Genomic DNA, 48699 nt, shown 5'->3' with positions numbered 1-48699 from the left:
CCCATGCGTTGATCGTACCGGTTGCCATCAATAACTCCTGGCAGATGGTACGTTATGGATTCTTCCCGCTTAACACGTTTCTCAGCATGTCATGGGAAGTGTTACCCCCTATCGATCCCCAGGGACAGTCTCCGGAAGATGTGGTAGCAGAGGCCGAGGCGCGTATCCGGAGTAAAATCCGATAGCGCACGTTATCTTATTTCACGTATCGGCCTTTCCATTCGTATTTCCCGACGTTTCCGGCTAGACCGATATAAACCATATAGATAATGTGCAACAGCGAGAGCACAGGGAGGTACCCGAGTAGAGAAACTCGTTCCGTGAAGCGGCATAACGGATAAAGAAAAATCAGCTCAACGAGTAATTTCGACCCGAAAGCGACGATAAATACGCTGAACAGGCTGCCGATAAAGAAACTGCCTACCCCTGCCAGCAACAGCAGCAGGTTGAAAAGCCATATGGCAACTCCCAGAGCCACAATCCCCTTGTTTTTGTACTGTGTACTTTTTGAGGCCCACCGTTTCCGTTGGCTAATAAATTCCCGCAGGTTGCTTTTCGCGTCGGTATATACAATGGCTTGGCGCGACTTGCAGAATCCGATCCGTCCGGGATATTTCGCAGTTACTTTATGCAGAAATAATTCATCGTCGCCGGAAGCTAGCCGGTCAATACCGTTAAATCCGCCAAGGTCATGGAATACTTTCCGTCGGTAAGCGAGATTGGCACCATTACATGTGGATGGATAACCATTTCCTATACCTGCAGCACCCAATCCGATGAGATAAAGGAACTCCAGTGTCTGCAGCGTTTCGAAAAAGCTGCGCTCTTCCGAATAGGCAACGGGGGAAGACACCAGAAAATGTTGGTGACTTTCCATATAATGGATGACAGTAGCCAACCACTTCGGTCCCATCCGGCAATCGGCATCGGTGGTTACAATCACATCGCCCTTAGCCATGGCAATCGCTTCCGTGATCGCCTTTTTCTTGTATGAATTCAACGGCCTGGATTCGTTCATTTTAAGCAGTTTCACGCCCTGACCGGCGAAAGACTGAACGATGGCCGATGTATTATCAGTGGAGTGATCATCTATTACAATAATCTCCAGCAGTTCTTTTGGAAATTCCTGTGCCAGGATATCCGTGAGTGTACGTGCAATGTTGGCTTCTTCGTTGCGGGCTGCGATCAAAATGCTAACCGTTACAGCCGCGCCGGGCTCCTGCTGCGTAGCGACGGTGGGTAAAATGTGCCATCCCCTACGCATGTAACAGACCAATACCATGTACACCACCGCAAATACAGCAAGTAAGGTGCTAATGAGTTGTATTGCCAAAGAAGTTAATTTTTAAAACGAATACCGAGCCTAAAATGGCAGGCAATATAAGATTTATGAACCAAATACACGAAGCGATCGCCATCACCGCAATATCGTGATCGGTAATGTGACTATAGAGGTAACTTGCTGTCACGCTTCGCAGGCCAAAATCAAACAGGTCCAGTGTGGGGAGTGCTGCCTGCACAAAAAACAGGATGAAGATCATCAACAGCATCGGAATAAAATCAATACTGGGAATAAGCACCAGCATCAGAATGCAGTACTGTGAAGTAAATACCACAAAACGTCCGAGAGACTGAAGAAAGATGACGGTTAATTCGCGACGGTCGTAGCGGTTCAGCAGTTCAAAGAAACGATAAAACCGCTTCATGAAGCCGATGTGCCGGATCAGCCGATCGATCCACCTCACGTTAAAATACAGCAGCAGGAAAATTCCTGCATAGCTGATTGCCAGCACCCACATTCCGATCTCACCCCACCATCCGATGTCAAAAAAACGAATGGTAAACCAGGCGATACTCAAAGATCCGGCCACGCTGGTTAGCACGAGCTGCGCCAGTGCACCGACGCCCATGGCTACCACGCCAAAAATACGTTTACGGGGTTTGAGGAACATAACCCGACCACCGTATTCGCCAATCCGATTGGGCGTAAAGGCGGCCCAGGTAAGTCCGCAGAAAACAGCCTGAATGGATTGCCAAAGGCTGATCCGTTCGATATACCGGCATAGGTATTTCCATTTTACTGCCTCTAAAATCCAGTTGACAAACATGAGTACCACAACAATCGTTAATGTGATGGCTACGGTACCGGCGCCAAGGTTACGCATTAACCGGTTGAATTCCATCAAATTTTGATGGTTATTGAGTTTATGATAAAGTACCCAAGCCACCAGTAGTAGAATGGTAATCTTAATGACAATACCTGCTATCCTTTTTGCCCTGTTGGTCAAACCCAGTGTTTTAGCGTGCAATGTTACTAATTTTTTATGGAATGCGGCATTTATCCCCTACGGAGAGAACAGAACAACTTTCGCCAAACTTTCCATTTCAGGGTCAATAGGTTCAATTGAAAACCGTAATATTGTACCATGCGCATGACCAAGGCAAGTGAACGAATTATCCTGGGTATTGACCCGGGAACAGTGGTATTGGGTTATGGTGTGTTAAGGGAGGTGGGAAATACGCTCACCTTGATCAGCCTTGGTGTCATCAAGCTTGGTCATCTTGATGATCACGGCCTTAAATTACAGCGTATTTTTCAAAAAACCAGTGCGCTGATCGCGCAGTATAAACCAGATTGTATGGCACTGGAGGCTCCTTTTTATGGGAAGAATATCCAGGTTATGCTTAAACTGGGGCGTGCCCAGGGTGTAGCCATGGCAGCAGCCCTCAATAACAACATTCCTATTTTTGAGTACGCGCCACGGAAAATCAAACAGTCGGTCACCGGCAACGGTAACGCCACAAAAGAACAGGTTGCCGCAATGTTAAAGACGTTACTGAAATTTGAGGAAAGCCCGCAATTCCTCGATGCGACAGACGGGCTTGCCGTAGCGGTATGCCATGCATTCCAGGTGCATGCGCCGGCGGGCAAAAAGAGTTATACAGGCTGGGAGGCGTTTGTAAAGGACAATGCAGATCGGTTAAAATAATCAACTTTTTACCTGTCGGATCACATTTTTCACATTCATCTCGATAATATCTGTCATGGTACGGCAGCCGAAGTAATGCTCATTCCGATAAAAATCGGCATATCCTTCGCGCAATTGCTTAACGTGGACGGCGGTAGACAATTCCTCGGTATTCGAAACATCCCGCAGTGCGGCTATCCGATGACGCTCGCTACGGACTCGATGTACAATAGAAGACCGTTCTTCCTGCTGGTACTGCAATACCGTTGTCGCAGTGAGATGTTCCATGCATAGTTGTACATAAGCCAGGTTATCTTTAAAAAATTGCGGCATGTATATTTTGGGGTTGCCTTCGTAAAACTGCTGATCAAAATCGATGGCGCGGATGCGGAACTGAAAGTCATCAAAATCAGGCGTAATCTGAACGACAAAATTATAAGCACGCATATCACCCAATAGGGTAATCATGCATCGCTCATTAAATTTTACAAATTCCTTGGCGATGCGTTTTGGATTATAATCGGGATTATTGATCAGTGACTGTGTAAATACGTCGCCCGGTATACCGACGATATGCTCTTCCACCAATGTCTGTCCATCTACGATATAGTTAACCGGGTTGGGCGAAATGATCTGTTCAAGTTCCAGTCCATATATCCGCGAAGCATCTGCCTGCTTCACATAAAAATAGTCATAGACATCGTTAAGCCGGTTAACGATCCTAATCCGGAACGGATGGCTATTGCCAAATGCACAATACTCTACCCGGTCAATATATTTATGTTCAACAATACGGGTATTCCCCGATGCCTTGAGTTTGGCATAAAGGATTTTTAAGCCGTTATAAAGATTTTCCTGTACATGCGGTGGATACAGCGGCGTTTCCCACAGCGTGTCTTTACCGTTTTTATCAATTACCGGCGATGTCTCATAAAATTCCATCAGATCTGCATAGCTGATGGGCATCCGTGCATCCCGTTGGTAAGTGCGCAGGTATTTACGCAGTCCGGAAGTTACCGGATATATCGGCTTCTTCTTCGAAATCCGAACATCGTATGCCTCTCCATTTATTTTTCCTGCTTCCAATTGTGTTGTGTCTTTTGATACCTGGACATAGCCGGCGGTTTGATTTCCGCTGTGATACCCAAAGATACGGATTTGTTCGCGCGATATTTTTATCTTTGCGGCAATTTAAACAAACAGATGTATCCATGGCATTACAGTGCGGTATTGTAGGCTTACCTAATGTAGGCAAATCCACGTTATTTAATTGTCTTTCCAATGCTAAGGCGCAGGCAGCCAACTTTCCATTTTGTACAATTGAGCCGAATGTTGGTGTGATCACGGTGCCTGATGCCCGGTTGAACACACTGACAGACCTCGTGAAGCCGCAGCGTGTGGTTCCGAATACGATTGAAATCGTGGATATCGCGGGGTTGGTAAAAGGAGCCAGCAAAGGTGAAGGACTTGGGAACCAATTCCTTGGAAACATTCGTAATACGGATGCCATCATTCACGTACTACGTTGTTTTGATGATGGCAATGTGGTGCACGTCGACGGATCTGTAGACCCGGTACGCGACAAAGAAATCATTGATACGGAATTGCAGTTGAAAGATTTGGATACGGTTATTAAACGCATCCAGAAAGTGGAAAAGATGGCCAAGACGGGAGGCGACAAGGATGCGAAACGCACTTACGAAATACTCAGTGTGGTCAATCAGCACCTAGCATCTGGGAAATCTGCGCGTACCGCACCGATTACAGAAGAAGACTTTGAGTTTATTGCTGATTTGGCTCTGCTTACCGTAAAACCAGTCCTCTATGTATGTAATGTGGATGAAGCATCGGTAAATACGGGTAACGGCTATGTGGACCGGATCCGTGAAACGGTGAAAGAAGAAAATGCCGAAGTATTGGTGATCTCGGCACAGATCGAGTCGGAAATCGCGCAGCTGGACAGTTATGAAGAACGGCAGCTTTTCCTGGAAGACCTTGGCTTGACGGAATCCGGTGTCAACAAACTGATCCGTGCAGCCTATAAACTGCTGGATCTAGCCACTTACTTTACGGCCGGCGTACAGGAAGTTCGTGCATGGACAATTGAAAAAGGGTTTACCGCGCCGCAGGCTGCCGGGGTAATCCATACTGACTTTGAAAAAGGGTTCATCCGCGCAGAGGTTATCAAGTTTGAAGATTTCGTTAAATTCGGTTCAGAGGCTGCTGTAAAAGAGGCAGGCAAACTGAGTGTGGAGGGCAAAGCCTATATCGTGCAGGACGGTGACATTATGCACTTCCGCTTCAATGTATAACGTGTATTGCATTGGTGAAAGATCCTGCAGATAACCGAACCTGTCGATTTTTACGCCAAATGAAAATTTATATGAATTAACGCAGACAAATCATATCTTTGCAATCCCGTTCCCGTAGTTCAATGGATAGAATTTCAGATTCCGGTTCTGAAGATAGGGGTTCGAATCCCTTCGGGAACACTAAAAAGGCCTTAAATGGCCTTTTTTTATTATACCGATACCAATGCCTGGTGAATGTCCCTTACTAATTGTTCCTCCGCTCCTGTCCTTCAACGAACCCGGTGAGTTTCAAGAATGCCATCCTGCTATCTTTGGCTACTCCAAAAATAATCCCTGAATGTCACCTTCCTAATTTTTACAGCGCCAAGTAATCCTTGCCTAATGCAGGCCTAACAAATGGCATCTTTATTGTAGTCGATTTTTCGATAATCAACAATAAAAGAGATGCTTAACAAACCCATCAATATAGGTGTCGCAAAGGGGGCGCAGAAGATAATGATCGAAACGAAAGGTAATAAAGTAATATCTATTATTTTCGATGTGGAGCATGACCAGCTGTTTATCTATCCGGATAACGCAACATCATCGGGGTTTAATACAGACAACGTGGATATATTAAGCAATGGGTATTTGGTTTTAGATCTGGATTCTGCAAGCTGATTCGTTTTGAATAGCATCCAAATTAAAAAAATCAGCCAATCGACTGATTTTAATTGATTTTTCCCGATTTTACCAGCCCTTTTTACTGCCCTTTCCCCTGGGTCATTACCTTGACTGTCTGAAAAATAATATTCAAGTCTGCCCGAAGCCCCATCTTTGAAAGATATTCCAAATCAAAAGCCATCCGGTCACACATCTGGTCGACGGTTTCCGCGTAGCCATACGTAACCTGTCCTATGGATGTAATACCTGGTTTAATACGGAATAGTTCCCGGTAGGCTGGAGTACGTTTGGTTATTTCATTAATAAAATATTCCCGTTCAGGCCGTGGTCCTACAACAGCCATATCACCTTTTAACACATTCCAGAACTGTGGTAGTTCATCCAAGTGGGTTCTGCGCATAAACCGGCCCCATTTTGTCACCCTCGGATCGTGATCGGATGCCAATTGCGGACCGTTCTTTTCGGCATCGGGACGCATGCTCCTGAATTTATAGATAAAAAAAGGTCTTCCTTCCTTACCGATACGTTCCTGCTTATAGAAGACCGGGCCACGTGATGTCAGCTTAGTAATGAGCATCAGTACCAAAAATACCGGAAGACCGGCAACGATCACCAATGAAGAAAAAACAACATCAAATACCCGTTTAATGAATACGGTTTCCTGATGCACTAAAATCCGCTTTTTTATAGACTGCAGATTGACGCGAAAGGCTGGTTGATAAGTAAAGAAATCGTCAATGCTCCCCTGCAGCGATACCCCGCCATGCAGTAACATATTGTTATCCCCGGGGTAGGTTATCTTCTGTATTTGCTCTTCCCTTATCATAGTTCTTCAATAATTCAATACTGTTTCAACAACCAATAAAGTGCCATGTTTGTAAAAAGGCAATGGGCGTCCAAAACGGGCTGTAAGGGGACTATTGTCAATAAAAACAGGAGGAAACGTGGGGAAAATTTCCACAATCAGGGCAACCCGACGGTAGCCGGGGAATTACAACGACTTATCCCAATATCGCTTATGCATGGAAAAAGCCCGGCGAAGGTTCAGGGGTAACATCCGGTACCGTAGTCCAAGCTGGTATCCGAACCATTTTGCAAAAAAAGAACAACCGACTTTGGGTAGTAGCAGCGGGTTGTGCCGACCAACGTAGCTGATCTCCGATTTCGCGTATTTCAGTCCTTCTCTATTGGCGTGACCGAAAGTCTCGATGATCCATGGTGTCAATCGATGGAAAACACCAATATCAAAATAACGCGCGAATTCCTGGCCAAGAGTATAATCGTGCGAATGATATACACAGGCGGTCGCCGCATAGGCGATCTTCCACCCTTTCCGCACCAGATTGCCGGCAGTAATCACATCTTCCCCCATAATCGTGTTTTTTGGGAAACCGCCAACGCGTTCAAAGGCAACCCGACGGTAAGCTGCAAACGAGTTGGAGCAAAAGATCGTTTTGACGCCGTACTTATCGGCATCGCGTAACTGCCGTATATATCCTTTTGAAGAATAGTTATATAAACGTGCATGTGCTTCAAGCACAGTGGCATCCGGATTGGGGAGTTGTCTACCATAGGCAATTCCGACTTCCGGATCGTCAAATACCTGGACAATATGCGTTAATGTATCGGCATCGGCCGGCACAGCATCCTGCGTAAAAAAAACATAAATATCTGCCTCCGGAAACCGTTCAATAGCAAATTGGCGTGTCCCTCCGTGATCAAAATCAGCGCTGTCAACCCTGAGAACCTGAAAACCGGCATCCTTCGCCGCTGCAACGGTATTGTCTGATGAACCCGAATCGACCAGTATTCTGCAATTCATTGGATAAGTTTGGCGATTCAGTGCCTGTAGCACCGCTTCCCAGCGGCTTCCTGCATTGAATGTGGGGATATATATATTAACTGTCTTCAAAACCAAAAATACATTGTGTTCATTCTTCAGTGACTTCAACGGATCCATAATCGGGATAACCGGTTACTATTCTTTCTCGCACAATCCGTGCGGTGCCCTGGCCGATTAAGCGGATGGAGTTATCCTGCTTGCCCGCACGATGTTCATTATTTTCCAGCAGCAGTCCATCCGGGTTACGACTCATAAATGTACGTTGCTGTTCGCCCCCCGGCAACGCAACAAACGTATTGTTTGTTACTTTCATTCTTGGTGATCCATCGTCAAAAACGCATGCGTTCCTCGATTCCACCACATTGCTGTCGATCTGTACATGCCCGGCACTTTTGCGTGTCGTAATAGCCGCCCCTCCAGTGCTGTTAATGCGGTTGTTCCGGATAGTGGTGCTGGAGGCATTGACGACCAACAGCGCCCCCAAAGGGTCTTCACTGTGTAGCGTATTATTTTCAAACCGAATGCGACCAGACAAATTGAAATGGACGGGCCCGCTTTTTATCTGATTGCCGGTAAAGACCAGTGAGTCTATCTGAATACCGGTAGGTAATGATACCCTGTTGACTGTATTGTGATCTAAAAAGAGTGATTCGCCGTTTGCATTCGCCAATAACAGCAGGTTTGCAAAGGTATTTTGACGCAGGTTAATAGCAGTAAACCGATGAACAATTTCGATTGTTCCATCTGTATAATTGTTGTTAAAATCAATTTCCCCGCAATTTTCAAGGTAGAGTGCGGGTCGGTTGTTTTTTACCGACCTATTATTGCGGATGACCACATCGCTTACATTAATCAGGGTGGCAATACCTGACCCATCAGGTGTGCTTTGTCCGTCGACAAACCCATTGTCTGTACTGTAATTGGATGCAATCAAGCCATTTATAGGTATCGCCTGATGGGCTGTTCGATTGTTTATGTCAATTGCATCGGCAGCGTTGTATTCAAATCGGTTGTTCGTAATCGCGAAATCTTTTTCCAGCGCCGCGCTGCCGAAAGCGATTTGTATCGCACTCATACCATTGTGATGAATACGATTACGGTCTATTGTCACTCCTGAAGTTGCATGTATAAAAATCCCGTTTTCCCCATTATGATGAATATTATTCTGGTTTAATGTCACGTATTCGCTGGCGAGTACGCGAATACCTGTTCCGGGTTGGTAACTGGATGCAGATTGCCTTGCTTTCCCATAGTTACTGATTTCAGTATCGCTTACCCGGCAATTATTGCATTGATACAGTAAAATGCCTGGGAATGACCGTAATTTTGAAGAATCGCCAACGATGTAGCTGTTACGAATGCTGATGTTCTCGCTCGTTGACACATAAATGGCCTCGTTCATTGTTTCTGCACGAAAAGACAGATCGATGTCGGATACCCGGTGTGCCCTGATCAATGGCCATTTGGAGTGCTGCCGCTGAAGTGTATAATCTTCTTCGTCTTTTGGTGTCAGTTGCTTTAAGGTGCCAATACCTTTTAGGTGAACGTTGGAGCGCAGACGGATGGTCTGTATCAGGAATGTACCCTGTGGAATGACGACAGTATCCCCGGCATCAGCGGCATTAATAGCCGCCTGTATGGCCTTAGTATCATCGGTGCGACCATCGCCTTTTGCACCGTAATCACCCACATTTACGACTTGGCCGATCCCAGCTGCCTTTGCCGCATTGTTTCCTCCTGGTTGGTTGCAACCAACCAGGAGCTGTCCTAACACGATAACAGTAAAAAGCACGGTTTTAGATAAAAACAACAGCTGATAAATCATGATTCGATATTTAAGGTGTTGCGAGAATGATGTCCCATGTTTTCATTGCCGTTTTTTCCCAGGAAAACTCAGCCGCTCGATGATAACCGAGCTGAACGTAGTGCTGGTATATCGTTTTTTCATTTACCAGGGTCTCGATCCCGTGCGTGATGGCTGACACATTCTTCGGATCAACACACAATGCGGCACCCCCCGATATTTCCGGCAGCGCGCTTGTACTTGCAGTAATTACCGGTGTACCCGAAGCCATGGATTCAATAACCGGTAAACCGAAACCTTCCATAAGTGAAACATACAGCGTTGCGAAAGCACCTTTGTAAAGCGCAGGAAGATCGTGCTCCGGAATGTATCCCAAAAAACGTACCCGATGCGCAATGCCAAGCCTATCGATATGGGCGGTCAATGCCGGCTCGGCTTCACCTGAAAGAAAAAACATGAATTCGGTAGGAATAACTGCGTGGGCAAAAGCGCTTAACATGGCCGGCAGGTTTTTATTTTTCCGGCGGTTGCCCACATACAGAAAATAGGGACGGCCGCTAAAATACGCAACCGTATTTTCCCGGAAATTTTCGTCAACCCCATTATAAACTACAGTAATTAAATGATCCGGAAGACCGAGTAATTCAACGAGCTGCTGCTTGCTGAACTGGGACACCGTAATGATCTGTTTTGCTTTTGCCGCACATCTGGCAATGACCTGCTTATAATAAATCCGATGCCATTTTGTGTAGTAAAACAAATGCATCAGGTCGTGTATAGTAATCACAAACGGCACTCGGCTATACAAGGGAGGCATAAACGAGGGACTATAAAATACATCTGCCGGACTTTTACGGATTTCACTGGCAAGTATTACCGGTGTCAGCATGTTCCCTAATCCTACCTCAGCCTGTACGAATGAGGGAACAACATGCACCGGCATACGCGCCATTACTTCGCGATACAGTTTGCCAATGCCGGTATCACCAGCCCATCTTTTGTCAATCAGTATCCGTTTAATCATATCGCTATCATACGTTGCTCAACCTGTTTAAAATTCACCGCCCGCGAACTTCCGAGCAGCAGAATTAACACCAGGTATAATATAATATCATTATCGTAGCCAGAATACAGGATCATCATGATGGCCAGTAACGGGGCAAAAGCGATCCACCAAAACGATTTCCCCGGCTGTTGTTTTAAACAAAAACGATAAAAGAAATAAAGGAATAAGCCATAGGAAAGTAGTCCGATGATGCCAAAATCCAAATAGCAACTCATGAATGTATTATGAATATGCGGCTCTCCATGGTAAAACCGTGCGTATTGGCTGAGAAAGGCGCTGCCGCTCATAAAACCATTCCCCAACGGGGAAATTTCTGTAAAATGTTCAATGAATGTTTTCCAATATTCCACCCGCACACCCATACCGTCATTCGAAGCGGTTATCGTGTCTATCCGGATTACCTTTTGTGCGACGAAAGGTGTAACCAAAAGTGTAATCACGACGAGCATTACCCGCCATCGCACAGAAAACACCAACCACAATAGGCCGTAAACCCCAATAAGCAACGCGACTACCGGGGTGCGTGAGAGTGATAGCCAGGCCAACAGGAATATCAGTAGGACACGCCACCAAAGGATACGGTGCTGCCGGACTACCGGCAGCAATAAATAGATGAAACCCAATAAGGCAATGCGCGCGCCGAACATATTTTTATCGATTAATCCCCAAAAATAGAGCGTTGGCCGGTATAGGGCACTACCCTTAGCCGACGTAGGGCTGCCAGCGATCCATTGGAAGCTGGCTGCTTCGTGATAAACAAGCAGCTGAATGAATGTCAACGCCAATACCACATGCAGCGTAAGATCAATGCGGCGGAGCAAGGTGGCATTATCTCGTTGCGCCACCCATCCAGCAGCAAAATAGAGGAAGCTAAAGTTTATTGGCAGTTTAAGAAAATTGATGATTTCAGTATGGTTGACAGGTAAATCAGTCAAAAAAACCCACCCGGCGTAAGCAGTAAACAGTGCTAAAAAAAACACCCAATAATGGCGTAGCAGCTTGGGCGTATCGACATAAAAGCATAATGCAGCCAGCAGAAATACCAACGGATAAATTTTGATGGGAATAAAAACGGACACAATGGAAAAACAGCATAATGCTTCAGCCATATTCCCTTTGTATTTTTCGATGATGTTATACATCCGCTTTTATTTCTTTATCGCTGCTTGCAACACCGTTTCATATTCGCCAGCCATCCGATCCGGATTAAGCAATGGTGCAATAGATTGCCTCGCACGCTGAGAAAGCTGATTATACAGTACATTATCCTGCCATAGTGCGGTTAACGCCTCTCCGAGCGAATCGGGCTCAGCGGGCTCACATAATAGGCCGTTTACACCGTGGATAACCGTTTCTGGTAATCCACCTCGGTTACTGGCTATGACAGGCAAATTATTTGCCAAACCCTCCACAGCAACCATACCAAGTGGCTCCTCCCAGCAGGACGGCACTACAAGCAGGTCGATACCTGCATAAAAATCCGCGGCGTCTACGTATCCGGCAAACGTGATGCGTGGGTCAGTCGCCACCAGGTTCTCCAGGTGGCGTACATATTCCGCCTGACCCCGGCCTGCAATATACAGACTACCCTCAACCTTGGATTTTCGAAACTGGGTAATTAACCATTCAACCCCTTTAATTGGCGAGAGTGTGCCGATGTAACCGATTTTCAATGGTGCGCCTGGTTCACGTTTACGTGCGCCGGAAACGGCGGGGATACGGCGCGCGTTATAAATGACGTGGTGTGGTACTCCCGCAAAATACCCAACGCCCCTAAACCGGTCCAATATGTTCCGGCTGATACCCACCACGGCACTCGCCTGCAACGACCGGCGCTCATGGCCGGTACGGAGCACGCGGCAACGGAAACACTGCCCATGACAGGCTCCCTCTTCTTTATACATATTGCTATTGGCACACAGTAAATACATATCGTGCAGCACCTGAACGAATGGGATATTGGCCCGGGCAATTTCATCCCATACGGCGACCGACCAGCCGACCAGGTTATGGCACGATACCACATCCGGCTGCTCGATCTGGAGTATATGCTCAATATCCGACCGAATCGCGGCGTTATATCGATCGCGCAAGTGCCATGCCAGTCGCCTGAATGCATTTGGGTGTTTCTGCGAAAACGGCCAATAGTAGTTCCGCAATCCGGCACGGTATACCCGGACACCGTCTACCTGTTCGCTGTGAATACCTTCCCGCGGAGCCAGGCTTAGTACCGCTACGTCGTGTCCTCTCGCCTGCATACTTTCTGCGATTAATTTGAGGGAGATCTCCGCTCCACCTGCCACATAAGGGCTATACAGCACATTAATATAGAGTATTTTCATGTCACGGAATAGCCTATGCGGTTTTGATTATTTTTTTTCGACCAATGCGCGATAAATATGGTCCAGTTGTATGCCTACGGATCGCCGGTCGTGTACCTTCTCAACATGATCGTACAACCGCGTTCCCATTTCTTGCAGTTTTAATGGATTTTCCTGTTTTAGTAACAGTGCGCCGGCAATTTGGTTGGTCAACGCTTCGCGATGTTCCGCAGCATTTCCATATCGGTAATGAAACACCCTGTCCTGCAGCATGCCCAGATCTGTAATGGTGCCAATTTCCGGGCATATAACGGTCTTTTTTAATGAAAACGCAAGAATAGCAGTTCCCGAGTTCAAACTGCTTGTCAAATCATATGGAAGCACCAATACATCCGCTTTCCTGATTAAGCCTGCAAGTTCTTCGTCAGGGATAAAATAAGGGCGGAGTTCCACATTTCCGGCTGATGCAGCTTGTTTCGCAACCTGTTTTCGATACACCGGATCTGTTGCACGGCCCGCGATAACCAGTTGTACGTTGTCATGAAATTGCTGGACAACCCCAATCAGCATTTCCAGATTTTTATAGGGCTTTACCATACCCATAAACAACAGTTGCAGCTGCGGGGCAGCTCGCATTACCGATGAAATAATATCACCATATACACCGATAAAATTAGGGTGTGGGATGTATACAGCCTTCCGTGCTACTTTACTGTCGATGGTTGCGAGCATATGCTCCGATTGATGCGTATGAATAATAATCCGGCGGGTCCATCGCAGCAGAAAGTATACTAGGATTCGACTAAAAAAAGCTGTTTCCTTCTCATGCGATGTACGGTTATGCATGGTCCATATCAATGGTTTTCCGCTTAGCCGGATGGCCGTCAGCACAACCATTTTACGAAAGAAGCTTTTTAATGCAGCAAAGAAATTGCTGTCATCGATATTTTCAAACCAGTTTAAGTGCACCAGTCTGATGGACTTAAAATGCCTAAAACTGGAAAAAAAGTTATCCAGGGCATGTATTCGATAACCTTTGGCATTTAATTCATCTACGATTAAACGGATATACTGGTTTTCATTATTGACGGGTGGGTTGAAAATAATGTCCATGGCGATTTAATTTTGTTTTTTTCGTCCGATGGATTTTGCCACGGCTAGCAGCAGGTCACGATAAGTCAATCCAAAAGTTTTCCGGTTCTTTAACCACATCCCTAATTTACGTAACGGTGACTCTCGCATGGAAAGCATCAACGTATATCGTTTCCGTTCCCGCATCAGCGCAAACTGTTTCGTTAACAACGCATTGTAAACGATCACTTCATCGGGGTGTGGTTGATAAGTTTTTAGAAACTCGCTAAGCCACTGTGCGTACTGCATATTAGCCTGCATTTTCTCCAGGTCATTGCCGGATGAGGTGATGGAGAGGCTATTGCTTCTGTAATGAAAGAGCGGCGTATTGGTGTGGGCTATGCCCTTTTCACGGGATGCAAGAAACGCCGTGATATCATCTGAACCCCAAGCCAGCGGCAATGAATAAAAACCTCCCCTCCGGCGAAGTGCGTCTGTCCGATATACAAAATCAGAAATATATTGTGCCCGCAATTGACGCAACCGGTGCCAAATGCTGTCGCACACCCGCTCGTAAGCCGGCCATGCGGGAGTAAGTTCCATGGGTTGACCAGCTTCATCGATGACGACACTCCGGCAATGGTAAACATCCAATTCCGGTTTAGCTACTATCAGTTCGGAAAACACTTCCAGATATTCCTTCCCAAGTCGGTCATCGTCGCCCATAATTATCGTAAAAGCGCCTTCAGCCAAAGAAAGGCACCTGTTCCAGTTCGCGGTGAGCTGCGATGCACCTACATTTTCCTCATTTTCAAAATAGCGGATACGGGGATCTGTAAACCCCTCAACAATCTGCCTGACTGGCTGGGGCGAACGATCATTTAAAATAATCAATTCGAAATCGCCAATCGATTGCTGTAAAATGCTCTGAATGCATTCCGCTAAAAAGCGACTCTTATATGCTGGTATGCAAATTGAAAACCGAGGCATTATTTTTCACTAATTAGTACCCTTTTAAGGTAGTGGATATCCGTCATTTTAATAACAAACACGAATAGGTAAACAACATATAACAGTACAAAAATAACCGAATTCAAAATTAACAAGCCATATCCGGTGGCTACCGGCAAGTATCCAGTCACATAACGGGTAACCAGCATGCACATTCCGCCCCCAATTGCCGCAGGAAGAAAGGCCCTTGTAAAAAGCCTGAAACCATCCAGTCTTAGAACCTTCGGAATATAATAAGCATAAAAAAATCCAATTTGCAAGACCATATACACCAGATAGCCAATGACTGCGGCTCCCACCTGAAAACGCGTGGCTAATACCACCGTAATTGGTAAGGACAAGAGGCAGGCTGTAGCCGATGAATATACCAAAAAGCGCGTTTTTCCTGTGGACAGCACCATACTGGCAACTGGTGTATTATGCATAGACAATAAAACCGTCAACAGCCATAGTGATAGCCAGACGGTCAAGTGTCCATAGTCATCGCCCATATACAGCCGCAGAATATCATTTGCATTCAATATCAATCCAAAGACCATCAAAGCCAGAAAAATGGAAATGTATTTCGTTGCTTCAAACATTAAACGTTCCATCCGGTTATGATCGCCCTGCGCGTGGATTTTTGCGGACGACGGAAGCAATACCTGCATGAAAACTCCTCCAAACGCTACAATTAGCATGGCAATTGTCTGAATAACCCGATAATCAGTCAGCACTTCGGTGCCATCAGCGAATTTAGCAAGTAGCAATGGTCGTAGGTTATTGGCGGTAAGTTGAAATAATCCCATGATAAAAATAGCCAGGCTATAAGTCAGTATCTCCTTAAATGCCGCACCATGCCATCTCGGTGTAATTAAAGAGCGTACCGGTAACTGAAAAACACGTAGCCGCCAGATATAAAATGGGATGGGAATCAGTGTGGATAAAGTATAACATATAAAATAAGTAATCAATGACCATTGAAAATAAATGGCAAGCAGGGCTACTCCGAAATTAAATACGCTGCTAAGCAACAGGACGCGATTGATATAACCGAGTTCATCCTTGGCACTTAGTAATTGTACGGCGACATTAGCAAGCCAGTTTAATACCGTTGAAAAGGCCAATATGTACATGATCTCCCGGTATATCGGCACCTGGTTAGCGGTTATGTTGAATAAATCCGGACCAAAATCAGCCATCACAATAAAAATAAGTGCGTTTATCAGGCCAACCACACCGTAAAAAATAATACTGGACCGCGACACCGCTCCTACTTTATCCAGTTCGCCACTTTCCACCCACATGGAAAAATACCGAACTGCACCCACGTTAAACCCCAAATCCATAAGACGTAAATACGCGTTAAGCGAAAAAGCAAGCGCAATTAAGCCGTAATCTGCTTTACCATAAAAACTGACCAAAATAGGTATGGTGATAAATTTGGCCAGGGCATCCGTGATTTTGGCCAGGATACCCCATATGGATCCTGAGAAAATCTGTCTTGTCCGATTACCGGGTTTTATGGACAGCTTATCATTCCCTGTTTGCATAGTTTAGCCGATAGTTCACCCGGATTACTGATCGCCGGTTTTGATAATGCGCTGCGTTTTTAACGTTTGTCGACAGCGACGGTTTAACACGGCTGAACTGCAAACACCGTGCCTTACTCCGTTTTATAACGTACAAGCGATCAGCTGTATCGCTACTTATGTGTTAACGCGGAACACGATGTGGTATAAGAATTGAAACTATTACTGTTTAGATCGTCAAATTGCCATGATCCACCGTGAACAGGCCACTAATTGACGACCGGTTTGTTGAAATTTTTCAGCAAAATGCTGATTTACTCACCAGCATTTCCCAGCGTTTAGCGAACCAGCAGACCGTAATAACCAATGTACCGGTATTCCGCACAGCGACAATTAACCAAATATCAAAGATGTTCAATAACGGATCAGTAAAAAATGGACATTAAATAATAATGAACGTGAATGGAACGGGAGAGTTGTGAGATGCCGAATTAGGGAATAATGGTACCGTTATTCAGGATTCGGGAAAAGGAACCGCCGCTAAAAACGCATTCGACACAGCAGCCGCTTTAGGGTTCTTCGACGATCTCTTCTATAATAGTGATTTCCCGGTGATTTACAGCATCAGTAATTGGGCAATAACCTGTCGCTCCCCGTAAAATCAATGCGCTTCCCACAGCCAATTCCGCCAATGCCGCCAATGGTTGTTTAAATATTCGGGTTATCCCGGTATAGCATACAAAAGCACCGGCTGCTACCGACAATACGCGTTCGGACTTCGCAATATTCCGGTTTTCATTCGCTTCAATAAGCCGCTCTTTAACATCTTCGAATATTTCTTTGGCTGTCGTATCCATGGTATTTAAATAAATGATTCAGCATAGTTAACAATTATAATCCGAACTTGTTTGGGTTCTTCCTTGAGCAACCGGTTCCAACCAATTATTCACCGCCGGATACAGTGTACGATCGACCCCATTATCCACCGCATGCAATATTTAATCAAATGATTAAAATTTTTGGTTAAACAGAAACTCTTATTTACCTTTGCTGCAGTATATGGGAAAAACAAGTAAATCCGACCTCAGTACGGAAGAAAAGATAAAAGAAGCCGCGCGCAAGGTGTTCACACAGAAAGGATATGCCGCTACGCGCACCCGGGATATCGCCGACGAGGCAGGCATTAACCTTGCATTGCTAAATTATTATTTCCGAAGCAAGGAAAAGCTTTTTGAGATAATTATTCTCGAGAAAATGCATCTTTTACTTGGGCGGATTGCCCCCGTTTTAATGGATGAGAAGACGACAATCGAACAGAAAGTGGAACAGATAGCCACACATTATATTGATACGTTAATGGCTAATCCGGATATTCCACTATTTGTGCTGGGCGAGATCAAAACTAATCCGGCGAAGTTTGCCACGTTGGTCAACACCAAAACCAAGATCGTGGATTCTGCATTTTTTAAACAACTAAAAGCCAGGCGTCCGGACATAAATCCTATCCATTTTGTCTTTAACATACTAGGATTGATCATCTTTCCTTTTATAGGCAAGCCTCTGCTGCAACTGATTACCGGAGTTAAACCAGCGGAAATCCAAACGTTAATGAATGAACGGAAAACTCAGATTAAAATTTGGGTAGAGGCGATGTTAAACGCGTAATATTTTTTTACCCCGACATTAATCAAATGATTAATTCAAAATAATAAACTGCATGATTAACTTTCGATATACGTCACTTAGTATTTGTAGCCTGATCGTTTACTATACCAGTGCATTCGCCCAAGTGCAATCCCTTTCACTCGGGGAAAGCCAGGCCTTGGCCATGGCAAATTATCCAATGGTAAAAGAGCGGAACCTGATTGCGCAAAGCAGCGCTTATTCCATCGAAAGGGCAAATGCCGGTTACCTGCCACAACTCACCATTAACGGTCAGGCTACGTATCAGTCTGCGGTGACTCAGATCCCTTTGCAGTTACCTGGCATGGACGTTCCTGAACTGAGTAAGGACCAGTATAAAATTTACGGAGAAGTAAATCAGCTCATGTACGACGGCGGGGTAACCAAGCTCCAAAAAGAAGCAATTGACGCCAGCGCCGATATCGAAGAGCAGGCACTTGAGGTGGCACTTTACCAAATTAAGGAGCGCATTAATCAGCTATTTTTCGGCATTCTCCTCCTGGATGCGCAAATAGCTCAAAACGGACTACTGAAAAGAGATGTGCAAACTGGCTTGGATAAGATCAATGCCGCTATTGCAAACGGCATGGCGCTTAAAAGTAACGGCAGCTTATTGGAGGCCGAATTACTCAGGGCTCAGCAACAGGCGATTGAATTACAAGCTACACGTAGTGCCTATTTACAGATGCTCGGCTTATTTGTCAACCGGCCGTTAGGTGAACATACGGTATTGGAGACGCCTGAAGCTGCAGTATCTGCACAGGAAATCAATCGGCCGGAACTTCAGTGGTACAGCCAGCAGCAGCGGGGGGTCGAAATTGAGAACCGGTTGCTTACCGCAAAAAACTTACCGAAGCTGAATTTATTTTTCCAGGGGGGAGCTGGACGACCTGCTTTAAATATGCTTAGTAATGATTTTGAGGCATATTACTATACTGGTATTCGATTATCCTTTCCATTGACCGGTTTTTATACGCTGAAAAAAGAACGCGCATTACTTCATATTAAAACACAACGTATTGAAACAAAGAAAGCGGCTTTTTTGTTTGACACCAGCCTGTCGCTTCATCAACAAAATGCTGAAGCAATAAAATACCAGCAGCTCCTAAAAACAGACGATGATATTATTGCGCTCCGAACTTCAGTTAAGCAGGCCGCACTCGCGCAATTGGAAAATGGGGTGATCAATACAGCTGAATACATGCGTGAGGTCAATGCGGAGGACACTGCCAAACTTTCAAAAATCATGCATGAAATTCAATGGCTGGCCGCGCAGTACCGCATAAAAAATATATCCGGAAACTGATCATATCAACATCACTATGAATAAGATAAACTCAATTATGCTGGCGATTTTATTCGCTTCATGTACGGCTGATCAACCAGACTACGATGCGATGGGTACTTTTGAAGCAGTGGAAACAATCATTTCCGCGGAAGCGAATGGCGTCATTAAAGCATTGGAAATCCAAGAAGGACAAGAATTACGCTCGGGGCAAGTAGTCGGCTATATTGATAGCAGCCAACTTGTGTTCCAAAAACAACGGCTTCAATCACAGTTGGAGGCAGTGCTTAGTAAAAGACCCGACGTTGCGGCGCAGGTAGCAGCTTTGCAGGCACAGCTTCAGCATGCCATCCGCGAACAGCAGCGCATTTCCAATATGGTGAAGGCCGATGCAGCAACTCCCAAGCAATTGGATGATGCAAACACGCAGGTTACCGTTATTAAACGGCAGATTTCCGCTCAACAGTCGACTTTGGGCATTACATCTTCCAGTATTACAAAGGAGGCAGATCCATTAACCGTACAAATTGCCCAGTTAGCAGATTTGCTGGCAAAAAGCCGTATTGTCAACCCTATAAACGGCACCGTACTGGTGAAGTATGCCGAGGCCAACGAAATGGCCACGGTGGGCAAACCGCTCTATAAAATTGCTGACCTTTCAACTATTATTCTCCGTGCTTATATAACGGGTGTACAATATCCACAGCTTCGACTTAACCAGACTGTAACTGTTCTGGTGGATGCAGCCAACGGCAAGTATCGCGAATACCGTGGTGTGATTGAATGGATCAGTGATAAGGCTGAATTTACGCCAAAAACCATCCAAACTAAAGACGAGCGGGAGAATCTGGTATACGCTACAAAAATCCGGATAAAAAATGATGGGTTATTGAAAATAGGCATGTATGGAGAAGTGAAGTTTAGCGGCTCCGACAATAAGCAGTAACCGCTATTAATAAGACGAAAAAATAGTGGAATATAGCGCTGGACCTTGTTAAAATAGTTAATATGATTGCCGTAAATCACATTTCGAAAACATATAACGGCGGAGCTGTAAAGGCCGTAAACGACGTGTCATTTACAGTGGACCAGGGAGAGTTATTCGGACTCATCGGACCGGATGGTGCAGGGAAAAGCAGCATTTTCCGCATGCTAACTACGCTATTGCTACCCGACAGCGGTACGGCCACTGTAAATGGCTACAATATCGTAACGAACTATCAGCAGATCAGAAGCAGTGTGGGTTATATGCCGGGGAGATTTTCATTGTATCAGGACTTAAGCATTGAAGAGAATCTCCATTTTTTTGCCACGTTATTTAACACTACCGTTGAGGAAAACTATCACCTCATAGCCGATATTTACGTGCAGATCGCTCCTTTCAAGAAACGCAGGGCCGGCAAGCTATCAGGGGGGATGAAACAAAAACTGGCCCTATGCTGCGCATTAATACACAAACCTACTGTGCTCTTTCTTGATGAGCCCACCACCGGTGTAGATCCCGTTTCACGCAAGGAATTCTGGGAGGTGCTTGGGCGTCTGAAACGGCAGGGGATCACCATTGTTGTGTCTACACCATATATGGATGAAGCGTCGCTATGCGACCGGATCGCATTGATTCAGCAGGGTAAAATCCTTTCCGTTGATACTCCACAGCGGATTGTAGCAGCTTATCCGGATCAGCTATACGCGGTAAAAGCAACTGATATGCTACGTCTCGTCCAGATATTACCCGCTTTTCGGCCTCCGGTCAATAGTTATCTATTTGGTGAATATATCCATGTGGATGCGCTGGGCATAGACGGGGATGCCTTAAGAGGTGATCTGGTCCGCTTTCTGGCCGCCGAAGGGTTTAAAGGCATTGAGGTGGTACCAATATCACCTACAATTGAAGACTGTTTTATTAAAATGCTTACGTCATGAACCCCGAAGAGACCGTAATTAAGACGGCAAACCTGACAAAACAATTCGGCGACTTTGTGGCTGTCAACCACATCTCGTTTGAGGTATACCAGGGAGAGATATTTGGCTTTCTCGGTGCAAACGGTGCCGGTAAGACCACAGCGATGCGGATGCTTTGTGGATTATCCATACCCTCTTCCGGAAATGCTACCATTGCCGGATTCGATGTTTATCGGCAAACGGAGCAGATCAAACGCCAGATCGGTTATATGAGCCAGAAGTTTTCATTATATGAAGACCTCACTGTGAAAGAAAATATCCATTTCTTTGGTGGAATATATGGATTGGACAATCGAGAGTTAAAAACGAAAAGTGATGCGCTAATTGCACAGCTGGGATTGCAATCGGAAGCAAAAAAACTGGTCAGGGAGTTGCCCCTGGGCTGGAAACAAAAACTGGCTTTTTCAGTGTCCGTGCTACATAGGCCGAAGATCGTATTCCTGGATGAGCCGACCGGTGGAGTTGATCCGGTGACGCGTAGGCAATTCTGGACACTGATTTATGAAGCCGCCAGCAACGGCATTACTGTATTCGTCACCACGCATTATATGGATGAAGCAGAATACTGTAACCGCGTTTCAATTATGGTGGACGGAAGTATCGAAGCGTTAGGAACACCCCAGCAGCTAAAAACGCAGCTGAATGAAGCAACAATGGACGGCGTATTTTATCAACTGGCCCGGGGAGCTAAAAGAGAAGCATAATGGAGCAGTTCATTGCATTCGTAAAAAAAGAATTCTATCATGTATTGCGCGACCGCCGGACATTATTCATTCTGTTTGGCATGCCACTTGCGCAAATACTCATCTTTGGATTTGCCTTAACCAACGAAGTCAAAAATGCCCGTCTTGCTGTATTCGACCAAGCGAAAGACGAAGCCTCACAACAGCTGATTAACCGCATAATAGCCAGTGGTTATTTTGAACTACAGGAAGATGTAATGGAAAATTCCCATATGGAGGATGCATTCAAATCCGGTAAAATAAAACTGGCTATTATTTTTCCAAGGCATTTCGAAAATGACCTGCTCCATCAGCACCACGCACAGATACAGGTTATTGCGGATGCTTCCGACCCCAACACGGCAACCACACTAACCAGCTACATTTCATCGATCATCGGGGATTATCAGGCTGAGTTAACCGGAGGCGCGGCAATGCCTTACCAGATCATACCCGAAATCCACATGTTGTATAACCCGCAGCTGAAAGGCGCTCCTAATTTTGTCCCCGGAGTGATGGCATTGGTGCTTATGCTGGTTTCTGTCATGATGACGGCCATATCCATCGTGCGGGAGAAAGAAACCGGAACGATGGAAGTTTTACTTGTGTCACCATTTAAACCGACATGGGTTATCCTGTCGAAAGCCGTTCCCTACCTGATTCTATCGCTTGTTAACGTATTGACGATTCTCTTGATGAGCGTATCCGTTTTGGAACTGCCAATCGCCGGCAGCTGGGTGCTACTGTTGGCAGAGAGCACCTTATTCATCATCACTTGTCTGACACTTGGGATCTTCATTTCCATCAAAACTAAATCCCAACAGGTAGCGATGCTCATTTCACTGATGGGCATGTTATTGCCGACCATTATGTTCAGCGGCTTTATGTTCCCTATTGAGAATATGCCCCTGCCCCTACAGCTGATCTCCAATGTGGTACCAGCCAAATGGTTTTACATCATCATTAAATCGATCATGATCAAGGGTCTCGGTTTCGAAGGAATATGGAAAGAAACCTTAATTCTAGTTATGATCACCCTGTTTTTCTTTATCCTCAGTTTGCGAAGTTTTAAAATCCGGCTGGAATAATGTAAGTAATAAACTAACCATTACGGAAAACTAACGGCAACAATATGAGAACCATCAAGTTTTTACTACAAAAAGAATTCAAGCAGATTTTCAGGAATAGGGCGATCCTGGTGCTAATTATGGTAATGCCAATCGTCCAGCTGACCATTTTACCGCTTGCCGCAGACTACGAAGTAAAGAACATCAACCTTTCCGTTGTAGATCAGGATCACTCGCCCTACTCAAGGCAACTGATTTCAACCATCACTGCATCGGGCTATTTCAGGTTACAGGGGTACCACCAGTCCATTCAGGAAGCATACCCGTTGATTGAACAGGATGAATCTGACCTTATATTGGAAATACCTCAAGGATTTGAGCGTAACCTGATCCGCGAAGGCAAACAGCAGTTATATATTGCCGTCAATGCTATTAACGGCACAAAAGCTGGTTTAGGCGGAGCCTACCTCACCCGGATTATACGCGATTACAATCAGGATATCCGAATGGAATGGATCCCACCTACCCGTTTCCAAGCGTTGCCTTCCCTTGAAATCGTATCCAGCAACCGCTTCAATCCATTACTGAATTATCAATTTTTCATGGTGCCGGGGATCTTGGCGATTTTACTCACCATGGTAGGCGGTTTCCTGTCTGCATTAAATATCGTCAAGGAGAAAGAAGTCGGCACTATTGAGCAGATTAACGTTACACCGATTAAAAAACACCACTTTATCCTTGGCAAACTCATTCCTTTCTGGGTACTGGGAAACATCGTGTTTACGTTGGGGCTCTTGGTATCCTGGCTAGTCTATGGCATCTTTCCACAAGGTAACCTGCTTGCAATGTATTGTTTTATCTGGATATTTCTCTTTGCGATATTAGGGTTCGGTTTGCTGGTATCCACTTATACGGATACCCAGCAACAGGCGATGTTTATCATGTTCTTCTTTATGATGGTCTTTATCCTGATGGGTGGCTTATTTACCACGATCGACAGCATGCCTGGATGGGCAAAATCGATATCCCGGCTAAACCCGGTAAGCTACCTGATAACAGTAATGCGTATGATTATCTTGAAAGGAAGTAGCTGGATAGACATCCTCCCCCATATGGGAATCATGTTCTTATTTTCGGGCATCTTAAATGGTTGGGCGATATGGAATTATCGAAAGACAAGCTAACGTTGTATCGAATGTAATTTAACCGTCATTATTGTCGTCTAGCCTGAAATGGGAGCCAAACATTTGAATAAAATTGTACATTTGACCTATACACAAAAAAAGTCAAAAGGTCTGTTTCTCATTTTGCCGGTATGTTTTAATTTCACATCATGCAAACAAAAGGAATCTTATTAAACTACGAAGGCACCGTGGATACCAATGGGCAGCATTGGGGTGCTATACTGTGGCACAAATTTCATAAATACATTACCGGTTTAGAAAAATCAGCATTTACCGGCGCCTATACTTATGCGGAAACGGTCCTGATCACGGAAAAGATCATCCAGCCCAACCATGTGTTTTTTGACGTCCTGATCCATAAAATTACACAGCAGTTTCACTACTTAACTAATCAGGGTTATCAACTGGATTACACGGATGTACATGCCATCGCTAAAGAATGCAACGATCTGGCGCTTAGGACACTAAGAAAGACGAAGAGTATATTGGAAAGGTTGTCCCATACCTTTCCCATTGTACTGGTTGCCAATTTTTACGGCAACTTGAATACGGTACTTGCTGAATTCAATATCAAACAATATTTTACGGATATCATCGAAACGGACGGTGCAGCCATGAGATTCCCTACCGAGGGTTATGAAAAAGGAATCAACCGTTTGGGTTATTTACCGGAGGAATGTGTAGCTGTTGGCGATTCGTATCACCTGGATATCCTACCGTCCAAAGCGGCAGGGTGTAAAGTCGTATGGCTTAATGTCATGGGTTGGGAGGAATGGGGTATTGATGAACTGGAGATATCGGATGCTGAAATTGGCGACATCGACCAGTTGCCGGGCATACTTGAAACCTGGAATGCGCAACCCGGGTCTGCCCTACATTCGCAGCTGGCAATCCAATGATAATAGCCATCGTTATTTATCGCCATTATAACCTATGTAAACCTGCCGATAAAAATAAAAATGTGCATATTGCCACTCCAAAGGACATATACACATGAAAGTAAAAAAATACTCCGGTGAGCTTGTTGAGTTCGATGTCAATCGCTTAAAAGGCTCATTATCAAAATCAGGTGCAACACCGGATGTCGTCAATGAAATCTGGGAATCCATAAAACCCTCGCTTTATGAGGGGATGTCTACGCGGTCGCTTTATAAAATGGCTTTCCGGCTGTTAAAAAGCAAAGCCGATGTCTTTGCAGCCCGATACAGCCTCAAGAAAGCACTGCGCGACCTCGGCCCTGCCGGTTATTACTTTGAAAAATGGATAGGCCGGCTTTTTGAGCATGCGCAATACCAAACCGTTACGGGACAGTTGCTGGAGGGGCACGCTGTAAGCCATGAAGTCGATGTGGTGGCGCAGAATGAAACGGAGATGCTGGTGATTGAGTGCAAATTCCGAAATACAGTAGATGCAAAAATCAGCGTAACCACCCCAATGTACTTCCTTTCACGAGTAAAAGATCTACAGGGCATCGATTTCAACTTCTTTGGTAACACACGACAATTTACAGCGGGCTGGCTGGTGACCAATGCCTACATGACGACAGACTCCATTCAATTCGCAGCATATTACAATATCAATTTGTTATCCTGGGATTATCCTGTTGAAAACAGCATCAAACGTCGGGTAGATAATGCGGGATTGTATCCGGTGACTTGCCTCACTACCATTGTAAAGGCAGAAAAGGAATTGTTACTGCAAAAAGGGTGCATCCTGGTAAAAGATATTATTAATCAGCCAGCTTATCTGCAGGCATTGAATCTTACGCCTCGCAAACAGCAACGGCTTTTACAAGAAGCCATCGAATTGGTGAACCACCATAATCAATAAAAACATGAGTAATAAATTTCATAAAGAAGAACGTAGTTTTTTACAGGGGGCCCGCGCCAGATGGAAAGAGCTTAAATACGTGGGCGGCGTAGTTATGCAGTTTTTAAAGGGGTTCCGTACCTTACATTTTATCGGGCCATGTATCACGGTATTTGGCTCAGCCCGCTTTAAGGAAGATCACCCGTACTACGAATTAGCCCGAAGCGTATCCAGGGAGGTTTCCAGACTCGGCTTCGCGATAATGACCGGTGGTGGACCGGGCATTATGGAGGCGGCCAACCGTGGTGCAAAAGAAGCAGGTGGCTTTTCGGTTGGATGTAACATCCTTCTTCCACATGAGCAGGCCCATAACCCATACCTCGACCGCTATGTAACGATGGAATATTTCTTTGTGCGTAAGGAGTTGCTACGTAAATATTCATTTGCTTTTATTGTATTGCCCGGTGGTTTCGGCACCCTAGATGAATTCTTTGAAACGCTGACATTAATCCAGACAGGTAAAATTGAACGATTTCCCATCGTGGTGATGGGTGTGGGTTTCCACCAGGATATCATTGCACACGTCCAGCGGATGATGGATGAAAAAACAATCAGCCCTGAGGACATGGATCTGTTGCTGTTTACAGATTCTGTCGAAGAAGTCGTCAATCACATCCGGAAACATGCTGAGGGAGATCCTTGCATCAAGCTTAATCCACCGCGCAGGGCTTCTTGGTTATTGGGTGAAAAACAGCTAAAGAGAGCCTAAAACCGGCCTGAATGAAAATCCTTTGGAAATACCTGAAACCACAGCGCAAATACATCTATTTTGCGCTTTTACTTGCAGGTATTGCCCAGCTACTTACGATGATCGACCCACTCATTTTCGGGAAAATCATTGACGATTATGCCAATAATATGCGTAATCGGAGCGAACAGGAGTTAGTCCGCGGTGTGGTATTCTGGCTATCTATTGCAATCGGCATCGCGCTGGTGGCACGACTCAGCCGCTCCTTTCAGGATTATGTCATGCGGCTTGCCACACAGCGGTTTGGCATGCAGATTTTCAACGATGGCCTACGACAAACACTGCGATTATCTTTTCAAGAATACGAGGAGCAGCGAAGCGGTGAAACACTGGCCATCTTGCAGAAAGTACGTACCGATACAGAGCGTTTTATCAGCTCCGGCATCAACATCTTATTTTCATCCCTCGTAGGTTTTGGGTTCCTCATCTGGTATGCAGTGACCAAACACTGGGCATTGATTCCAATCTTTCTCATAGGGTTTATTGTCATCGGTTCCATCACAGGAATGTTAAGTCGAAAAATCAAAATCGTACAACGCAGCATCAACCGCGAAACCACGAAAATGTCGGGTATTATCACAGAGTCGTTGCGTAATATCGAATTGGTAAAAAGCCTGGGACTTACATTTCCAGAAATACGAAGAATGCGTGGCCATACGCAAACCATATACGAGCTGGAAATGCAAAAGACCCGCCGGGTACGTTTCTTGTCATTCCTTCAGGGCACCACATTGAATCTCCTGCGCCAATCGATCCTCTTCACGCTATTGTGGCTGATCTTTCGCGATATCCTCACACCCGGGGAATTGATTGCCATGCAGTTTATTTCAACGGCGATCTTTATGCCATTGCAGGATATTGGAAATATTATTGTCCAATACCGGGAAGCCGAGGCATCCATTCAGCTATTCGATAACCTCATGAAAAAGCCCATTGAGCAACGACCGGCGGATCCTGTGCCAATAGGATCATTGGAAGAAGTGGTGTTTGAGCAGGTGGTCTTTCGGCATAAGTCGGCCGCATACAACGCCATTGACGAAATATCGTTTTATGCAAAAACCGGAGAAACGATCGCATTTGTAGGTCCGTCCGGATCTGGCAAGTCCACGCTGGTCAAGTTATTAGTGGGGTTGTATCGTCCTGTATCCGGTGAGATCCGGTTTAATCACGTTTCTGCTGAAAAAATCCGGTTTAATGAAATGCGCCGACAAATCGGGTTTGTTACCCAGGATACCCAGCTTTTCGCTGGCACCATCAAGGAAAACCTGCTTTTTGTGAAGCCGGATGCCAGCGATGAAGAAATCCGGTCGGCCTTATACAAGGCGAATTGCGATCAGCTATTGGCTCGTAGCAGCAAGCATATCGATACACTGCTCGGTGAAGGAGGATTGAAACTTTCGGGTGGTGAAAAACAGCGGATATCCATTGCACGGGCACTTATCAGAAACCCCCGGTTACTGATTTTTGATGAAGCTACCAGCGCCCTTGACTCGCTTACGGAAGAGGCAATTACCGAAACTGTAAGGAAAATATCCGGGGAACGCGAACAGATTACGATACTGATTGCCCACCGGCTTTCCACCATTATGCACGCCGATCGGATTATCGTGCTCGAAAAAGGAAGGATTGTGGAAACCGGGACCCACGATGAGTTAGTTGCTTCAAAAGGTCTATACTATGCCATGTGGCGACAACAAATCGGTGAAAGACGGTAGCGGACGGCTATTCCAATCCCAAATTAAATGTCTGTCGCAATAAATCCAGTGTGGGATTTTTGGCGGCCATCGCCTGATATTTTTCCTGGGCCGTATAAGGTTTCCGTACGACATCGCCATCCAACTGCACGGGAATAAGGTCAATCGCAAAATTACGCAGCTTTACCCGTAACTCATTGAGGATATCAATCTTTGACGTGTACAGCAGTTCCTGTTGAATGGGGTTCTCCACCAATACTTCTATCCGGTAATCCGGCAGTAGTTTCGGGGCATTCGCCGTCATTAATGTGAATAGATTAATTTTATTTTCAGCTTTCAGCCGATCGGCAAAGGCATGCCACTGTTGTAACAACTCTTCATAGCCAAATGATTCACGTTGTTCGCCATGGCGCAATTCAGGCTCAGCAGCCGTTGCCTCGGTCTCAGCCTGGTCGAGCATCCGATTTAAATCCGGAATCACATGTCCTAATTTCACGTTCCCCCACGAGCTTGTTTCACTACCCGGTCGATCGGCACGGACAGCATCCGGTACTTTCACAGCATCAACCGCTGCTGTGGCATCCGCTACCGCCTGTTGGATCGGCTCCGGTGGTGTTGGTTGTAATGACTCCGCTTGTTTCGGCGGAACAAGCGTCACGGGCTTATCCGATCCGTCATCTTGTGAGGGAGTAACGGTGACGCGGGGATCAGGCTTTTTTTTTTCAGTTGGCACTGTCGCAGACGGTGCCGGCTGATGCTGCGCAAGCTGGATCGCTGAAGCGATATGGCACATTTTCAATAATGCAAGTTCCACTTGCAGGCGCTGGTTTTTCGTCGTGCGGTAATTAATCTCACATTGGTTGCCTATATTCAGCGCAGATAGCAATACGCCGGCAGACACCTGTTGTGCCTGTTTCAAGTACCGTTGCTTAATGGTATCGCTGGTTTCCAGCAGTTTGATTGTCGCCGGTTCTTTAACAACCAGTAGGTTCCGGAGATGCGAAGCCAGGCCGCTGATAAAGTGGCCGCCATCAAAACCATGTGCTAAAATCTCATCAAGGGCAAGCAGTGCTACAGCAGCATCTTCCTGGATAATGGCATCTGTTACCTTAAAATAATAATCGTAGTCGAGTATATTCAGGTTATCGATAACAGCTTGGTATGTTAACGCCTTGTTGGAAAAGCTAACAATCTGATCAAACATCGACAGGGCATCGCGCAGGCCGCCGTCTGCCTTTTGAGCGATGATATGCAACGCGTCGTCGTCATAGGATACACCTTCCCGTTGGGCAATGGCGGCAAGATGTTGCGCCATATCATCCACCTGAATACGGTTAAAATCAAAGATTTGACACCGGGAAAGAATCGTTGGAAGGATTTTATGCTTTTCCGTGGTAGCCAAAATAAATATAGCATAGGATGGCGGTTCTTCCAATGTCTTCAAAAATGCATTAAACGCCTGTTGCGACAGCATGTGTACCTCATCAATGATGTAGATCTTGTATTTGCCGGTCTGCGGCGGTATGCGCACTTGGTCAATCAGGCTCCGGATATCATCTACCGAGTTATTGGATGCCGCATCCAGCTCATGAATGCTGAATGAATTACCATTTTGGAATGCGTTGCAGCTGTTGCATTGTCCACACGCTTCTACATCCGCAGTAAAATGCTCGCAATTGATTGTTTTGGCTAAAATACGGGCACAGGTAGTCTTCCCTACCCCCCGCGGTCCACAAAATAAAAAAGCCTGCGCAAGCTGTTTATTTTTAATGGCATTTTTAAGCGTACCGGTAATATGTCGCTGGCCAACTACGCTATCAAAGGTAACTGGACGGTATTTTCGGGCCGAAACAATAAAATTATCCATCGGTACGAAGATAGGGATTTTTGTGATATCTTACTTCTGATTTCGGCACTTAGCCACTCGTCCGTCTGGGCACCCCATCGTCATAAAACACCAAAATTTTCGGATAATACACCTGAATTATGATATTTATTTTAAGTTTGCTTACCTAAGAGTACATTTATGCATGTTTACGGAATAAAAAATTGCAACACAGTAAAAAAAGCGCTTACCTGGCTGGAGAGCGAAGGCATTCCTTTTACATTCCATGATTTTAAGAAAGAGGGCGTGTCCGTGGAAAAGCTGGAAGCCTGGGAAAAGCAAACCGGGTGGGAGGCACTGGTCAATAAACGCGGCACCACATGGCGCCAGCTTTCCCCTGTTGAACAACAGGCGGTAGTGGACGCACCATCCGCTAATGCGCTCATGCAGGCAAAAACCAGTGTCATCAAGCGACCGGTTATCGAAAGCCCCAAGGGTATTATCCTAGGGTTTGACGAAGCAGAATACCGGAACAAACTGAAATAATCAAACGAGTTAGTCGATAAATTCTTACGAAATGAAGCAACCACTTTTAGTAGGCCTAATTTGCGCAATGGCTTGGGTGATTCCCCATGAGGTGAAGTCACAGCAAACAAACAGCAAATACAGTTATACAGAAGCGTTCGATCCATTTTTCTATACAAAGAACGGTAATCCATACCGCTCTGCAAGCGGCCAGCCCGGACCTGCGTATTGGCAAAATACAGCAGACTATAAAATTTCGGCGCGGCTGAACGAGCAAGCACATGAAATAACCGGTAGTATCACTGTTGAATACACCAACAATAGTCCGGATGAATTGGACTTCGTCTGGTTTCAGTTGGACCAAAACATGTTTTCGCAACAGGGCCGGGGCCAGCAGATTGTGCCGCTGACCAATAGCCGATACGGTGATTCCATGTCTGATTTCGATGGCGGGTACGCCATCAACTCCGTGCAATTGGGGAATGGCACTGCAGCCAAACACCTCATTAATGACACTCGCATGCAGGTTTTCCTGCCTGAACCGCTTGCGGCCGATGGCGGAAAAACGACCATTCGTATCAAATATGCTTATACCGTCCCTATGCATGGTGCCGACCGGACCGGTATTCTGGAAACACAGAACGGCAACATATTCGCCATTGCCCAATGGTTTCCCCGCGTAGCAGTATATGACGATGTACTCGGTTGGAATGTACAGCCTTATACCGGACCCGGTGAGTTTTACCTGGAATACGGCAATTACGAAGTGGATATTACTGCTCCGGCAAACCACATCGTCGTCTTAGGCGGCGAACTCCTCAATCCCGAAGAAGTATACACCCCGACACAGCTGGAGCGACTGGAACGCGCCCGGCAAAGTGACAAAACAGTGCTTATTCGATCGGCTGAAGAGGTTATCAAGCCCGATTCGCGTCCGCAGGGAAAGCAGGAGCTGACCTGGAAGTTCAGGCTTGAAAAAGCACACGATGTTGCCTGGGCTTCATCCGCAGCCTTCATTCTCGATGCTGCAAAGATAAACCTGGAAAGCGGAAAGACCGCATTGGCAATGTCGGCGTATCCGGTTGAAAGTAATGGAGGAAATGCCTGGGAGCGATCCACAGAATATACAAAAGCGTCCATCGAATTTTATTCCAAAATGCTGATGGAATACCCTTATCCGGTAGCCGTTAACGTAGCCGCCGATGTGGGTGGCATGGAATACCCGGCTATTGTATTCTGTGGCTACAAGGCTAAAGGCGCATCGCTTTGGGGCGTAACAGATCACGAGTTTGGCCATATCTGGTTTCCCATGATTGTCGGCAGCAACGAAAGGTTGCACGCATGGATGGACGAAGGCTTCAATACATTTATAAACACACTATCCACTGAAGCATTCAACGGCGGCGAATATAACCGCCCCATGGGCGATGCCAATCGTTTAGCGCTGATATACACCCGTCCGGATCTAGAGCCCATTATGAGCACACCCCAAAGCATGCAGGAACGCAATATTGGGACGTTGGCCTACCGAAAGCCGGGTTATGGTCTCACATTATTGCGCAACGAAATCCTCGGCCCGGAACGTTTCGACCGGGCGTTTAAAACCTACCTGCAATACTGGGCATACAAACACCCCACTCCGGATGATTTTTTCAGAACAATTGAGAACGTTGCAGGGGAAAATCTCAACTGGTTCTGGCGTGGCTGGTTTCAGCATAACTGGCGGTTCGACCAGGGAATCCGTGAGGTTGCGTACCTGGATGGTAATCCGGCTAACGGTGTAATCATTACCATCGATAATCTCGAAAAAATGCCAATGCCAGTAGTACTGGACATCACAACCCAAAATGGTGAGACGCATCGCGTGAAACTACCGGTAGAAATATGGGAACGTAATACGTCCTGGACATTCCGCTATCCTTCAACCGAAGCTGTCGTTGCGGTACAACTCGACCCGGACAAAGTGTACCCCGACCACAACCCGGCAAACAATCGCTGGCAGGCTAAATAAATGAAGCTTCGCTGCCAATCATACGCCTTTACATGGATAAACCGGCAGCATGAAACAAAATCGGAATTGTACCGTTACTTAGAGTAAGATGCCACAAAATTCAACAGCCCCCTCACTTATCATCGGCCGGCTTATCTTGGTACACTTAATACTGGCCGCAACGTTGCTGCTACCGGATACCGGGATGGCACAGCAAACAAACAATATCCTGAACGGTATTGTCCTTAAACTGGGAAGCGGCGAGCCACTGCAATATGTGGAGATAACAAACATCAATACGGGAACGACCGCTGAAAGTGATGAAAAAGGAAATTTCAGCATTGAGGCAAGCAAAAACGAACGGCTGCGATTTGAATATCCGGGATACCGTACTGACACCTTGGTAATCATTGAGTTCGACTTAAAACGGGTATACCTGACGCCCGATGGAAGTGCGATCCTGATTGACGAAGTGCGGATAGAGGCGCTATCCGATAATCAGCTGATAGCTGAGATTGAACGTGCAAAACAGGAGGGGCAGATAGCCGAAGCGTCCCAATCGCGTGGTGGGATACGGATTTCGCCATCCCGTTGGTTTGGGCAACGAGGTAAACAGGCACGCCAGCGCTACGAACTACTGCTTGCCGAACAGGAAAGAAGAAAAATAGATAGTCGGTTTACCCCCCAGCTCATTACCTCCCTCACACCATTGTCCGGACAGCAGCTCGGACTGTACATGACCAAATACCGGCCAACGGTCGATTTTATTTCTTCAGCAAACGACGAAGCACTCCGGCTTTACATCATGGACACTTATGCTGCCTTTAAAAAGTTAACACCGACAGAGCTTTCTGAAATTAAAGCACCTACCGAAAACCAATAATGCGCTTTTTGGGGTTGCCATATGGCTGAATAGCCGATAACAACCAGTTTCAACGTTCTACCCTAAAGGAAACTTTACAGATGGCACCGTAAGAGGTAACCTCTCCGTTTTTTACATGCACTTTAAAGTCCTTTACAAAGACGGAATCGATATGATCAACCGTATTGGATACCTCTCTTACTGCATTTCGTACCGCATCGTCAAAACTCGTGTCGGATGAAGCAATTACTTCAATTACTTTTACAATAGCCATAATCACTACGTTTAAAAATGAGCCATACAAACCCACCTTGGGTTCCATCAGTATAAAGACAAGTGATAAAGTAATTGGTTTTAAAAATTTCCCAAGCTTTGGGAAATTCCTTCCGAAATTCCAGGCTTATATATCGAGGTGGCCGAATATCAAAGCTCACTTAGCCGCTTGCCGATGTAATGGGTAAATCGGCTATGCTTCGGCTCCCCAATCATTTGCCGGGTGTAAATGCTATAGTGTCCGGATAATAAATAGGATACAATACAGGCTATCGCAACATAAATACCGCATTCCACACCAAAAAGCTCAATGCCCATAAGCATACAGGCAAGCGGTGTGTTGGTCGCACCTGCGAACACCGCTACAAACCCCATGCCCGCTAACAGTCCCATCGGCAACGGGATAAAAAATGACAACGCATTACCTAATGCCGCACCGATGAAAAACAGGGGTGTTACCTCGCCGCCTTTGAAACCAGCTGCTAGCGTAACAATGGTAAATATCATCTTCAACACAAAATCATACGGCAGTAATTGTTGTTCGAACGATGCCACTATGGTAGGGATGCCCAATCCAATGTACTTCGTGGTACCCACTGCCAAAACAGCGAGCGCAACGATTGCTCCTCCCACAAATGAGCGCAGCGGTAAAAAGCCTATCCGTGCCTTGAAGATGGAGCCCACGCTGTGCATCGCCCTGCTGAACAACGCTGCACATATCCCAAATGCAATACCTGCTATGATGGTATAGAGGACGTAGTGGAACGTTATATCGGGGATGCTGCCGATCGCATAATGCGTATGTGGCGCATTCCACATCTTCGCCACCGAGTCGGCAAGAATGGCGGATGCAAAGGCTGGGAAAATAGCACCATATTTAATTCGGCCGATTAAAAAAACCTCCATACCGAAAACCGCACCTGCCAATGGGGTGCCGAATACAGATCCGAAACCCGCTGCCACGGCTGCGATAATAAGTATCTTCCTTTCGTTGACCGTCAATCTGAAAGGCCTGCTGAACTGGTCGGCTATGGCGCCGGCCATTTGCAGAGCCGTCCCTTCGCGGCCGGCCGACCCACCGAAAAGATGCGTTGCGATAGTACCGATGTATACCAATGGGGCCATTTTGAATGGGATGATGCCCCCTGGCCGGTGAATGGCATCAATAAGCAGGTTATTTCCCGCTTCAACATCCCTACCCATGTAATGATAGAGCAGTCCGACGGTCAGGCCGCAAACGGGCAATAATGCAATCAGCCAAAGGTGGGTTTCCCTGGTTACAGTTGCCCATTCAAGCGAGAACAGAAAACCCGCTGACACACTGCCCACGCAGATACCGATTACTAAACTAATAGCCAGCCACCTAGCAATATAGGGTACGACAGGATGTCTCCTAAAAAAAACACTAATATAAATTTTGATTCCCCGGGTGAAAGATTTCCGCTGATTTTTTTGTTGCATACCTGTCCTGATTAAACGTGCTTGTTTATCCACTTAACCAGGCGTCATCAGCATCCCCTGAAGGAGCGGTTGGGCAAGGAAGAACACCATTTCCTTTTACTGGCGTAAAAGTAAAAATAAAATGTGATTAGGCAATAAGCCCGTTGCTTTTTCATACGTGTGGAGGAAATCCGCACCTGACGAAGCACCGCTACGTTGTCATTTTACAGCTGTAAACAGCGACGTGAATACATTACGTCACTGTTTACAGCTGGTTATGAAGCTAAAGACATTAATTCTCCCAGCGACTAAGGTATTTCTCGATATCTTCTTTCGTGACCGTTAATTCTTCAGGATATTTGTCAAACCAAGCGCGGAATTCACTCTTGATCTGCTCGCTCCACTTTCCGTGAATCTCCCCCGATGGATATTTTGACTGGCGAAGCAAATAACGTTCAAATTCATCCCGCAAGGCTGTCATCTCTGATGTCGCTACCAATCCCCCAACTAGATGTGCCGGAATAAAGACTACCCCATAATCATTTGCAAACACCACATCTCCGGGAAATACAGTAACTCCTTCAATCCGAATAGGTGCGTTAATTGATATGGGTGTCATGTCGCGAATGTAGGAGGGGTCATGGCCCTTAATCCAGGCATTGAACCCCGCCGTTTCCTTGAGTTCCTGCATATCACGGATCGAGCCGTCAAAGACTACTCCCTTACCTGTTTTTCCGTAAATTGCATTTCCTAAACTTGAACCGATTAGTGTGCCGTCTTTCACTTTCCCGAACCCATCTGCTACGTAAACATCTCCTTGGGTCAATATGTCAATCGGCCAAATGTTGTTCCCTCCGCTTTGTGAAAGTCCTTCCTTCTGGCCTGCAACCTTTACTAAGCTATCAAGATCAGGGCGTGCAGGCATAAAGCGGGCGGTAACAACCCGACCGACCATCGTTTCTCCCGGATTTAGCATCTGCCAGTCTTTTGCTACCTGATGATGGTAGCCGCGTCCTCCGAGGTATCCCCAAATCTGCTCCAACGTGCAATGTTCCAATCGTTTCAACATCGCATCCGAAACATGCGGCCGCCCATCGGGGAAGCGCTCACCTTGCCACTGTGCAGTTAATGACTGGACGTATTCCGGAGAGGTACCAACACTCGGAAGCTGACCAAACGCATTGGTCGAAAATAATAGGACACAAAAAACTAAAATGAAATTATTCATCGTCATATGATTTAATAAATGAATGGATTTAACAATAACAGGATAGCACCACGACGCCTATGGTACCCTTATCTTGATTAATATTTTTTTTACCGTATCATATCCATCGGCCTTAAATGCAGGGCGGTGGATTTCCTTAGGGGAAAAGATAAAAAACGTTCCCGGTCCAGCCTCATAATAGTCACCCCCTTCTACCACATACGTTTCCGTATCCTGTCTATCATTATAAGGGGTTTCCACGCTAACGCGAGGATTATTCACCGAAGTGATTCCCATGAACGTTTTTCCAGATATGATATACTGCAGGTCATTGAAAGCAGCATGCGTTTCCCAGTTAACCTCTTCCTTTTCCCTTGCTGGACCATCAGCAACAAAGGCGATAACATGATCAGGAACAATGATATATCTTCCGGGTGCAAGTGCAACAAGATCTTCATTTTTCAAGAATTCAAATGCTTTGTCCCACCATTCCGGATGCAGGTGATACTGGCTACTAAACTCCTGACGATTAATGGATAAATGCGGGGTAAGTTTCAGTCCATTTAACCATTGGTATGTTTCGTACCATGTGGTAACATCCTGCTCGTCCAATTCAACACTGGCTGATTGTGCAAAAGCACTGGCGCACGTCAATATCATAGTGATTATAGTTACCCTTATCTTTAAGGCAGCTGTTTTTTTCATAGCAATTTTCCTATAAATACGTTAGAATTCCGGGTTCTGTGGAAATTCATCTTTATTCGTAAGTCGGTCGATCATATTGCTTGGGATCGGTCGCAGGAGGAACTTCTCCCGGATATTATTGCGGCCGGCAGGATTATATAGCTTCACCCGTTCGATCAGTTTCCCTGTACGCTTTAAATCCGCCCATCTTAACCTTTCACCACCCAATTCCAATGCCCGTTCATTCAGAATAAAATCTAGGTCCAACTGGCTGGCGATAATCTTCATCTGTTCCTCCTTACCGGGCCAAGCAGCTCTTTCCCTGACCCGATTAATAAATTTAACCCCTTCGGTTGACCTATTGAGTTTCATCAACGCTTCCGCCGCAATAAGGTACATTTCCGCTAAACGAATTTCTATAACACTTCTCGTCCCGCTATTGGCATTGATCGATTCACGATTGGGATCGTTCCACTTATTTAACTTCGGATATATTTGAAGTGCCCCTACCGGATTTTCACCGTCATAATAGTCACGGATGTCCATCACTTTATAAGGTTTAGATGCCTTGTACTCATCAGATACCGCATATGGGAGGATTACAAACGCCGTATCACCGATATTCATCCCCTGAGGCAAAGTAGGTGTATAATTTGCCAGATACGTATCCCGCCAGCTTTTATCATAGCGCGAATCATTCTCCCGGTTCGCCTGCATTAAATCAAGGTAAAACCGGGTAGCCATATATCGTGGATAAGGCCGATCATAGATCAAACTACGGGTCATTCCCGGCTGAAGGTCGTAACGGGGTGTAAAGTAAAGGTAAATTGAAGTATTCGGCCCATTTAGTCGGTTGTTTTGTGAGAATTGAATGGACCAAATCGTCTCCATATTTGTGGGAGTGTTCGGGTCCCACAATTCGGCATAGTCCGATACTAAATCGAATCCGTAATCATCAATGACTTTCGTCGCATACGCTGCCGCATCCTCGTCGTGTCCAAGTGTGAGGTAAACTCTCGCCAACAACGCCTCCGCTGCAGGTTTAGCTGCACGTCCCCAATCCGACTGTGTGGGCGGGAGTAAGTCTGCTGCCTTGTGTAAATCGGCTACTATTTGATCATACACCTGGCTTTGCGGTATTCGCGTAGCGGTAGTAGTCACTTCTTTTATCTCCTCGAGTGGCATGGGTAAATCACCAAAATGCATGACCAAAATATGGTAATACCAAGCGCGCAGGAAGTAAGCTTCCCCTAATTTTGCGTTTAGTTCACTTTCCGTTAAACCGGTCACATCCGATGCACGGGAAATTGCCGTATTGCATGCGGAAATCCCGATGTAATAGCCTTCCCATAAATTATATAGGATATTATTACTGGCTTGGAGAGCAGGAGAATACGTATTGAACTCGTTTGCCTCCACATCAGATGCGCTCGTCCATAAATCCGTGCCATATAACATCGGTGCCAGTCCACCTCCATTCATTTGCGAGCGTGTCTGTGTATAACACGCATTTATTAAATCGCTAAATCCCGTTGCTGTATTATAATAGGTATCTGCTGTGGGTTCATTGATATTTTCTTCATCAAGCTGATTGGTACACCCCTGGAATAAGAGCAGGTTAACTAAAGCGATTAATAATGTATTTAATATCGTTTTCATGGTTCAATGTTGAAAGATTAAAAGCCAATGTTGACCCCTGCCACCACCGTTCTGACCGCAGGATATGTTAAAGTGTCTTCCGCCCAATCGGGTTTCATATTGAATTTCCGCACCTCTGATTTCGTCCAATAAAATAAATTCATTGCTGAAAGATATATTCTGGCATTGGATAGATGCAGCAGGTCTAGTGCCGATCGCGGAATCGAATAGCCCAGTGACACCTGCGGGATTGTGATGTAAGTGGCATCCCGGTAAGTCAATGTGCTACCATCAAGACCACCACCTTCATACAATTGGTTTGGGCGGGGATATGCGTCCGTTGGGTTGTCCGGTGTCCAATAATCAAAGATGAATTTATTGTATCGCTTCTTGGAATAGGGTGCGAAAGCGCCAACGGCAGTCATTCCACCCCACCGAACATAAGCAGTTACCGAAAAATCCCAGTTTTTATAAGAGAATTGGTTGGTCATATTAGCCACAAAATCAGGCTCACGGTCTCCTAGGATCATACGGTCTGCAGCCGATATATTGCCGTCATCATTTAAATCCAATACTTTTATTTGTCCCGGAACACGTCCATAGCTCGCAGCATCTGTTGCTTCATTCAGCTGCCAGATGCCGATCTTTTGGTAATCGTAATAAACATTTATCGGATGTCCGATAAACCAACCGTTTCCAATATCATCTATCTTGCCGTTGTACAGTTCAGTGATTCTGGATCGATTGGTATACAATGTGAAATTTGTATTCCATTTGAAATCCTGACGTGTGATGTTAACAGTGCGAAGACCTACTTCAAAACCTTTGTTCGTTGTGCTACCCACATTTTCCAGTACCTGGTCGTATCCAGATGTAATGGGCAGTTTCCGAAACATGAGCAAATCGTAGGTATTGGTATTATAGACTTCGACATTACCGCTGACTCTTCCGGCCCATAGTCCGAAATCAACACCAACATTGTAAACTGCTGTACTTTCCCATTTGAGGTTTTTGTTTGCCAACGCCGCTGGTCGATAGCCAAATCCCGCATTTTCGTTCCAGGAATAGGTCGTTCTTTCCAGACTTCCCTGTGTCTGATAAGGATTAATGGCCTGATTGCCGGTAACACCATAGGAGAGCCTCAGTTTCAGGTTGGAAAGCCAATCCTGAACACCGGCCATAAAAGGCTCTTCGGAGATATTATAGGCAAAAGCGACGGACGGAAAATATCCCCATTTATGATTGTCAGCAAATTGGGAAGCGCCATCGGCACGCATAGAAAGCGTTAATAAATATTTGCTTTTATAACCATAGAATATACGTGCGGCATAAGAGAGCAGGGTCCACTCCGATAGGCTGGAGCTCACCTCATTCACCACATTCGCACTTCCGATATTATGATATCTTGAAGGTTCATAGGGCACATCGGTCACGCCCGCACCACTGGTTTCCGTATGCGTAGCCTGAAAACCGTGGACGCCAGTCACAGTTAATTGATGGTCTTCGTTAAAAGTTTTGTTGTATGTAAGGATACTTTCGTATAACTTAAAGTTATTAATCGCGTTGTCTATATTTGCAGTCGGTAAACCAAGGTTTCGCATAATCGAATAATATCCTGCCGATTCTTTTTCCGTTGCTAGCCTGAAATTCGTTCCTACACTTAAGCGATATGTTAATTCCGGCAGGATTTTCGCCTCTCCGTAGGCATTTACAAATGCGTCCCAACGTTTATTATCATACCGATACGAATCAAACAGGTAATCGGCTAATGGATTTATTTCAAAACCATCGGTAGTAAGTGCGAACCGTGGAGATCCGTCCTCGTTGTATACCTGTCCTAGCGGACTCCCGTTAACGGCATAATATGTCAATGCCCGGGGATCTGTTTTATTGGAATTTATACTGTAATTCAATTGGATCGATGTGCCCGCGGTGATAATGGGCGAAAGTGTAAAGTCCAGATTCGTTCGCATACTGATGCGATTAAAAATATCATCTGGCAGAATCCCCTCTTCATTAAAATAATTCGTCGCAAAATTATATTTCACCGCCTCACTCCCACCCATAATCGATAACTGGTGCTTCTGCTGATGCCCATTTTGCAACAGTAAATCTTGGTAATCAAGCCCCGGCCCACCTGATTTTAACGTTTCCAATTCAATTGCATCGAAAACAGCTTCATCATATTTGGGGTTAACACCAGGGTCCGGATAGCCTCCCGAAGCACGAAATGCCTCCCGGGCCCAGTCTGCATATTGAGTTGCGTCAGCATAGGGCATTCTTCCGTAGCGGAATTGCGCCCCGGCGTAACTTTCTACAAGAAACCGCGGTTTGCCTGATTCGCCCCGTTTTGTGGTAATCATAATTACCCCATTTGAACCTCTCGAGCCATAAATAGCTGTTGATGAGGCATCTTTTAACACGTCGACACTCTTTATATCATAAGGATTAATATCGTTAATGGTCCCATAAAAGGGCATTCCATCGACGATAATCAAAGGATCATTTGAAGCGGTAAATGAGCGGGTGCCGCGAAGCAAAATGGCAGATTCACTACCTGGGTCTCCACCGGAAGAAACAATATCCAGTCCGGCTACCCGACCACTCAAAGCCTGACTAACATTTGCAACCGGCATGTCTGCAAAATCCTCTGCCGAAACGGAACTTACTGCGCCAGTTAAATCCTTTCGTTTTTGCGTTCCGTATCCGACTACCACGACCTCTTCTAATGCCCGCTGATCTGCACTGAGCTGGACATTAATGACAAGTTGATTGTTTATACTGACTTCCTGCGAGATAAAACCTATATAACTGATCTCTAAAACACCATCAGGTGCTGCATCAATAGTAAATTCACCCCGCTCATTTGTCAATGTACTATGGGTTGTCCCTTTTAATGTAACCGTAGCACCGGCAATAGGTGTATTACTTTCGTTTGTAATTGTTCCGCTAACCTGTACTTGAACCGGCATCATAAATGTTGGTTTGGGATTTATTTTACTCCACTTCGGACGAATAAGTATCGTGCGGTTGCTCAACTCGTAATTAAAAGGCTGATTTTTCAGTGCCTGCCGCAGCGCTTCCTCTACTGAAGCACCTTTTATTTCGATGGTCACCGGATTGGCCATCTCACGTAATAAATCGGCGTTGTAAAGTAATTGGTAACCGCTCTGGAGTCTGATTTTTTGCAGCACGGTCCCTAAAGACACGTTTTTTTCAGTTAAGACAATGTCCTGGGAAAAAACAGTGGCCGAGACATGAAGGTTGACCGCCACTAGTAAAACAGTTGTAAGCTTCATGATCAAAAGCCATTTCAATGTGCTTAAATTCATTATATTTGTATTGTTTTAAGGTGATTAATCTGTTACTTATCATTGCGGAATTTGCCTTAATCATACCGGATACGTGGCTGCGTATCCGGCTTTATTTATTGTAAGGCACTGATCGTTTTGTTTATACTACATAGGCTTATCATTTTTAAGGTTTAACTTTAATGGTTCTGTTTTTTATCTCGAAATGAGTATTGCCGGTTTTTTCAAACATTTCCAACACATGGGACAGCGGCACATCTCTGGAAATAAAGCCATTATACCGGGTATTGGGCAAGTAAGTATAATCAACCTCCACATCGTACCAGCGTGATAATTGCCGCATGATCATATGCAATGGCTGATCGTTAAACAAAAAATTACCATCTTTCCATGAATATTCATTTTCAACATTGACCTGGGTCACGTCCAATTGGTCATTCGTCAATACCGCTTGTTCTCCGGGTTTTAAGGTCTTTTGCTGTGGTCCGGCCGCTCCGGTTGTCGCTGAAACCGTAACGCGTACGCCGCCTTCAAGTAACGTTGTCTTTACCGCCTCCTCATCTGCATAGGCACTGATGTTAAACTTGGTTCCGGTCACTTCAACCTGTTGATTCCTTGTTTTTACAATAAATGGCACTTTATATTGATCCCTGTTTTTGGATTTCGTAGAAAGATGTCTTTCTGCATAAAAAGCGTTAGCTACCTCAAAATAAGCCTCACCGTCCAATTCGACTTCCCGTTTGTCGCTGGCAAATTTTGCGGGGTATTTCAAGGAAGAAGCTGCATTAAGCCACACTTTGGTTTGATCCGGCAATATGACCTGATACTGGCCACTTTTTGGGGTTGTCAATCTATGATACAACACACGGTTATCCGCGAAAACAGATCGGCTATTGGCCGCTTTATAGACCAATAATCCATCGGCTGTTTTGCTGATGGTCACATCGCCTATGCGGGTAAGAAAACCTTCCTCCTGTTGTGCCAAGACAATTTCATGTCCATCAGCAAGTGTCAGCACAGCTTTATTCCCTCCGGGAGACACATCCTCTATTACCATGCTGTTTTCGGATTGAAGGGATACTATTGCCTGATTCTTTTCGGGCCAATATAGGTAGCCAATGAGTGAAAACGTGATCAATGCCACGGCTGCCACCGCAGCTATTTGTCTAAAATCAAGCAATTTTGCCGTTTTATCTCCGGCACATCCTGACTGCTGCTCATCCAGTCTTGCTAATATGGATTGATATATGCGCTGGCGTATCTCATCCGCATTTGCTGCGTCCGGGATATTTACAAAATCATCAGCGGCAATGACCTGATCGTCATACCACTTGTGTAACAACTCCTTTTCTGCTAAAGAGGCATTCCCTGCAATAAATTTTTTTGCAATCTCCCTAATATGATTCATAATTGGTGATCCAGTATTTCTGGCTTATCTATTAGGTAGAGTATGGCGACGGAGGTTTACCCTTATCTAATTAATTAAAAAATTAAATAAATAGAGAATATAAACCTTTACCGAAACGGCTCCGTATAATTCTAAGCGCCTTGGTAAGGTGCGCTTCCGCCGTTTTGGTTGAGATATGGAGTGTATCTGCTACTTCATGGAGTGGACGATCTTCCAGTTTATTATACTGAAAAACCAGCCGGCATTTTTCTGGCAGGTCATTTGACAGCGTTTCAATAATTTCAAGGAGTAGCTTATTTTCTAACGCCTCAGCAGCATCTATTGATAAATCCTGATGCCGTTTCCAGTTCTGCTGGTATTCCTGAACCTGTTTTTCTTTGGCAATGTAATGGTAAACAGCGTAACGCACCATAGCGGCTAAATATACTGGCAACGATCGAATCTGAAGAATTGCCTTTCGTTTCCACAGCGTTAGGAATACATCTTGAACGATCTCCTCTGCAGCCGCAGTATCCTTTAGTTTTTGATAGGCCAAAAAATATAGCTTGTCCCAATATCGATTATAAATTCCGGTGAATGCCGTTTCATCTCCATCTTTCAGGTAGAAGATTAATTCTGTATCGTTTTTCTCATTAAAACCAGGCATAATTGGGTAGAAAGCTAAGATATAGAATTAAAAAGTTTATTTGCAAATATGTTTACTAAATCGACTCCGCACATACACGCACTGGGATGTAAGCGCATATTGCGACAGCGCGCGCGAGCCGATGCCTATAAATGATATTTATAGGCACATTGGATGGTGGTTTAAGTAAACAAAGGAATAGCTATGTCAGCGCCTAGCCTATTTCGCATAGGTATTTTCTGTTGATACAGAAAGAGGAAACTCCGTTAGCCCGGGCTTGCCAATTTCTGAAATCCAGCTATGTAGCAATCGGGGATATCCGTTGATTAGTTTGAAAGCAGGACATCATCGATCGTTTCCGTTTAACCTCGAACGAATCTATGTCACGAATTACGGTATTTCTGAATGGCTGTCTGGAGAAATACGTACAGCCGATCGCCGTCAGCAGCGGTTAAGCAAGACCGGCACAACTTGTCATCGCCTGGTTACCTATTCGTTCCGAAGCGTATCTACCGGATTCATCAATGCGGCCTTGACAGCGTGGAAACCGATCGTTGCGAGCGTAATCATCAACATCAATGCGGCCGACAGGGCAAATATCCACCAGGATAATGGCGTACGGTAGGCAAAGTTTGTCAGCCACCGGTCCATGATATACCACACCAGTGGTACGGCGATGACAGCTGCAATACCCGCCAGCTTCAGGAAATCACGGGATATCAGCGCGACCACGCTTGTCGCCGACGCTCCGAGTACCTTGCGGACACCGATCTCCTTGGTACGCTGCACGGTGCTGTATGCAACCAATCCCAGCATGCCCAGACAGGAAATGAAAATAGCCAGCACCGAAAAGTAGAAGAAGAGGCTGCCAAACCGCTGCTCCCCCCGGTACTGATTATCAAAGGAATCGTCGAGAAATTCATACGTAAACGGCTTATCCGGTACTTGGGCTTCCCAGACTTTTTTAATTGCGTTCAGGCTGGTGCGTATGTCGCCACCGGCCAGGTTCACCGAAATGTACTGAAAACCACTTGGATCGATCCGCATGCTCAATGGCTGTATTTTAGTCTGTAGCGAGTGGTAATGAAAATCCTTGACCACCCCAATAATCCGGCCTTCATGCCCCCATTGCTTGAACCGCCGACCTATCGCCTGCTGGGGCGAAGAATACCCAAGCATTGCTACGGCAGCCTCATTCAGCACCATCGCCTGCGTAGCGTCTGTCCCAAACTCCCGGGAGAAGGATCGCCCTGCCGCCATCTCCAGGTTGTACAGGTCGAAATAATCAAAATCCACAAAATACAGATCCACGTTGGACTGTTGTAACGCTCCCTCCACATTCTCAATTTCCGAATAAGCGCTGGTATGGTCGCCACCCGGGACACTGGACGATAGACTGGCCGACCGGACACCGGGCAGGTTAGTAATGGCTTCCTTTACGATTTCCTGAGCGCGGTCTTCGTAACCGTTTATGACCAATACCTGGTCTTTACGGAAACCCAGTTGCTGGCTACGCATGTAGTCCATTTGCTTGTAGACCGTAAGCGTAGCAGCAATCAATGCAAGTGAGAGGGTGAACTGGCCTGCCACCAACCCCTTCCGTAACCAGGTCTTCGCTGGACCGCTGCCGGTGACACCTCCCTTCAGGACTTTCACCGGCTTGAACGAAGACAGTACCCAAGCCGGATAAATACCCGCGAGCAACCCCACTCCAAGCGCTCCGGAACAGAGCGCCAGCAACGCCCCCGGATTACTGAATAAACTATCGGAAATCACCTTACCTGCCAGTTGGTTGAATAGCGGCAGCAACAGGGACGAAAAAACGATTGCAAGCACCACAGCAATCAGGCTCACCAATAGCGATTCGCCGATAAACTGCCGCGTCAGTTGTCCCCTTGCCGCACCGACCACTTTGCGGATGCCTACTTCCCGCGCCCGCTCCACTGCCCTCGCAGTAGACAAGTTCACGAAATTGAAACAGGCCGTCAGCAGGATCAACAAAGCCACCGCACCAAAAATATAAACATGGACGACATTACCCGTTTGCCCCGCATACCGGTAATTACCGAAATGGAGATATACTTCCTTCAAGGGATACAAGCGGAGCGTATAGTGCATCTGCAGCTCTTTCATGAGGCTGCCGATGTGCCGCTCCAGGTAGTCCGGCAGCTTGGCTTCCAGTGCCCGGGGATCAGCGCCGGGATTCAGTAGTAGATAGGTACTGGGATAATGGTTGGTCCAGTTTTCGGCAGACTCCTTCTCCAGCACTTCGGTGAGCGTAGACATCGAGATCAATAGGTCTCCCTTAATCTGCGAATTCGCCGGCATGTCGTGCATCAGGCCCGTGATCCGAACCGTGAGCACGGTGTCCCCGGTGGGGAGAGTCAATTCCCGGCCCATCGGGTCTTCCGTACCAAAATATTTTTTGGCTGCGCGCTCGCTGAGTACCACGCTGAACGGGTCAATTAAAGCTGTGCGCGGATCCCCCTGCACAAGCCCAAAATCGAATACCTGGAAAAAGGAGGAATCGACCGCCAAACCGTGGGGCTCGTTGATCTTCAAGTCACCCTGCTTAACCAATAGATTGACGTCCGCAACCCGCACGAAAGATGCCACCTCGGGAAAATCATGCTTGATATTCGGCCCATTCGGATAATTGGTAATAGCCCCCTCGAACGTTTCGGTAGGTGTACTGACTGTCGTGGTTAAGCGGTAGATGCGATCGGCCTTGGTGTGAAAGCTGTCATAGCTCAGCTCAAAGCTCACGTAAAGAAAGATCAGGAAGCAGGCAGTCATCCCAACGGAGAGGCCAGTGATGTTGATGAACGAAAATATCCGATGTTTCCGGAGGTTGCGCAGTGCAGTCTTAAGGTAATTCCTAATCATACCAATGTCTTATTATAGGTACGCCATGGCAGGCTTTCGCTCCACAGACTTCTTTACGGCAACAACAAATTTGCCAATTGCAAAAAACACGCTGATCCGGTAAAAACCGAAGATGGTTGTTAATTAAAGTGTCCGCAATCGAACAGTGGATGTGCGATCGCGGTCAGTATTTCGGCCGGGAGTGGTAATATCCGCTGAGCATTTTCACCTGGCCTGCGAATTCGGCATGATGACTGTTGAAGTCATCAGTGACACCCAAAGTTGACGGCATCCGGGTGGGTTTGGCATGCCCTGTAATGAAAAAGCCCTTGCTTTCGCAAAGGCCTTTTTGTTTGGTGCGGAAGAGCAGATTCGAACTGCCACGCCCGTAGGGCGCCACCCCCTCAAGATGGTGCGTCTACCAATTTCGCCACTTCCGCAGGGATTAACGAATGCAAAAGTAGCGTATTTTTTTGTTTCTACAAGTCTTTTAATACAATTGAAAAATCACATCAGGAACGGTTTTCATCCTGGTATTGATCAATCAGTGTCTGTATAATTCCGTCTACCAGGCCTACCCTCGGCACAATGATCTGTCTCAATCGGCCATACTTCATCAACGTAAGAAAAATTTCACACGCAGGGATAATCACATCAGCCCGGTCATTATTCAATCCCAGTACATTGATACGGTCTTTCAGCGAAAACGAGTTAAGGTATTCGTAGATCGATTTCAGTTTTGTGTATGAGATCGGCTTGTCTTCCTTATCATTGGCCAGCCTGGATAATTTGTTAATGTTTCCACCGGTACCCACCCCGTACACATTCTTAAACATCCCGGTATGGGTTTTTACCCAGTCTTTCATTTCACTCCACGTTTCTTCATCATCCTGATTATCCAATATCCGGATTGTGCCGATATTGAACGATGCCGATGCCACCAGCCGGGTATCCGCAAACAGGGACAGTTCGGTGCTTCCCCCGCCCACATCAATATACAGGTAAACCTTTTTACCTCCCAGTTGCTGTTCTATATGGCTGTTGTAGATAATTTCCGCCTCCTTCGCACCGTCGATGATCTGCAAGTCAATACCGGATGCCCTGATCTGTGCAACGAGCGCCCCGCCGTTTTCAGCCTCGCGCATGGCCGACGTTGCACATGCCATGTAGGCTTCCACTTTATACACATCCATCAAATTACGGAACGCAGACATGGTTTTCACCAGATCGTCCGCTTTGGGCTGGGATATCGATTGCTCAA

Annotated in this window: 40 protein-coding genes, 2 tRNA genes, 1 pseudogene and 1 riboswitch; of the genes and pseudogenes, 18 read left to right on the top strand and 25 right to left on the bottom strand. The window is 45.9% G+C overall.

Translation table 11 applies throughout. The features are described from left to right. A pseudogene (locus ABWO75_RS05465) lies at positions 1-185 on the top strand (lysophospholipid acyltransferase family protein); the annotation flags it as partial. Positions 186-196: 11 nt separating this feature from the next. Here ABWO75_RS05465 and ABWO75_RS05460 read toward each other — a convergent pair. Together ABWO75_RS05460 and ABWO75_RS05455 are read right to left on the bottom strand one after the other, a co-directional pair. Next, the gene (locus ABWO75_RS05460; RefSeq protein WP_353183366.1) at positions 197-1333 is read right to left on the bottom strand and encodes a glycosyltransferase family 2 protein; all 1137 of its coding nucleotides are present in this window, start codon (positions 1331-1333) and stop codon (positions 197-199) included. Then, positions 1314-2309 carry a lysylphosphatidylglycerol synthase domain-containing protein gene (locus ABWO75_RS05455; protein WP_353183364.1) on the bottom strand — a complete coding sequence of 332 codons (996 nt, stop codon included), beginning with the start codon at positions 2307-2309 and terminating at the stop codon, positions 1314-1316. The genes ABWO75_RS05460 and ABWO75_RS05455 overlap by 20 nt, the downstream gene beginning before the upstream one ends. Before the next feature lie 123 nt (positions 2310-2432). Between ABWO75_RS05455 and ruvC the strand changes: the two genes are divergently transcribed. Then, on the top strand, positions 2433-2990 hold the full coding sequence (ruvC, locus tag ABWO75_RS05450) for a crossover junction endodeoxyribonuclease RuvC (protein ID WP_502922394.1): 558 nt from the start codon (positions 2433-2435) through the stop codon (positions 2988-2990). Here the strand turns inward: ruvC and ABWO75_RS05445 are convergent, their stop codons facing one another. Continuing rightward, positions 2991-4055 carry a hypothetical protein gene (locus ABWO75_RS05445; RefSeq protein WP_353183360.1) on the bottom strand — a complete coding sequence of 355 codons (1065 nt, stop codon included), beginning with the start codon at positions 4053-4055 and terminating at the stop codon, positions 2991-2993. A gap of 125 nt (positions 4056-4180) precedes the next feature. Between ABWO75_RS05445 and ychF the strand changes: the two genes are divergently transcribed. Continuing rightward, positions 4181-5281, top strand: coding sequence for a redox-regulated ATPase YchF (gene ychF, locus ABWO75_RS05440; RefSeq protein WP_353183358.1), 1101 nt, complete (start codon positions 4181-4183; stop codon positions 5279-5281). A gap of 108 nt (positions 5282-5389) precedes the next feature. Beyond that, a tRNA-Arg gene (locus ABWO75_RS05435) sits at positions 5390-5461 on the top strand. Positions 5462-6023: 562 nt separating this feature from the next. On the opposite strand, the gene ABWO75_RS05430 is transcribed toward ABWO75_RS05435, so the two are convergent. The 10 genes from ABWO75_RS05430 to ABWO75_RS05385 form a co-directional block, all read right to left on the bottom strand. Continuing rightward, positions 6024-6770, bottom strand: a complete 747-nt coding sequence (locus ABWO75_RS05430; protein ID WP_353183356.1) for a sugar transferase — start codon at positions 6768-6770, stop codon at positions 6024-6026. Positions 6771-6935: 165 nt separating this feature from the next. Beyond that, complete coding sequence (locus ABWO75_RS05425; RefSeq protein WP_353183354.1) at positions 6936-7904, bottom strand: glycosyltransferase family 2 protein; 969 nt, start codon at positions 7902-7904, stop codon at positions 6936-6938. After that, positions 7876-9612 (bottom strand): right-handed parallel beta-helix repeat-containing protein, encoded by a 1737-nt coding sequence (locus tag ABWO75_RS05420; RefSeq protein WP_353183352.1) that lies wholly within the window; start codon positions 9610-9612, stop codon positions 7876-7878. The genes ABWO75_RS05425 and ABWO75_RS05420 overlap by 29 nt, the downstream gene beginning before the upstream one ends. Before the next feature lie 10 nt (positions 9613-9622). Then, entirely contained in the window at positions 9623-10615 is a 993-nt protein-coding gene (locus ABWO75_RS05415; RefSeq protein WP_353183350.1) for a glycosyltransferase family 4 protein, read from the bottom strand. Further along, entirely contained in the window at positions 10612-11799 is a 1188-nt protein-coding gene (locus ABWO75_RS05410; RefSeq protein WP_353183348.1) for an O-antigen ligase family protein, read from the bottom strand. Before ABWO75_RS05410 ends, ABWO75_RS05415 begins: the two co-directional genes overlap by 4 nt. A gap of 6 nt (positions 11800-11805) precedes the next feature. After that, on the bottom strand, positions 11806-12999 hold the full coding sequence (locus tag ABWO75_RS05405; protein WP_353183346.1) for a glycosyltransferase family 4 protein: 1194 nt from the start codon (positions 12997-12999) through the stop codon (positions 11806-11808). A gap of 27 nt (positions 13000-13026) precedes the next feature. After that, positions 13027-14091 (bottom strand): glycosyltransferase, encoded by a 1065-nt coding sequence (locus ABWO75_RS05400; RefSeq protein ID WP_353183344.1) that lies wholly within the window; start codon positions 14089-14091, stop codon positions 13027-13029. Between the two features lie 6 nt (positions 14092-14097). Further along, the gene (locus ABWO75_RS05395; protein ID WP_353183342.1) at positions 14098-15039 is read right to left on the bottom strand and encodes a glycosyltransferase family 2 protein; all 942 of its coding nucleotides are present in this window, start codon (positions 15037-15039) and stop codon (positions 14098-14100) included. Then, the gene (locus tag ABWO75_RS05390) at positions 15039-16592 is read right to left on the bottom strand and encodes a lipopolysaccharide biosynthesis protein (RefSeq protein ID WP_353183340.1); all 1554 of its coding nucleotides are present in this window, start codon (positions 16590-16592) and stop codon (positions 15039-15041) included. Before ABWO75_RS05390 ends, ABWO75_RS05395 begins: the two co-directional genes overlap by 1 nt. Positions 16593-17140: 548 nt before the next feature. Further along, positions 17141-17428, bottom strand: a complete 288-nt coding sequence (locus tag ABWO75_RS05385; RefSeq protein ID WP_353183338.1) for a YgaP family membrane protein — start codon at positions 17426-17428, stop codon at positions 17141-17143. Positions 17429-17630: 202 nt separating this feature from the next. On the opposite strand from ABWO75_RS05385, the gene ABWO75_RS05380 reads away from it, so the two are divergent. The 11 genes from ABWO75_RS05380 to ABWO75_RS05330 all read left to right on the top strand — a co-directional run bounded on the left by ABWO75_RS05380 (position 17631) and on the right by ABWO75_RS05330 (position 28806). Next, a complete protein-coding gene (locus ABWO75_RS05380) occupies positions 17631-18236 on the top strand; it encodes a TetR/AcrR family transcriptional regulator (protein ID WP_353183336.1) in 606 nt (201 codons plus the stop codon). 52 nt (positions 18237-18288) lie between these two features. After that, complete coding sequence (locus ABWO75_RS05375) at positions 18289-19560, top strand: TolC family protein (RefSeq protein WP_353183334.1); 1272 nt, start codon at positions 18289-18291, stop codon at positions 19558-19560. A 16-nt stretch (positions 19561-19576) separates the two neighbouring features. Continuing rightward, the gene (locus ABWO75_RS05370) at positions 19577-20485 is read left to right on the top strand and encodes an HlyD family secretion protein (protein ID WP_353183332.1); all 909 of its coding nucleotides are present in this window, start codon (positions 19577-19579) and stop codon (positions 20483-20485) included. A 62-nt stretch (positions 20486-20547) separates the two neighbouring features. Next, positions 20548-21462: an ABC transporter ATP-binding protein gene (locus ABWO75_RS05365; RefSeq protein ID WP_353183330.1), complete on the top strand. Its 915-nt coding sequence runs from the start codon at positions 20548-20550 to the stop codon at positions 21460-21462. Next, positions 21459-22205 carry an ABC transporter ATP-binding protein gene (locus ABWO75_RS05360; protein WP_353183328.1) on the top strand — a complete coding sequence of 249 codons (747 nt, stop codon included), beginning with the start codon at positions 21459-21461 and terminating at the stop codon, positions 22203-22205. The genes ABWO75_RS05365 and ABWO75_RS05360 overlap by 4 nt, the downstream gene beginning before the upstream one ends. Then, the gene (locus ABWO75_RS05355; RefSeq protein ID WP_353183326.1) at positions 22205-23311 is read left to right on the top strand and encodes an ABC transporter permease; all 1107 of its coding nucleotides are present in this window, start codon (positions 22205-22207) and stop codon (positions 23309-23311) included. Before ABWO75_RS05360 ends, ABWO75_RS05355 begins: the two co-directional genes overlap by 1 nt. Before the next feature lie 44 nt (positions 23312-23355). Then, a complete protein-coding gene (locus tag ABWO75_RS05350; protein WP_353183324.1) occupies positions 23356-24474 on the top strand; it encodes an ABC transporter permease in 1119 nt (372 codons plus the stop codon). A 149-nt stretch (positions 24475-24623) separates the two neighbouring features. After that, entirely contained in the window at positions 24624-25373 is a 750-nt protein-coding gene (locus ABWO75_RS05345; RefSeq protein WP_353183322.1) for an HAD family hydrolase, read from the top strand. A 94-nt stretch (positions 25374-25467) separates the two neighbouring features. Beyond that, positions 25468-26304, top strand: a complete 837-nt coding sequence (locus ABWO75_RS05340) for a restriction endonuclease (RefSeq protein ID WP_353183320.1) — start codon at positions 25468-25470, stop codon at positions 26302-26304. Between the two features lie 4 nt (positions 26305-26308). Beyond that, positions 26309-27052 carry an LOG family protein gene (locus ABWO75_RS05335; RefSeq protein WP_353183317.1) on the top strand — a complete coding sequence of 248 codons (744 nt, stop codon included), beginning with the start codon at positions 26309-26311 and terminating at the stop codon, positions 27050-27052. 11 nt (positions 27053-27063) lie between these two features. Then, positions 27064-28806 carry an ABC transporter ATP-binding protein gene (locus ABWO75_RS05330; protein WP_353183315.1) on the top strand — a complete coding sequence of 581 codons (1743 nt, stop codon included), beginning with the start codon at positions 27064-27066 and terminating at the stop codon, positions 28804-28806. A 7-nt stretch (positions 28807-28813) separates the two neighbouring features. Here the strand turns inward: ABWO75_RS05330 and ABWO75_RS05325 are convergent, their stop codons facing one another. Next, positions 28814-30652, bottom strand: a complete 1839-nt coding sequence (locus ABWO75_RS05325) for a DNA polymerase III subunit gamma/tau (RefSeq protein ID WP_353183313.1) — start codon at positions 30650-30652, stop codon at positions 28814-28816. Between the two features lie 159 nt (positions 30653-30811). Here ABWO75_RS05325 and ABWO75_RS05320 point away from each other — a divergent pair, with 159 nt between their 5' ends. From ABWO75_RS05320 to ABWO75_RS05310, 3 genes are all read left to right on the top strand, one after another. Beyond that, positions 30812-31156 (top strand): ArsC family reductase, encoded by a 345-nt coding sequence (locus ABWO75_RS05320; protein ID WP_353183311.1) that lies wholly within the window; start codon positions 30812-30814, stop codon positions 31154-31156. A 31-nt stretch (positions 31157-31187) separates the two neighbouring features. Further along, a complete protein-coding gene (locus ABWO75_RS05315; RefSeq protein ID WP_353183309.1) occupies positions 31188-33146 on the top strand; it encodes a M1 family metallopeptidase in 1959 nt (652 codons plus the stop codon). A gap of 88 nt (positions 33147-33234) precedes the next feature. Further along, positions 33235-34008: a carboxypeptidase-like regulatory domain-containing protein gene (locus ABWO75_RS05310; protein ID WP_353183307.1), complete on the top strand. Its 774-nt coding sequence runs from the start codon at positions 33235-33237 to the stop codon at positions 34006-34008. 49 nt (positions 34009-34057) lie between these two features. Here the strand turns inward: ABWO75_RS05310 and ABWO75_RS05305 are convergent, their stop codons facing one another. The 11 genes from ABWO75_RS05305 to ABWO75_RS05255 form a co-directional block, all read right to left on the bottom strand. Continuing rightward, positions 34058-34309 (bottom strand): dodecin family protein, encoded by a 252-nt coding sequence (locus tag ABWO75_RS05305; protein ID WP_353183305.1) that lies wholly within the window; start codon positions 34307-34309, stop codon positions 34058-34060. A gap of 101 nt (positions 34310-34410) precedes the next feature. Next, positions 34411-35589, bottom strand: a complete 1179-nt coding sequence (locus ABWO75_RS05300) for a voltage-gated chloride channel family protein (protein ID WP_353183303.1) — start codon at positions 35587-35589, stop codon at positions 34411-34413. Positions 35590-35752: 163 nt separating this feature from the next. Further along, positions 35753-35824: riboswitch (Fluoride riboswitch) on the bottom strand. Between the two features lie 168 nt (positions 35825-35992). After that, positions 35993-36928 carry an RraA family protein gene (locus ABWO75_RS05295; RefSeq protein ID WP_353183301.1) on the bottom strand — a complete coding sequence of 312 codons (936 nt, stop codon included), beginning with the start codon at positions 36926-36928 and terminating at the stop codon, positions 35993-35995. A 57-nt stretch (positions 36929-36985) separates the two neighbouring features. Continuing rightward, positions 36986-37612, bottom strand: a complete 627-nt coding sequence (locus tag ABWO75_RS05290) for a NanQ anomerase/TabA/YiaL family protein (RefSeq protein ID WP_353183299.1) — start codon at positions 37610-37612, stop codon at positions 36986-36988. Between the two features lie 21 nt (positions 37613-37633). Then, complete coding sequence (locus ABWO75_RS05285) at positions 37634-39250, bottom strand: RagB/SusD family nutrient uptake outer membrane protein (protein ID WP_353183297.1); 1617 nt, start codon at positions 39248-39250, stop codon at positions 37634-37636. A gap of 17 nt (positions 39251-39267) precedes the next feature. Beyond that, entirely contained in the window at positions 39268-42561 is a 3294-nt protein-coding gene (locus tag ABWO75_RS05280) for a TonB-dependent receptor (protein WP_353183295.1), read from the bottom strand. A 145-nt stretch (positions 42562-42706) separates the two neighbouring features. Beyond that, positions 42707-43948 carry a FecR family protein gene (locus ABWO75_RS05275; RefSeq protein WP_353183293.1) on the bottom strand — a complete coding sequence of 414 codons (1242 nt, stop codon included), beginning with the start codon at positions 43946-43948 and terminating at the stop codon, positions 42707-42709. Between the two features lie 82 nt (positions 43949-44030). Continuing rightward, complete coding sequence (locus ABWO75_RS05270; protein WP_353183291.1) at positions 44031-44594, bottom strand: sigma-70 family RNA polymerase sigma factor; 564 nt, start codon at positions 44592-44594, stop codon at positions 44031-44033. A 468-nt stretch (positions 44595-45062) separates the two neighbouring features. Next, positions 45063-47459, bottom strand: a complete 2397-nt coding sequence (locus ABWO75_RS05265; RefSeq protein WP_353183289.1) for an ABC transporter permease — start codon at positions 47457-47459, stop codon at positions 45063-45065. A gap of 333 nt (positions 47460-47792) precedes the next feature. Continuing rightward, positions 47793-47878, bottom strand: a tRNA-Leu gene (locus ABWO75_RS05260). Positions 47879-47950: 72 nt separating this feature from the next. Then, a partial coding sequence (locus tag ABWO75_RS05255; protein ID WP_353183287.1) for a Ppx/GppA phosphatase family protein occupies positions 47951-48699 on the bottom strand: 749 nt, incomplete at its 5' end.

This window comes from Parapedobacter lycopersici (assembly GCF_040395035.1).
Taxonomy (GTDB): domain Bacteria; phylum Bacteroidota; class Bacteroidia; order Sphingobacteriales; family Sphingobacteriaceae; genus Parapedobacter; species Parapedobacter lycopersici_A.
The sequence above is the reverse complement of the archived record's forward strand: the minus strand, read 5'-3'. Positions and strand labels throughout refer to the sequence as shown.

Coding starts and splice junctions, on each gene's coding strand:
- ruvC (WP_502922394.1), top strand. CDS start 2,433: ATGACCAAGGCAAGTGAACGAATTATCCTGGGTATTGACCCGGGAACA.
- ychF (WP_353183358.1), top strand. CDS start 4,181: ATGGCATTACAGTGCGGTATTGTAGGCTTACCTAATGTAGGCAAATCC.
- ABWO75_RS05430 (WP_353183356.1), bottom strand. CDS start 6,770: ATGATAAGGGAAGAGCAAATACAGAAGATAACCTACCCCGGGGATAAC.
- ABWO75_RS05425 (WP_353183354.1), bottom strand. CDS start 7,904: ATGGATCCGTTGAAGTCACTGAAGAATGAACACAATGTATTTTTGGTT.
- ABWO75_RS05420 (WP_353183352.1), bottom strand. CDS start 9,612: ATGATTTATCAGCTGTTGTTTTTATCTAAAACCGTGCTTTTTACTGTT.
- ABWO75_RS05415 (WP_353183350.1), bottom strand. CDS start 10,615: ATGATTAAACGGATACTGATTGACAAAAGATGGGCTGGTGATACCGGC.
- ABWO75_RS05410 (WP_353183348.1), bottom strand. CDS start 11,799: ATGTATAACATCATCGAAAAATACAAAGGGAATATGGCTGAAGCATTA.
- ABWO75_RS05405 (WP_353183346.1), bottom strand. CDS start 12,999: ATGAAAATACTCTATATTAATGTGCTGTATAGCCCTTATGTGGCAGGT.
- ABWO75_RS05400 (WP_353183344.1), bottom strand. CDS start 14,091: ATGGACATTATTTTCAACCCACCCGTCAATAATGAAAACCAGTATATC.
- ABWO75_RS05395 (WP_353183342.1), bottom strand. CDS start 15,039: ATGCCTCGGTTTTCAATTTGCATACCAGCATATAAGAGTCGCTTTTTA.
- ABWO75_RS05390 (WP_353183340.1), bottom strand. CDS start 16,592: ATGCAAACAGGGAATGATAAGCTGTCCATAAAACCCGGTAATCGGACA.
- ABWO75_RS05385 (WP_353183338.1), bottom strand. CDS start 17,428: ATGGATACGACAGCCAAAGAAATATTCGAAGATGTTAAAGAGCGGCTT.
- ABWO75_RS05380 (WP_353183336.1), top strand. CDS start 17,631: ATGGGAAAAACAAGTAAATCCGACCTCAGTACGGAAGAAAAGATAAAA.
- ABWO75_RS05375 (WP_353183334.1), top strand. CDS start 18,289: ATGATTAACTTTCGATATACGTCACTTAGTATTTGTAGCCTGATCGTT.
- ABWO75_RS05370 (WP_353183332.1), top strand. CDS start 19,577: ATGAATAAGATAAACTCAATTATGCTGGCGATTTTATTCGCTTCATGT.
- ABWO75_RS05365 (WP_353183330.1), top strand. CDS start 20,548: ATGATTGCCGTAAATCACATTTCGAAAACATATAACGGCGGAGCTGTA.
- ABWO75_RS05360 (WP_353183328.1), top strand. CDS start 21,459: ATGAACCCCGAAGAGACCGTAATTAAGACGGCAAACCTGACAAAACAA.
- ABWO75_RS05355 (WP_353183326.1), top strand. CDS start 22,205: ATGGAGCAGTTCATTGCATTCGTAAAAAAAGAATTCTATCATGTATTG.
- ABWO75_RS05350 (WP_353183324.1), top strand. CDS start 23,356: ATGAGAACCATCAAGTTTTTACTACAAAAAGAATTCAAGCAGATTTTC.
- ABWO75_RS05345 (WP_353183322.1), top strand. CDS start 24,624: ATGCAAACAAAAGGAATCTTATTAAACTACGAAGGCACCGTGGATACC.
- ABWO75_RS05340 (WP_353183320.1), top strand. CDS start 25,468: ATGAAAGTAAAAAAATACTCCGGTGAGCTTGTTGAGTTCGATGTCAAT.
- ABWO75_RS05335 (WP_353183317.1), top strand. CDS start 26,309: ATGAGTAATAAATTTCATAAAGAAGAACGTAGTTTTTTACAGGGGGCC.
- ABWO75_RS05330 (WP_353183315.1), top strand. CDS start 27,064: ATGAAAATCCTTTGGAAATACCTGAAACCACAGCGCAAATACATCTAT.
- ABWO75_RS05325 (WP_353183313.1), bottom strand. CDS start 30,652: ATGGATAATTTTATTGTTTCGGCCCGAAAATACCGTCCAGTTACCTTT.
- ABWO75_RS05320 (WP_353183311.1), top strand. CDS start 30,812: ATGCATGTTTACGGAATAAAAAATTGCAACACAGTAAAAAAAGCGCTT.
- ABWO75_RS05315 (WP_353183309.1), top strand. CDS start 31,188: ATGAAGCAACCACTTTTAGTAGGCCTAATTTGCGCAATGGCTTGGGTG.
- ABWO75_RS05310 (WP_353183307.1), top strand. CDS start 33,235: ATGCCACAAAATTCAACAGCCCCCTCACTTATCATCGGCCGGCTTATC.
- ABWO75_RS05305 (WP_353183305.1), bottom strand. CDS start 34,309: ATGGAACCCAAGGTGGGTTTGTATGGCTCATTTTTAAACGTAGTGATT.
- ABWO75_RS05295 (WP_353183301.1), bottom strand. CDS start 36,928: ATGAATAATTTCATTTTAGTTTTTTGTGTCCTATTATTTTCGACCAAT.
- ABWO75_RS05290 (WP_353183299.1), bottom strand. CDS start 37,612: ATGAAAAAAACAGCTGCCTTAAAGATAAGGGTAACTATAATCACTATG.
- ABWO75_RS05285 (WP_353183297.1), bottom strand. CDS start 39,250: ATGAAAACGATATTAAATACATTATTAATCGCTTTAGTTAACCTGCTC.
- ABWO75_RS05280 (WP_353183295.1), bottom strand. CDS start 42,561: ATGAATTTAAGCACATTGAAATGGCTTTTGATCATGAAGCTTACAACT.
- ABWO75_RS05275 (WP_353183293.1), bottom strand. CDS start 43,948: ATGAATCATATTAGGGAGATTGCAAAAAAATTTATTGCAGGGAATGCC.
- ABWO75_RS05270 (WP_353183291.1), bottom strand. CDS start 44,594: ATGCCTGGTTTTAATGAGAAAAACGATACAGAATTAATCTTCTACCTG.
- ABWO75_RS05265 (WP_353183289.1), bottom strand. CDS start 47,459: ATGATTAGGAATTACCTTAAGACTGCACTGCGCAACCTCCGGAAACAT.